Below are 57,671 nucleotides of genomic sequence, written 5' to 3' on the forward strand. Positions count from 1 at the left end.
CGCATCCGCCAGGAGCGCTGGCAGGTGGAGCACCGCCAGACGCAGGGCACCGCGACGGCGCTCGGCATCGCGCCCGGCCACACCTTTGTGCTGCGTAACGCCCCGTTCTTCGGGGATAACGGCGAGTACCTCACCACCATCGCCCACTACCGCTTCGAGGAGAACCGCTACGCGAGCGGCCCGGACAGCAACACCCTGCATGAAATCCGCTTTGAGGTGATACCGGCGGACGTGCCGTACCGCCCGGCGCAGAAGACGCCGTGGCCGCGCACCTACGGCCCGCAGACGGCGAAGGTGGTCGGCCCGCAGGGCGAGAGTATCTGGACCGATAAATATGGCCGGGTGAAGGTGAAGTTCCACTGGGACCGCCTCGGCAAGGGCGACGACACCAGTTCCAGCTGGGTGCGTGTCTCCAGCGCCTGGGCGGGCCAGGGCTTCGGCGGGGTGCAGATACCGCGCGTGGGCGATGAAGTGGTGGTGGACTTCATCAACGGCGACCCGGACCGCCCGCTGATAACGGGCCGCGTCTATAACGAGGCCAGCATGCCACCGTGGGCGCTGCCTGCTGCAGCGACACAGATGGGCTTCTTAAGCCGCTCGAAGGACGGCTCGCCGGACAACGCCAACGCCCTGCGCTTTGAGGACAAGGCCGGTGAGGAGCAGGTGTGGCTGCAGGCCGAGCGCAACCTTGATACCAAAGTGAAAAAAGATGAAACCCACAGCGTCGGCGGCTCGCGGATACTTTCTGTAAAGCAGGACTACACCGGCAAGGTTGAAGGCAAACAAGAACACGCCATTCAGATGAGCCGCAATGAGCTGGTCGGGGGGCAGTACGACATCAAGGGCCAGGGCACGGTGACCGTTTCTTCCGCGACTGGCATTCGCCTGGTCACGGGCGATTCGGTGCTGGAAATGAGCGCGAACGGCGAGGTCAATCTCTACTGTACAAAATTCGCGATCAACGCTAGCGGCACAGGGCAAATCAATACCGGCGGCACGCTCGATCTGAACCTCAAAAATGAACCGGACAAAGCGTCAAACGTCGCGCCGACGCCCGGGGATATCCAGAACGAAGTGGCAAAAACATTTAATTCCGACGGAGAGGGACAGGCATGAGCCAGGTGAAATATACGTTATCAGAAGGGACGCTGACGCTGCCGGAAGCCGTGCAGGATCGCAGCATGACGATATTGTCACTGCCGAAAGCGGGTGCCTCCCTGGTGCTGACCCGCGCCTGGGACGTCAAGCCTGGCGAAGAAGAGACTTACCTGAAAAGCCAGGTCGCCAAAATCAAACGTGACATGAAAAAGTTCACGGGTGATGAAGTCACTGATACGCAGGTGGGCGGCAGGCCCGCGCGGGAAGTCGCCATGCGTTTTGAAAACCACGGCGTGACGGTTTATGAACAGCTCGCCACCACCATGCTTGACGATCATCTGCTGGTGATGGCGATGAGCCGCACCGCACCGTTTGATGACGACGCGCTGGCGGTATGGGAATCCATTAAAGCGGGGCTGGAATTCACGCCTGGAGAGGGAGCGTAAGCGTGTCCGAACTGTTAGCTGCCCGTATAGATGATCCGCTCATCCACAGCTCTCTGCTCGCCGATGTCGTCAGTGGCGCGGTGGAGGGGGCTATCTGTCTTGCCGCCATAACGGCGGGTTCGGCGATGATGGGCACGGGGCTGGGTACGGTTGCGGGCGTTGTACTGATTGCGGCCGTATTCACCACGGGTATTGCAGAGGACGCCGGCGATCTGGTGGGGCAAGGCGTCGATGCTGTGCTGGATTTCTTCGGCTGGCTCGGCCCGCCGGATGCGATTATCAAGACAGGCTCTCACAACGTACGCATTATGGAAAAAGCCGCCGCGCGCGCGGCGGGCACGGTTGATCACAACTATCTCAATACGCCCATCCCGCAAGAGAGCTTTGGCGATCAGGCGAAGGCATTTGCGATAGGCACCGCGGTTGCCATTCTCGAAGTGGCGCAGTTTACCCTGCACCCGCTGGATAACCTGGCGGCAGGAGCAAGCGCCATCGCCAGCAGCGGCTGGGACGGAGTAAAAAAATTCGCGGGCAGCGTCTGGGATAACTTCACGCAACCCGTCGTGGCGGGTGCCAGCCCGTACGCTAAGGCGGCGCCGGGCGATATCGTGGTGTGCACCAAAGGCCATACGGTGACCGGCACCAACTACCTGGCGGAAGGCTCGAAAAAAGTGCTGATCAATGGCCAGCCCGCGAGCCGCAACGGCGATCGCAGCACCTGCGAAGCCAAAGTCAAAGTTAAAGAAAACACGCGCGTGCGCATCGGCGGCGAAAGCATCGTGGTGCGCGATATCCGCAGCGGTAAGAATTTCTGGGCGCGGCTTATTGGCAACACCATCGGCAGCCTTGGGCCGGCGATTATCCGCAACCTCAGCAAAGGGATGCTGAAGACACTCTTCAGCCGCCAGATCATGAAAACCTTTTGCTGCCAGTTTGCCGCCGATCTCGGCATGGGCCTGACGACATTCGGGCTGATTCAGGCAGGCAAAGTGGGCAGTGAGGCGCGCCAGACGCAGCACCCGGTGGATATCGCCAGCGGCGCGAAAATCCTCGCGGGCGCTGAAGACCGCGATTTCACGCTGGAAGATCGCATTCCGCTCATCTGGCAGCGTGTCTACAACAGCCGCAATCTGGCGACCGGTATGCTCGGCACCGGCTGGCTCCTGCCGTTTGAGACCCGCTTCTTCCGCCTTGAGAACAATCAGTTTATCTGGCGCGATATGTCGGGCCGCGAGCTGGGCTTCGGCGAGCTGACCCCCGGCGACGTGGTGGATTATCTCGAAGACGGCGTCACGCTCTATTACACCGTCAGCGGCACGCTGATGCTCCAGATGACGAGCGGCGAATACCACGTCTACGAACCGGACCCGACGCGTCCGGGTGAGTGGCGGCTGTTCCGCATCTACGATCGTCATGAGAACTGCCAGTACTACAGCTGGGATGAACACGGCAGGCTGGTGCGGATTTCCGGCGACAACGAAGCGCTGGATGTCGAACTGGCGTATGAGAAAACGCATGGCCGCCTCGCCAGCGTGCATCAGGTGTGCAACGGCGAGCGCCGCCTGCTGGTGACTTACGGTTATAACGAACACGGCCAGTTGATCGAGGTCACCGACGCGGACGGCATCGTCACGCGCCGCTTCGGCTGGGATCGCGCCAGCGACATGATGGGCTGGCACAGCTACGCCACCAATCTGAGCGTGCATTATCAGTGGCAGCCCGCCGCCGATGCGCCGAACTGGCGCGTGTGCGCTTATCAGGTGCTGGACGACCAGGACAACGTGCTGGAGCGCTGGCGCATCGACGCCGACGAGGCGAAACGTTGCGCCACGGTCAGCTGCGACGCGGGTTTCTCGACGCGCCACTGCTGGGATTACCTCTACCGCATCACGGAATACACCGACCGCCACGGCGGCGTGTGGCGCTACGAGTGGGCGGATTATGCCGAGCTGCTGAAAGCGGCCACCACGCCGGACGGCAGCCGCTGGGTATACGGCCACGACGAGCACGGCAACCTGACGGAAGTGCGCGACCCGCTCGGCAACAGCACCTTCACCACGTGGCACCCGGTGTTCGCGTTCCCGGTGAAGGAAGTGCTGCCGGACGGCGCCACCTGGCAGTATGAATACAACCCGCGCGGCGATGTGGTCTCGCTTACCGACCCGAAAGGCGGCGTGACGCGCTTTGAGTGGAACGAGCAGGGCGACCTGGTTCAGCAGACCGACGCGCTGAACAACACGCACCGGTTCTGGTGGAACGAGCGCGGGCAGCTGGTGCGCGACGAGGACTGCTCCGGCAACCAGAGCCAGCGGCTTTATGACGCGGCGGGGCGACCGCTCAGCGCCAGCGACGCCGAAGGCAACACCGACCGCTGGACGCTGACTGCGGCGGGGCGTCTGCGCACCTGGCGGCGGGCGGACGGCCGCGAGACGCACTACGAATATGACAGCGCCGGGCTGCTGTGCGGGCAGGACGACGACGGGCTGCGCGAGCGCAAGGTGACGCGCAACGCGCGCGGCCAGGTGGTGAGCGCCGCCGACCCGGCAGGCCACCTGACGCGCCTGCGCTACGACCGCTTCGGCCGCCTGACGACGCTGGTGAACCCGAACCGCGAAAGCTGGCGGTTTGAGTATGACGCCGCAGGCCGCCTGACGGGACAGCGGGATTACGCGGGTCGCCTGACGGAGTACCGCCACGACGCGCTGGGCCAGGTGACGGAGGTGATTCGCCATCCGCTGCCGGGCAGCGCGGACGCGCCGCTGGTGACTGCCTTTGAATATGACGTGCTGGGCCGCCTCACCGCCCGGGAAACCGCAGAGCACCGCACCGAGTACCGCCACAGCACGCTGTCGCTGGAAATCCGCCGCGCCACGCGCGCCGAATGGCGGCAGGCGCTGCTGGAAGAGCGCGAGCCTGAGTGGGACGCCGTGCTGGTCTTCACCCGCAACGCGGCCGGCGAGCTGGTGAGCGAGGAGAACCACGGCGGGAAGTTCGAGTATGAGTACGACGCGCTGGGTAATCTCAGCAGCACAACATTCCCGGATGGCCGGGAGCTCGCCACGCTGCGCTACGGCACCGGCCACCTGCTGGAGATGCAGCTGCGCCACGGCGGCGCGACGCACACGCTGGCGGCGTACGGCCGCGACCGCCTTCACCGGGAAATCTCCCGCAGCCAGGGCGTGCTCTCGCAGGAGACCCGTTACGACGCCGCCGGACGCGTCACGCAACGCACGGTGCTGGACGCCCGCCGGGAGCTGGTGTTCGAGCGCCGCTACCGCTGGGACCGCACCGACCAGATAGTCCAGCAGATACACACTGACTCAACCCCTGCCACACCGGGCGAGAAATACAGCCAGTACCTGTGGGGCTACGACGCCGCGGGCCAGGTGACAAAAGCCGTCGAACCGCAGAAAGAAGAGCGTTTCTTCTGGGACGCCGCAGGCAACCGCACCGAAGAGCACCGCAACCCGGTGTGGCATAACCTGCTGCTGCGCCTCGACGGCCTGAAGCTGGACTATGACGGGTTCGGGCGGCTCACACGCCGTCAGGATAAAAGCGGTGTGGTGCAGCACTTTGCCTATGACGACGAGCAGCGGGTGAAGGAAATCCGGTTTGAGGGGAACGCAGAGTTCCGCCGTGTGGAGTACCGCTATGACCCGCTTGGCCGCAGGACGCATAAGGTTCTGTGGCGTTACGGTGAGAAAGCCCCGGAGACCATCCGCTTTGACTGGCAGGGCTTACAGCTCGCCGGTGAACAGAGCGACCGCGAGCCGGACCACTACGTTCAGTACGTCTACACCGAGGGCAGCTACGAGCCGCTGGTGCGGGTCGACAGCGTCTTCGACGACTGTGAGATTTACTGGTACCACACCGAACTCAACGGCCTGCCGGGGCGGGTGACGGACATGGACGGCCAGACCGTCTGGCGCGGACAGTTCAGCACCTGGGGCGAAACCGAACGCGAACTCAGCGTGCCGCAGTGGCAGGTGCCACAGAACCTGCGCTTCCAGGGTCAGTACCTCGACCGCGAAAGCGGCCTGCATTACAACCTGTTCCGCTATTACGACCCGGTGGCGGGGCGTTACACCCAGATGGACCCGATTGGGTTAGCGGGCGGGCTGAACACGTATTCGTACGTGGGTGATCCGCTGACGTGGGTGGATCCGCTGGGGCTTGCTGTTGATCCATTAGTTAAGTTAGAAGAACGTGGCTATAGCGGCGTAGTTAAAACACCTGGTGGAGGGTTAGATTATTCAAATAGTAACGCGCTTTATAATAAAAAGCCGGGTGTAAATCCTATTGTGAAAATAGAGTACTCGGGTGATTATGCAATTGACTTTGAACGGGCTAACTATGAGGCTGGGTTAAACCAAAAAACTACCCCAAGTGGTTATGTCTGGCATCATCTTGATGACTATGATGCGGAAACTAATAAAGGCACGATGCAGCTTGTTGAAAAGCCGGCACACCGTGGTATTAATCATAATGGTGGGGTGAGTCAGTATAAAGCTGCAACGGGTAAACAATATGTACATCCAGGTCGTTTTAGGAGTAAAGGAACATGCAACATATTATAGTGGATTCAGAAGTAGGGTTAACGCAAGAAGACCTTGTTGAGGTTGAAAAAAAATTCAATTGGAAGTTTCCGAAGGCTTTTAAAGAATTTTACCTCAGTCACAACGGAGGAGAGCTGGCGGATGAATATGCTGATAATGATTTTTTGCTAAGTGGTTTTATTCCTTTCAAGTATGGTTCTGCTCCAATAGAAACAACCTATAAGGATTTGATTGATGATTTTCCTGAGCTGAAAGATTTTGTTCCGTTTGCTGATGATCAAGGCGGCAATTGTTTCCTTATTTCAATGCGTAAAAAGGATTATGGGAAAGTGTATATATGGTTAATGGATGAAAAAGAGCTGGCATTCGTTATTGATTCATTTGATGCCTTAATTAATGAAATAGAGTAATTAATCTAGCCTGGGTATAACAATGCCCGGGCTTATCTACATAATTCATCATAGTTAGATATGTTAGTTATATGTAGTCAATATATAATAAAGGAAATTCCCGTTCAGCTGTATTGCAGCCAAATAAACCAGCACACAGTCGGCCCATTAACCACCTGTTGTGTCTGATAAGACTATTTATCCCAGAATGTACTTCTAAATAGTTCATCATCATTCTGATTGCACCCGGTGTACGCCTTCCCGGTGCAGGAGGTGCTGCCGGACGGCGCCACCTGGCAGTACGAATACAACCCGCGCGGCGATGTGGTCTCGCTTACCGACCCGGCGGGCCACCAGACGCGCCTGCGTTACGACCGCTTTGGCCGCCTGACGACGCTGGTGAACCCGAACCGCGAGAGCTGGCGGTTTGAGTATGACGCCGCAGGCCGCCTGACGGGCCAGCGGGATTACGCGGGCCGCCTGACGGAATACCGCCACGACGCGCTGGGCCAGGTGACGGAGGTGATTCGCCATCCGCTGCCGGGCAGCGCGGACGCGCCGCTGGTCACGGCGTTTGAATATGACGTGCTGGGCCGCCTGACTGCACGCGAAACCGCAGAGCACCGCACCGAGTACCGCCACAACACGCTGTCGCTGGAAATCCGCCGCGCCACGCGCGCCGAATGGCGGCAGGCGCTGCTTGAAGAGCGCGAGCCTGCGTGGGACGCCGTGCTGGTCTTCACCCGCAACGCCGCGGGCGAGCTGGTGAGCGAGGAGAACCACGGCGGGAAGTTTGAGTATGAGTACGATGCGCTCGGCAACCTCAGCAGCACAACATTCCCGGATGGCCGCGAACTCGCCACGCTGCGCTACGGCACCGGTCATCTGCTGGAGATGCAGCTGCGCCACGGCGGGGCAATGCACACGCTGGCGGCGTACGGCCGCGACCGGCTGCACCGTGAAATCTCCCGCAGCCAGGGCGTGCTCTCGCAGGAGACCCGTTACGACGCCGCAGGGCGCGTCACGCAACGCACGGTGCTGGACGCCCGCCGGGAGCTGGTGTTCGAGCGCCGCTACCGCTGGGACCGCACCGACCAGATAGTCCAGCAGATACACACCGACACCACGCCGGCAACACCGGGCGAAAAATACAGCCAGTACCTGTGGGGCTACGACGCGGCGGGCCAGGTCACGAAAGCCGTTGAACCGCAGAAAGAAGAGCGTTTCTTCTGGGACGCCGCAGGCAACCGCACTGAGGAGCACCGCAACCCGGTGTGGCACAACCTGCTGCTGCGCCTCGACGGGCTGACGCTGGACTATGACGGGTTTGGGCGGCTGATTCAGCGGCGGGACAAGTCTGGTGTTATTCAGCATTTCACGTACGACGACGAGCAGCGGGTAAAAGAAATCACCTTCACCGGTCATGCGGAATACAGGAAGGTCGAATACCGGTACGACCCGCTGGGGCGACGCACCCATAAAATCCTGTGGCGTTACGGTGAGAAAGACCCGGAAACCATCCGCTTTGACTGGCAGGGTTTACAGCTCGCCGGTGAACAGAGCGACCGGGAGCCGGACCACTACGTTCAGTACGTCTACACCGAGGGCAGCTATGAGCCGCTGGCGCGCGTCGACAGTGTTTTCGACGACTGCGAAATTTACTGGTACCACACCGGACTCAACGGCCTGCCGGGGCGGGTGACGGACATGGACGGCCAGACGGTCTGGCGCGGGCAGTTCAGCACCTGGGGCGAAACCGAACGCGAACTCAGCGTGCCGCAGTGGCAGGTGCCGCAGAACCTGCGCTTCCAGGGCCAGTACCTCGACCGCGAAAGCGGCCTGCACTACAACCTGTTCCGTTATTACGATCCGGTGGCCGGACGTTACACCCAGATGGACCCGATTGGGTTAGCGGGCGGGATTAATACCTATGCTTACACACCCAATCCATTAGTCTATATCGATCCATTAGGTTGGTGTTCCACTAAGCTTGGTAAAAATATGGGAGCACGGCCAAGGGATGGAATGGCAAACCATCACTTAATTCCTGAGGAGTTAATTAAAGATCCTAGATATAAGGTGATCTTTGATCGACTGAAAAAAATAGGCTGGGATGGTGATGGCGCTTCCAATGGCATTTTCCTTCCGGGAAGTGAAGATCTTGCCAAAACGATAGATATGCCGGGTCATTGGTCTAATCATCGGGAATACACTGGTGAGGTTCGTAAGAAACTTGAGAATGTGCTGCGTAAGGAAAGCAAACTTAGTGATACGCAGCTTGCTTTACATGTCAAAGATATACAAGATTGGGCACGTGAAGGTTTAGAAAAGGGCATCTTTAATATTGATTTTAATAATGGGCGATTGCTATGACATTAGATAACTGCAAGTTTTTTGTAATCAATTTTAAGCCAGATGGTGAAGGGCTTCCTCATTACATTGACAAAGAGTATACGCCAGAATTGCCAACGTTTAATATTCATGATGGGTTGCCTAAGTTAACTGAATTTCGTAACCACTATACTTTGAAAACGACGGTAGATAATTTGGCGGGAGACTATTACCCTTTAGATGATCTGGCCTCAGATGAAATGCTATCTCTATGCTCGGAATTGAATGTTCAATATTTCAATGTGCCTCTAAAGATTGAACTCAGTCATCGAATAGGGTTGTCTAAGAACTATAATTTATTTTATTTAAAGAAATATATATCCATAATCGATAAGGATAAGTCCGAGTATGAGATAGATGATTTCATTACCGATGATGAAAAAATTTATTTTAGCAAAATAGATAGATTTGTTGTTAAGGAAGGTGTTAATGACCATTTATTCTTTTGTCCTGATATTGGAAAGCCTGTGTGCTCCTTAGATTTTAAAGAACGATTCACAAAGCAAGGGCTTGTTGGAATAGATTTTATAGCCATTGATAGTAATTACAAATATGATGAATGGGATAATTAATATTACTATAAATAGTCTGCACTAAGTTAGGTGATAAAATAACAAGCAGTCGAATTATAACTAATTTTCGCGAGAGCTGACGACCGATAAACCACCGAGTACCGTCACAACACGCTCTCGCTGGAAATCCGCCGCGCCACGCGCGCCGAATGGCGGCAGGCGCTGCTGGAAGAGCGCGAGCCTGCGTGGGACGCCGTACTCATCTTCACCCGCAACGCCGCGGGCGAGCTGGTGAGTGAGGAGAACCACGGCGGGAAGTTTGAGTATGAGTACGACGCACTGGGTAATCTCAGCAGCACGCTTTACCCGGATGGCCGGGAGCTGGCCACCCTGCGTTACGGCACCGGCCACCTGCTGGAGATGCAGCTGCGCCACGGCGGAGCCACGCACACGCTGGCGGCGTACGGCCGCGACCGTCTGCACCGGGAAATCTCCCGCAGCCAGGGCGTGCTCTCGCAGGAAACGCGCTACGACGCCGTTGGCCGCGTCACGCAGCGCACGGTGCTGGACGCCCGCCGTGAACTGGTGTTTGAGCGCCGCTACCGCTGGGACCGCACCGACCAGATAGTCCAGCAGATACACACCGACACCACGCCTGCAACACCGGGCGAGAAATACAGCCAGTACCTGTGGGGCTACGACGCGGCGGGCCAGGTGACAAAAGCCGTTGAGCCGCAGAAAGAAGAGCGTTTCTTCTGGGACGCCGCGGGCAACCGCACTGAGGAGCACCGTAACCCGGTGTGGCACAACCTGCTGCTGCGCCTCGACGGGCTGAAGCTCGATTACGACGGGTTCGGGCGGCTCACGCGCCGTCAGGATAAAAACGGTGTGGTGCAGCGTTTTGCCTATCACGATGAGCAGCGGGTAAAAGAGATTCGGTTTGAGAGGAACGCGGAGTTCCGCCGGGTCGAATACTGCTATGACCCGCTGGGCCGCAGGACGCATAAGGTTCTGTGGCGTTATAACGACCCGCAGCCGGAAACCATCCGCTTCGACTGGCAGGGTTTACAGCTCGCCGGTGAACAGAGTGACCGCGAGCCGGACCACTACGTTCAGTACGTCTACACCGAAGGCAGCTATGAGCCGCTGGCGCGCGTCGACAGCGTTTTCGACGACTGTGAGATTTACTGGTATCACACCGAACTCAACGGCCTGCCGGAACGGGTGACCGACGCGGACGGGCAGACCGTCTGGCGCGGGCAGTTCAGCACCTGGGGCGAAACGGAACGCGAACTCAGCGTGCCGCAGTGGCACATACCGCAGAACCTGCGTTTCCAGGGGCAGTACCTCGACCGGGAAAGCGGGCTGCACTACAACCTGTTCCGTTATTACGACCCGGTGGCCGGGCGTTACACCCAGATGGACCCGATTGGGTTGCTTGATGGGATTAATACTTATGGATATGTGCCGGACCCATTAACTTGGGTTGATCCGCTTGGTCTGTGCTTTAGTAAGCGCTTAGGGGATTTTGGCGAGTCCCATGCGCAATCCCAGCTTAAAGCGTCGGGTAATTATGCAGATGTTTTTTCGGTGCAAAATAAATCTAACAATGGTATTGATTTAGTCGGTTTGAGGCATGACGGGAAATATGACTTCTTTGAAGTAAAAACAAATACAACTGGGTCTGTCGGAAAATTAAGCGATCGGCAGCTAAGTTCAAAAGAGTTTATTGAAACTGTGTTAAGAAATGATGTTCCTAAGGGTGGCTATGACCTTAACGGGCATGTAGTCGATGAGATGCTGGATAATATAGGCGATACATATGTTATCGATGTATTTGTCGGCCGGTCTGCTAATGGGCGTTGGTTTGTGTCGAAGTATTTGATGAGTATATGGGAATAAGGGAGGTAATAGATGAAAAGGTTAATTAAAGAAATTGACGGTATTGTTAATTATGTTAAAAACGAAGAGGCTGAATCATATAAAGACCTCAATAGAAGGTTAGAGAACTATTTGGCAGGAGAAACTGATCTTTCATACAAGTATTTTGTCAATGAAAATGTTGGCTATCGCGTTGCGCAGCAAGATATAGCCTCAGCTCTATCGAAAAAATTTAATGAGTTTGCTATTTATGCAAAGAATTTCTATGAAAATAAAAATGAGGATAACTTTAATCAACTAATAAATTCTTATTATATTCAGTTACTTGCGATTACGGCGTCTTTATTTATGAAAAAAAGACTTCCGGGATATTTAGATTCTACTATAAGTTCGTTGGGGCTATTGGCACTTTCTTTTTTCACAAAAGAAGATCAGTTAAATGTCATGAAATATCTTGATTTTTTCCTTAAAAATAAAGCTAACGAGGCCAAGAGTAAAAGTAATCCTAATTTAGCCAGATGTGAAGCGGGGCATAGTATTCTACCATTGTTTATTATGCTTGCTTATGATTTTTTTGGGGTGGAAAATCATGTTACTTCTTTTGAGGGGCTAGTGGATGGTAGCAGTGTACCACTTAATATAGACCCCAAAAACAACCTCAATGAGGTTTACAGTTTCGCTTATAACAATTTTTTAAGTGATGACTCTGAAGTTGTGAGTAAGGTATTTACTTCTTTGGGTGATTTTCACGCTGAGAACTGTCGTAAGGATTCCAAAAAGTTTTATGTCTTTGATGCTACTGAATGGCAGTTTTTACCAAGTGAAATTTTATGTTTATTAAAAATAAGAGTAAATGCTGGTAAGGATATTGATTTTGTTTCTCATCCGACTATTGATATTTTTAAGCGTTTCATTAAAAAAGGTGATTTTACTTTAACTAGTGAAAATATAAAATTTAGAGATGTGATTTATAAGAATCTCCTAAATTAAAGTTTGCATTGTTTTATGTTTTAATTTTCCTTAACCATACGTTCATTTAAGCCTAGCCGCGCGGGAAAAACCGCGCTACCCGCGCTGCGCTATGGTACCGGCCACCTGCTGGAGATGCAGCTGCGCCACGGCGGGGCGACGCACGCGCTGGCGGCGTATGGTCGTGACCGCCTGCACCGGGAAATCTCCCGCAGCCAGGGCGTGCTCTCGCAGGAAACCCGTTACGACTCCGCAGGGCGCGTCACGCAGCGCACGGTGCTGGACGCCCGCCGGGAGCTGGTGTTCGAGCGCCGCTACCGGTGGGACCGCACCGACCAGATAGTCCAGCAGATACACACCGACACCACGCCCGCAACGCCGGGCGAAAAATACAGCCAGCACCTGTGGGGCTACGACGCCACGGGTCAGGTCACAAAAGCCGTTGAACCGCAAAAAGAAGAACGCTTTTTCTGGGACCCGGCAGGCAACCGCACCGAAGCGCACCGCAACCCGGTGTGGCATAACCTGCTGCTGCGCCTCGACGGGCTGAAGCTCGATTATGACGGGTTCGGGCGGCTGATTCAGCGGCGGGATAAGTCTGGTGTTATTCAACATTTCACGTACGACGATGAACAGCGGGTGAGGGAGATTCGGTTTGAGGGGAACACGGAGTTCCGCCGGGTGGAATACCGCTATGACCCGCTGGGGCGCAGGACGCACAAGATTCTGTGGCGCCATAACGACCCGCAGCCGGAAACCATTCGCTTCGACTGGCAGGGCCTGCAACTGGCGGGCGAACAGAGCGACCGCGAGCCGGGCAACAACGTTCAGTACGTCTACACCGAGGGCAGCTACGAGCCGCTGGCGCGCGTCGACAGCGTTTTCGACGACTGTGAGATTTACTGGTACCACACCGAACTTAACGGCCTGCCGGAGCGGGTGACCGACGCGGACGGGCAGACCGTCTGGCGCGGACAGTTCAACACCTGGGGCGAAACGGAGCGCGAACTCAGCGTGCCGCAGTGGCAGGTGCCGCAGAACCTGTGCTTCCAGGGCCAGTACCTCGATCGTGACAAATTTGTCGGGAACAAATTTGAATACGCGTAGCGTACCCCGAAGGGGCGAGCCACAGGGATGTGGCGAGTAGTGCAGCCTGCACTACAACCTGTTCCGCTATTACGACCCGGTGGCGGGGCGTTACACCCAGATGGACCCGATTGGGTTAGCGGGCGGGATGAATACGTATTCTTACGTGGGTGATCCGCTGGTGTGGGTGGACCCGTTGGGGTTAGTTGCATGTTATAAGCCTCCACATGACAATGTCTTTTACAGAACTATGTCAAAAGAAGTTTTTGATGTTTTACAAAAAACAGGACGTATGCCCGGGACCACCGAAACAACAATTTCACCGACTCGTGAGTTTTCAGAAAACTATGAAGGAATACTTGTACAATTTAATTTAAAACCGGGTACTCGAGCGCAGTTAGAAGGCATTGGAATTAGAGATAACTCTGATCTTGCTGCTGCAACTCATCCTGATATGCCGAGTCCATTAGAATCAAAAAATTGGGGTTTTACTAATGCGCGCTTTAAAGGAGAGGGAGATCAAATAAATATTGGTCTTGGCAGAGAAGGGGGGCATTAAAAATATTTAACGATGGTATCGATTCTTTTAATGTGTTGAGGAAATAATGAATTCAGAACAAAAAAAATTAGTTCTCTCTGTGGTTAATAATAAACCACTTCGAGATGGAAAAATAACAGATGAAGAGTTTCTAAAGCTTTTTCCATGTAATCAGGGGAATGTTGAGGATTTTGTAAATGACATTTTAAAAAACGCGCATTCTTCTAAGGATCCGAAAGAAGTTGAATATGCGTTATATATTGGCTTTCACTTTGGATTTACAAGTAAGCATGAAGATATCTTGATACATCTTTTGGATGATGGTTTTCATTATAAACATGATGATGTTGTGCTAGCTTTAGTTAAAATAAAGGCTAAAAGCGATAATGCAGCAAATGCACTATATAAATGTGCTTTATCTGAATACGATTATTTGGCTGATGACAGAGAGGATGATAATTATACATTGGCATGGAATTGTATATACGCTCTAGCGAAAACAGGTTCAAATTATGCTATTGAGAAATTAAAAGAATTGTCAAAAAATTCCATCCCGGAAATAAAGAGCAAAGCGGTGCAAGTTGGAAAATCTTACGGATATATAGATTAAAGGCTATATTTTAATTTAAGCCGGTTTACGGCTTAAATTTTATAAGGCCGTTCTTGTGGCAGATGCGAGATTGCTGACTGTATGTTCCCGGCATCTACAAGGTCTTTGATTTTTTCGACGTGTCTGGTTACGTCTGAAATGCTAATAATCCATTTTTTACAATAATCTTCAACCGCTTTATTACGTAATCCTATTTGTATGGTACGATAGTTTAGCTTATTTAAATGTATGTCCCTTTCTGGATCCCATTGTATTATTACATCTGATTCTTTAATATCAGTGCGCCAGCTGTCTAAGCTGTTATGAAGAGACTTGCCATGACTGCTAAGTACTCCATTTTTTATTATTTCCCGGAATCCTGTGTGGCTTATATCTATTGCCAGAATCCTTTTTTGTTTTGAGTCTTTCTTTGCCCATCCTGAACGATACATCATCCATAAAAAAGAAGGCTTAATCCATGTCATTCTACTCATACTGAACGGGGGAGATACGAAGGTTTTATTCTCAAGAGCGCTTTCTGCTATTTCATCAGAAAACGCCTGATAAACTCGAATGAAATCATCCGTATAATATGCTCTGATTTCATTTGTTGGGGTTAAAGATGTGATGCTTTTATCCATGGTTTTTCAATTATAAATTGCGCATTTCAATTTATTATAAGCAATACCCAACGATAATTCCATATCCTATAATGATACATCGCGCTGTATTCTGGCACAAAATCAATAATAACCAGAGCCTTAAATATTTTGCTGAGAGTAGTCGCTGGGTATACGGCTACGACGAACACGGCAACCTGACGGAAGTGCATGACCCGCTTGGCAACAGCACATTCACCACGTGGCACCCGGTGTTCGCGTTCCCGGTGAAGGAGGTGCTGCCGGACAGTGCCACCTGGTAGGGAGCGTGTGTATAATTTGTGGACTGATATATTGAGGTGAATATGCAAGTTGATGTAGCCATTTACATGGAGCCTATGCTGTTTTCCCGCAAGCCTGAGTTTCTTGCTGGAAGCAATGGAGATGTATTAAACCTAGAATATATTAATGATGAGAAGTTGGCTTTGCATCTTCTTTTTGGTCAACAATTGCCTGAACAATATTTGGTATGGAGTGATTTTTTTGCGGAGATTACTTCCGAATTATTTTTAGACCCTCTTTATAAAGAATCGCAGGAAGCTATTAAGAAGCAAATGATGATTTCAAAAGGGGATGCTTTAAAAGAAAATATCAGAAAGCGTAAAGCATATCTTTTAAAGAAGAAGATGGGGCTTGCGGAAAATAAAAAATATGAGGGTTTTATAAGCGAAGTTAGCGATGAGGCTATATATATGTTGAGTATGGTTTCAACTCAGCGATATATTAATGGAATTGTGCCGGGTTCACCTCTTGAAGAAATATATGAGATATTTAAAACGGGGAGTATGCCTTGTGGTGTGAAAAAAGATAAAGATATTGTAGTATTCAATCCTGTTGTTTTAAAGTGACTTTGATTTCTTTATGTTAAATGCATCGTCTTATCCAAGGCAATGCATTTTTTATAATGTTAGTTCTGTGATGTTATATTTTCAACAAAGGTTTTTTTAGTTGGAATTATTAATCCTACTTTTGTAAAGGGAATTTATCTTACCGCCCGCGAAAACGCGAAAACGCGAAAACGCAGAGCACCGCACCGAGTACCGCCACAACACGCTGTCGCTGGAAATCCGCCGCTGGCGTGCGTCGACAGCGTTTTCGACGACTGTGAGATTTACTGGTACCACACCGGACTCAACGGCCTGCCGGAGCGGGTGACGGACGCGGACGGCCAGACCGTCTGGCGCGGGCAGTTCAGTACCTGGGGCGAAACGGAGCGCGAACTCAGCGTGCCGCAGTGGCAGGTGCCGCAGAACCTGCGCTTCCAGGGCCAGTACCTCGACTGCGACAAATTTCTTGGGAACAAACAGTTTCTCAAGAAGATAAATTTAAATGCATGAATGTGACGTCTGATGAATAGATGAGATGGAGAACCCCAATAGGGAATGTTAAATTCCTGGGTGATGACGGCATAATGGGTATTCATACGCTTCCATACTCAAGATGCGTGACATCGCAGTTATCACTGGCTCATAAAGGAATGATTGCTTTTGCAGAAAAAGCGAAGGATATTGAATCTTATCTTAATGCTTTAAGAAAATGGTCTTCCAAAAGATTACCACTCGGCCTATTTGACCTGCCATTTTAAGGGTGAACGTATGGAACTTACTGAAAAATATGCTGTATGGTATACAACGTGTGCAAACTATGAGTTAGTTCAAAATTATTTTTACAAAGAAAATGGGACGTCCAAATTTGAAAAAGATTTTGGTTTAAAAAAACGATTTATTGATTATGACCATGCCATTTCAATATGGTATGGGAAAGAGCACGGAGATTTGGGAGATATTGGTCCTGATAATTCGGCTATTGATAATGGCTTTCTTTTTATTACAACTCCTGTTGCGGAGAGGCTTTACGCATTAGGTGTGGAGAAAATTAGTTATATATTTGCTATACCTGATTTTGAATATGATAACGTAAGTAAAAAGAAGAATGTTATGATATTTTTGGATAACATCATTTGTTCTCAGAAATCCTCCTCTTGGTTAGATGATATTTTAAATGATATGTAAAGAGTAAGCGATTTTGAATATAAGATAATTTAATTATATTTATAGGATCCGCATACATAATATAATTGCAGAGCATCAAAAACGATTCAGTGTGTTGGGTATTGATGTGTATTCAACTAGCCTGACAACTTTTAAAGGTAAGTCTGCTGCATGACCATTAGGAATTCGTTATATTAAAATATATGAGTGTATATTTGTTGACATGCCTCCTTATAACTCAGTTTATCATCAAAATTAGTAGGTAATTATGAAAGTATCACTAACAATTGCTGTTGACGATAGGAAGCTATCCAAAACTTACAATAAACTCTATCCAGAAATGAAAATTTTGACAACACAGTTGTCTTCATATGAACCTACACATCCTATAGGTGAAATGATAACAGTTATAGTAACGGACACGGAAAAGGATGGGTACTTTAGAGAGGATAGTCAAGATGGTGCTTTTACCTATTTTTTCGGTATGGAGGCCGTGCATGATGAAGCTTTGTTGAAGACTAAGCTTTTTGACTATCTTGAAAAAGATATCGAGAAAACAGCGCTTACAATACCTGATCATGAAAAATATAAAATGATATTTTCTCAGTGGAAGAAAGAACACATGTAATGGCGCATCGGTGACCGAAGGAGCTGCCCTGTCTTTTAACTCATCGCAACAAAAGCAGAAACTTTAAATTTTTTAACCATCATCAGATTATGCCTTCTGATGAAAACCTGAGCCAAAATCTGATTAATAATTATGATGTTGTTAGGGGGGTATTTTAATCATAACCAGCACTTTAATGCCAGAGGCTTTTAAAATGATGAACAATAAGGTTCATATATGGATAGAGAATAACTTTTCATCGGCAGATGACTATATGCGTTATTTTGAATTAGATTATTCTACCGATGGCGATATAGACGATCCCGATTATCAAGTATGCGGATTCTGTAAGGGCCTGGGTATAAAATGGTACGATGAAGATTTTATTGGCATTATACGCAGAGAAAGTAAAGCAGTTCCGTTAGATGATCTTCTTGAAGAAGCTGCTGTAGACGAAAGTGAGAAAGAAAATGTTAAATCGATATATTACGCATCAGGAATTCAAAAAGCGAATGCTTTAGTATGGTATGCTGATTCCGCATTGGATGTGAAGCCCGACCCATCAGTTAGCTATAATGGTTTAAAGTACATTGGCCTGTTTGAAGGCGATTGATGTAATGATATTAAAAAACGTTTTGAAGTTAATGATGCTTTTAACAAACCGCTAATGTGTAAGTATAGGGTATCTCTTAGCGATAATAAAAAAATCAAATATCTTGCGAATTATTTTTTTAAATATGCTTTTCCCAGAGGAGCGCTTACCCATGGTTGAACTGGTCGATCCCGAAAGAAAGATAAGTCACATCGAATGGACAGAATTTGCAAAATGCTTTCCAGTACCCCTGCCGGAATCCTTCAAAGCGCACTACTTAAGAATAAATGGCGGTTACTTAGCTGAGGAAGACGTTGAGGCAGACCGGTGGGGAATCCCTGTGGGCGGTTTTAACCCGATCAAGTATGGAACGCTTCCCATTGAAACACTCATTAATGACATATTCAGCATTTCGCCTGCTGAGAGCGAATATGGCCCCTGGCATAAAAATGAGTTTATTCCTTTCGCTTACGATAATGGCGGTAATCCTTTTTTTCTTTCATTAAAAGCAAGCGATTACGGCCATATCTATCTCTACGCCCAGGATGGCGATGCCCTCTTTGAGGTTGCAGAGTCATTTGATGATTTTATAAGAGCATTATACCGGCTTTAAATGTGCTTATTTTCAGGATAAAGGCGAGATAGCGTCCGGCGGTTTTTCCTTTTCCGTTGCCTCACAAGCTTTATCAGCCTGATTTCCCCTGACGCTTTTTATCAATTAATGCTTATCTGTTACCGCATCGGTTATATTGCCTGATCATATGCACAGTAAAATCATAAGAAAATAGAGAATTATCGCTGCTATTGCATAACCACAGGGCATATAACTTATTGTCTGTATTGAATAAATTTCACATAAGGCAGGAAATTGTCCTCAGGGCTTTTAATTGCCCGACGAAACGCGTTATCCTCTGCCGGAAATGCGGTTTATCTTAACGCAAATACACCCAGCATAAATGTGCGATTTTTAATATGGCGGTCGCCCGTGCGGCGTCGTGTTTTCTTTTTTTAACAGGTAGCAGAGCGTGTTACGCCCAAAATAGATAAAGACTGAGTTATGAATTTATTCCCCGTTAGTGACAGTAACGAAAGTGAATTAACCTTTGTCGTTTCCCGAGCCTCTGCCAATGCGGATGATAAGGTCCATGCCGTCGCCGCCCGCATCGTCAGAGAAATGGAAACCTCCCTGCCCGAATTCCGTCTGGAATCCACGGAGATGACCGTGATCGACGGCGAACCGGCGGTCGATATGTTTTATCAGTATATGGAAGACAATACGCCAGTGTTTCAGCGCCAGACGGTGATTCTGATAAACGATGCGCAGGAAGGTAAAAAGATGGTGAGTTACATCGGCACCTGCATCGGTGAATTTCTGGATTCACACCACTGGCAGTATCAGGAAATTATGCAGAGCATCAAGTTTCATCGTCAGCGGAAAAGCGCCTGAAGGCAATGGAGAGCGCAGGGAAGGGATGAAAGAGCGCCGCCCGAATGAGCGGCGCAGAGCATTACGCTTTTTTCGCTTCTTCAGCGGCTTTCACGATAACCGCGAACGCGTCCGCTTTCAGAGAGGCACCGCCTACCAGCGCGCCGTCGATGTCCGGCTGGGTGAACAGCTCTGCCGCGTTAGCCGCGTTCACAGAACCGCCGTACTGAATGATAACCTGCTCGGCGATTTTCGCGTCGGCTTTGGCGATGTGGTCACGGATGAATTTGTGAACCGCCTGTGCCTGCGCCGGAGTGGCGGATTTGCCGGTACCGATAGCCCATACCGGTTCGTAAGCAATCACAACGCCTTCAAACGCCGCGGCGCCCTGGGTTTTCAGCACAGCGTCGATCTGACGTGCGCAGACTTCTTCCGTTTTGCCCGCTTCGTTTTCAGCTTCGGTTTCACCGATGCACAGTACCGGCACCAGACCCTGCGCTTTCAGCACGGCGAATTTTTTCGCGATCAGCTCGTCAGATTCCGCGTGGTAAGTACGACGCTCGGAGTGGCCGATAATGATGTATTTCGCGCCGATATCTTTGAGCATTTCAGCGGAAGTTTCACCGGTGAACGCGCCGGAGAGGTTAACGTCGACGTTCTGGGCACCAAGAATGATGTGGCTGCCAGCAGCGGCCTGCTTTGCCAGATCCAGATACATCGCCGGCGGGGCGATCGCTACGTCGCAGCCAGATACGCCAGCCAGCTCTTTACGCAGGTTAGCTACCAGCTCGTTTACCATGTGGCGGCTGCCGTTCAGTTTCCAGTTACCCATCACTAAAGGATGTCGCATTTTCATTCTCCACGCGCTAAGCGAATTAAGGATTATTGCTGCCCGTCAGGCAGCGTGGTCTGTGAAACAGTATAGAGATTCGTACCCGGAAAGGCTTTGCTTTTTGTCATTTATTGCTCCCTTCCAGCGTTTGCGATAACGCAAGCTTAATCGGTTCAACCGCGAAGGTAAGACCCTTTTCGCCGCTGTCTGCGACAATATAGCGAATCGCGCCTTCGGCCTGGCTGAAGTAGCGTTTGCCCTTGCCCTCGGTAAGCAAACGCGTCAGCCGCTGCTGGCTTTGCGCTTTGCTGATTTTCGGCGTGAAACTCCGCAGCAGCGCGGCCATATACTCCAGCGCTTTGGCTTTCGCCGCTTTTTGCTCCGGCCCCTGAATAGGCAGCCAGGTCATCTGAATACTTTTGATTTTCAGCGTGCCGCGCTCCAGCGCCGTGGAGGCATAGAGATTTTCATTAATCTTGCTGGCTGCGCGCACCAGATTGATTTTGTCGCCTTTCACGTCGATGGCGCGAAATTCATTGAGCGGGAGCGTGGGGTTATCGGCGTTGAAGCGTTCGCGAAACTGGGAAATTGAGAGATCAAAAGTGGGCGAGCCGGGCAGCAGATAGGGCGCGGTCGGCGTCAGCGTATCCGGGTCGGTTTCGGCATCAGCGAAGCGCGCCGCCAGCGGCAGCGTCAGAAAAAGAAGATAAAACAGCGGCTTCATGATTCACCTTTCCCGGTTGCGTATCACAGCGATTAAAACCAGATCGGGCTGGCTTGTCAAAACCCGTCCGCACCAGGGTAAACTGTGCGCCACGCACACAGTAAGGTTTTAGCTATGACCCTTCAGCAGTGGTTGTTCTCTTTTAAAGGCCGTATTGGCCGTCGTGATTTCTGGGTATGGATGGCGCTCTGGGTGGCGTCGATGATTATCCTTTTTACCCTCACTGGCAATGATTTGCTCAATACCCAGACCGCCGCGTTTATGCTGGTTTGTCTGCTCTGGCCGACGGCGGCGGTGGTGGTGAAACGCCTGCACGACCGCGGCAAATCTGGCGCGTGGGCGCTGTTGATGATCCTCGCGTGGATGCTGCTCGCCGGTAACTGGGCGGTGCTGGGCGGCGTCTGGCAGTGGGCCGTGGGGCGCTTCATCCCGACGCTTATCATGGTGATGATGGTGCTGGACCTGGGCGCGTTTCTCGGCACCCAGGGCGAGAACAAATACGGCAAAGACACGCTGGATGTGAAGTACCGCTGATTACCAGTAGTGCTCCGCCGTCATATGCCCCGGACGGCGGCGCAAGTGTTTCGCCATCTGGCGCGTATCTTTGAGCAACTGCTGCGTATCGCGCACCATCTGCGGGTTCCCGCACAGCATCACATGGCTGGTCGCGGTGTCCATCGGCAGCCCGACCGCCTCTTCCAGCGCGCCGCTCTCAATCAGCGCCGGCACGCGCCCGGTCAGCGAGCCGGAGACCGTTTCACGGCTTACCACCGTCTGCACCCGTAACTTGCCCTCGTAGCGCTGTTGCAGCTCCAGCATCAGCGGTAAGTAGCTCAAATCCTGGGCGTAACGCACCGCATGCACCAGCACGATATTTTTAAAGCGCTCGAGATCTTTGCCTTCCTGTAAAATCGACAGATACGGGCCGATGGCCGTGCCGGTCGCCAGCATCCATAACGTCTCGCACTCGGGGATTTCTTCCAGCACGAAAAAGCCCGCCGCGTCGCTCACCACCATCACTTCATCACCCGGCTGCATCGCGTGCAGCCGCGGGCTGAGTTTGCCCTCCGGCACCGTCACCAGATAAAACTCCAGATCCGGGTTGCCCGGCGCGTTGACGTAAGAATAGGCGCGCTGCACGCGCTCGCCGTCAATCTCAAGGCCCAGCTTGGTGAATTGTCCGGCGGTGAAAGGCGCGACAGGGGCGTGAACCACGAGACTGAAGAGAGAATCGGTCCAGTGCTGAACCCGAACCACTTTACCTGTAACCCAATCCGCCATGTTTCGCTCCTGTGTTAACTGATGCTTTATCTTCGCCAGCGCCGCGCATCATTTCCAGCCCGTGCGGGCCGGAAAGCTCGTTCCGACAAACGATTAAAGAATGTGTGTCTGGATCTCCGGGTCTTTGCGGTCGAGATAGTGAATCGACTGAATGCGGCGAATGGTGCGCGATTTACCGCGGATCAGCAGCGTCTCGGTGGTGGCGATATTGCCCTTGCGGGTGATGCCATCCAGCAGATCGCCTTTGGTGATGCCGGTCGCTGAGAAAATCACGTTATCGTTGTGCGCCATTTCATCCAGTTTCAGCACGTTGCCCGCCGTGATGCCCATCGCCTGACAGCGCGCCAGCTCCTGCTCGCCGATGCGGCGGTTTTCCGGCGTGTCGCCTTTCACAACGTGGCGCGCCAGCAGGCGGCCCTGCATATCGCCATCCAGCGCGCGGATCACCGCCGCCGACACCACGCCTTCCGGCGCGCCGCCGATGCCGTAAAGCACGTCCACTTCGCTGTCCGGCATACAGGTGAGAATAGACGCCGCCACGTCGCCGTCGGGAATCGCGAAAACGCGCACGCCGAGCTGCTGCATCTGCGCGATAACCGCATCGTGGCGCGGCTTGGCGAGAATAGTGACGGTGAGTTCACTAAGCGGTTTATCGAGCGCTGCGGCGATGTTCTTCAGGTTCTGCTCAAGCGGCAGGTTGAGATCGATAACGCCTTTCGCGCCAGGGCCGACAATCAGCTTTTCCATATACATATCGGGCGCGTTCAGGAAGCTGCCTTTATCGCCTACCGCCAGCACCGCCAGCGCGTTGGCCTGGCCCATCGCCGTCATGCGCGTGCCTTCGATAGGATCAACGGCAATATCAACCGCGTCGCCGTTGCCGGTGCCGACCTTCTCGCCGATATAGAGCATCGGCGCTTCATCGATTTCGCCTTCGCCAATCACAATCTGCCCGTCGATATCGACTTTATTGAGCATAATGCGCATGGCGTTAACGGCCGCGCCGTCAGCGAGGTTTTTATCGCCGCGTCCCAGCCACTTGTACCCGGCCAGCGCCGCCGCTTCGGTGACGCGTGAAAATTCGATGGCAAGTTCTCGTTTCATGACTCTTTTCCGCAAGATTAACTGCGTCGGAGTGTAGCACAGAGCGGGTAACGGCTGTTACGGAGGGCTGACCGGTGGGAGAGGGAACAGAAGCGCTACGCGGCCACCGAAGCTACTTCTGGAAGGCTTTTTTTAAGCTGATCCTTGAGAGCAATTCGGTCAGTGAAAGGACCATGGTGGAGCGCACCACCTGCTGGTAGCGCTGCTGTTGCATCTGGATAAGCTGCGGATCGCTGCTTTCAAGCGCGGGCGGCACCGGAGGCAGCGCGACGACGCAGTGCAGTTCGCCGAAGGGGCCGAGAATTTCGTCGTCGGTAAAGGCGTAGTCATTGCCGTCGTGATTGAGTTCTTCACGCAGCGCCATCAGCAGTTCGCAGTCTTCATATTCGGCGCGGCTTATCACGCCGAGCCCGTAAATCAGCTTCAGGCGCACGGAGAGATCGCCCAGCGGGCCGCTGCCGTCGAGCAACGGCTCAACGGCATATTTGACCGCGTAGTCGTCTTTACGGAACACCTGCAACACCAGAATATTGACCGCCTCGGTGAGCAACTCTACGGCTGCGATCAAAAAACTTCTTACGGTTTTGCCAGCATTCAGACGCTCAAGCACACGGTTTTCAAAGGCCTGGGTTTCTTCCATCATTGCCTGCATATCTGACACATCATCAGCGGGCGCAGACTCAGCCGCGCCCGTTATTCATTACGCTGTTGCGTTATACGCGTTTACTGCCGAAGCCACGACATCGCTGTTGGCGTCCAGACCGGAAATCTGCGCCAGCGCGGCCTGCGGGCCTTTATCGGCGATAAGCTGCGCCAGCTCCTGCGCCTGCGGATCGTCTTCGCTGCGGAAATGCATCGCGGCGGCGATGCCCAGCACCAGATTCTGATGCGGCAGGCCATATTCCAGCGTGCCCAGCAGCGGCTTAATCAGACGGTCGCCCGCGCTCAGTTTGCGCAGTGGCTGACGGCCAACGCGCTCCACATCGTCTTTCAGGTACGGGTTTTCAAAACGGCTAAGGATTTTCTCGATATACGCGGCATGTTTCGCGTCATCAAAGCCGTAGCGTTTAATCAGCACCGCGCCGCTCTCTTCCATCGCGCCGCGCACCACCAGACGAATTTTCTCATCCAGAATCGCGTCGCGAATGGTCTGATGACCGGCCTGTTTTCCGAGGTAGGCGGTTATAGCATGCCCGGTGTTCAGGGTGAAGAGCTTGCGTTCAACAAATGCCATCAGATTGTCGGTCAGCTCCATGCCTGCGATGGTCGGCAGCTCGCCTTTGAACTGGGTTTTATCGACAATCCACTCGCTGAAGGTTTCCACGGTGACTTCCAGCGGATCGTGCGCGGCGGATGCCGACGGCGGCACGATACGGTCAACGGCCGAGTCAACAAAACCGATGTGGCTTTCCACCCAGGCTTTGTCACCCTCTTCGAGCGCGTTAAAGACGTGCGTTTTCAGCTGGCTGGTGCCGCGCACCATGTTTTCACAGGCGATGATATTAAGCGGGCGCTCGTTGCCCTGCGCTTTACGCAGCACCAGACCTTTGGCAATCGCCGGAGCGATGCGCTCCAGTACCACCGGGCCAACGGCGGTCGTCACGAGATCGACCGTGGCGATAAGCGTCACGACATCCTCGCTGGTGCTGTTAACCGCATCCACGCCGGAAACGGTATCAATCTGCTCCTGCTCGCCCACCACGCGCACCTGATAGCTGTGGCGCGCGTTTAACGCGTCCAGCACCGTCTGGTTCACGTCGGCGAACGTCAGTCCGACGCCTGCGTCAGCGAGCAGTTTGCCAATAAAGCCACGACCAATATTACCTGCGCCAAAATGTAATGCTTTCATGGGAATACCTTCTTACTTAAAGCGGAACTGTATCGCCCGAGAGGACGGGGGAAAGGGTGCTGCGTGCGACCTCCCTTTCCCTTGCCCTCTCCCTGAGCGGGAGAGTCAGGGTTGCCCTGGTGGAGCACAATTATCTCAATAGCTTCTCAATGAGAAAGAGAGGGACAGTGTCCCTCTCTGCACGGTCTTACGCCACGGTTTTACCGGAAAGCAGCGCTAGGACTTCATCGACGCTGTCGGTGTGCGCCAGGCGCTCAATCACGCTTTCATCATCCAGCGCGTTGGTCAGGCTGGTGATAACCTGAATATGTTCGTTATTGCGCGCCGCGATACCAATCACCAGACGGGCGATATCGTCTTCTTCTTCACCGAAACGCACGCCCTGCGGATACTGGCAGAACACGACGCCAGTTTTCAGCACGCGATCTTTGGCTTCGACGGTGCCGTGCGGAACCGCAATAGACTCGCCGAGATAAGTCGGGGTGAGTTTTTCGCGCTCCAGCATCGCGTCCACATATTCCGGCTGCACGTAACCGCCTTTCACCAGTTGCTCGCCCGCAAAGCGAATCGCCTCTTCTTTATTCGCCGCATGACGGCCAAGAAAGACGTTTTCCGCGCCGAGCTTAAACAGGTGGCTGTCGTTCGCGTCGAAGCTGTCCTGCAGGCTGGTGCGCACTTTCTCTTCGTTCTGCGAATGACGCTGCGCGGCCACCAGACGTTCGGTCAGGCCAGCGTACAGGCCGCTGTCCAGGAAGTTGGTCAGCGAAATGTGCTGCGCGTGCGGCGCCTGGCGCATGGCGCGCTCGGTTAAATCGCGGTGGGTGATAACCAGATCCACATCGCCCGGCAGGCTGTTAATCGCGCTGTTGGTAACGGAAATATGGCTCAGGCCCGCGTCCTGCACTTTCTTACGCAGTACACCTGCGCCCATCGCGCTGGAACCCATACCGGCATCGCAGGCGACGATGATTTTACGCACGTGGCTCAGGTCGTTGCTGAGATCCGCGCTCGCTGCGGTCGCGGCACCTTTAGACTGCGCTTTCATATCCTGCATGCGACGGGTCGCAGCATCGATATCGTCTTCTTCTTTCACTTTGTTGGTTTTCAGCAGGATAGCGGCGACCACGAAGGAGACGGCCATCGCGGCGAAAATCGCCACCAGGTTTGCGAAGTACGCGCCTTTCGGCGTCATCGCCAGTACCGCCAGGATAGAGCCCGGAGACGCCGGAGAAACCAGGCCGCCGTTCAGTACGGTCAGGCAGAAGACGCCAGTCATACCGCCCAGGATAACGGCGATAATCAGACGCGGGTTCATCAGCACATACGGGAAGTAGATTTCGTGGATACCGCCCAGGAAGTGGATGATAGCCGCGCCGCCCGCAGACTGTTTGGCGCTGCCGCGTCCAAAGAACATGTACGCCAGCAGGATGCCCATACCCGGACCCGGGTTGGCTTCAATCAGGAAGAAAATAGATTTGCCGAGTTCATGCGACTGCTGAATGCCCAGCGGCGAGAAGATGCCGTGGTTGATGGCGTTGTTGAGGAACAGGATTTTCGCCGGTTCAACAAAAATCGACGCCAGCGGCAGCATGTCGTGAACCACCATAAAGTTCACGCCCGCGGCCAGTACTTTGGAGAGCACTTCGACCGCCGGGCCAATGCCGAGGAACGCCAGAATCGCGAGGATCATACCGATGATGCCCGCGGAGAAGTTGTTCACCAGCATTTCAAAGCCGGATTTGATTTTGCCGTCGACCGAGGCGTCGAATTTCTTGATGCAGAAGCCGCCGAGCGGGCCTGCGATCATCGCGCCCAGGAACATCGGGATGTCCGCGCCGACGATAACGCCCATGGTGGTAATCGCGCCCACCACGCCGCCACGCTCGCCGCCAACCAGCTTACCGCCGGTATAACCGATAAGCAGCGGCAGCAGGTAAGTGATCATCGGGCCGACCAGCTTCGCCAGCGTCTCGTTTGGCCACCATCCTGTGGGAATAAATAACGCGGTGATAATACCCCAGGCGATAAACGCGCCGATGTTAGGCATTACCATATTGCTGAGAAAGCGACCAAAGCTTTGCACTTTGATCTTGATATCGGATGACATAGAACACCCCTTCTTATGTTTACGCGCAGGCTTGCGGCCCGAGGTTTATTGTTAACGTGGCGGCAGAGGTAGCCGGACCCATGCTCTGATGACGCGAAATCTGGCACTGAATCGCGATGGTGTCCAGACAGGCACTTTAAGTGTGATCGCGATCACGCGATGTCGGGGTGATCGGGGTAAAGTTGCGTGATTTGAATCACAAAAAAGACGTGTAAAAAAAAGACAATGCGCAAAATGTCGCCATAAACGCCCCTTAAATGTGAATAAAGTCACATTTTCTTTCGGCGTGTTTGTTATTAGTTTGTGATGTTAATCACAAAATATTTCCCAGGAAAAATCCGAACAGGCGGCGTACATTTTTCACTCATGCTAACAGGGGGAGTCTGTAAGAAAGTTACAGCCAGGAATTCGCGCAAAAATGGCGTCGGCGAAACGCGTTTTAGCGCGCCGTCGCGCCTCCTTTTGGCGTATCCTGACCCATACTTACCCTTACCCTGGCGATAACGTAAAAGGACCCGGCATGAAACTTATCGGTAGTTACACCAGCCCGTTTGTACGCAAAATCTCCGTCATGTTGCTCGAAAAAGGCATCGTGTTTGAGTTCGTGAATGAATCGCCGTATGCCGAACAGAACGGCATGGCGCAGTACAACCCGCTCGGGAAAGTGCCGGCGCTGGTGACCGACGAGGGCGAAACCTGGTTTGATTCGCCCATCATCGCGCAGTATATCGAGCTGCTGGACGCGCAACCGGCGCTGGTGCCGCAAGAACCGCGCGCTGCGCTAAAAGTGCGCCAGCTGGAGGCGCTCGCCGACGGCATTATGGACGCGGCGCTGGTCTCGGTGCGCGAGCAGGCGCGCCCGCCTGAGCAGCAGTCGGAAAATGAGCTGCTGCGCCAGCGGGAGAAAATCAACCGCGGCCTCGATGCGCTGGAAGGGTATGTGGCTGACGGCACGCTGAAGGCTGAGGAACTGACGCTCGCCACCATCGCCACCGCCTGCGCCATCGGCTATCTCAATTTCCGTCGCGTGGCGCCGGGCTGGTGCGCGCAGCGTCCGCATCTGGTGAAACTGGTGGAAGCGCTCTTTGCCCGCGACAGCTTCGCGCGTACCGAGCCGCCCAGCGCCTGAGCGGGCGTGAACCGCCCTTTATTGCGCTGACCGGGCGCGGGGACTGAACTGCCCCGCGTTTCCTGCTAAATTATCGCCACGTTTTATCCAGGTTTATGCACGCCATGACGACCGATTCCCGTCTGCTTTACAGTCAGCTTCCCGCCACCGACCGCCTGCTGCGCGACAGCGCGTTCCAGCCGTTGCTGGACACCTACGGCCATACCCGCGTGGTCAACACCCTTCGCGCGATGCAGGAGGCGGCGCGGCTCGCCATTCGCGAACGCCAGGCGCTGCCCTCATGGTGCGATGACTGGGCCGCGGCGGCGGCCGGGCGGCTGGCGCGCGGTTCGCAAAGCGCGCTGCGCCCGGTCTTTAACCTTACCGGCACGGTGCTGCACACCAATCTTGGCCGCGCGTTGCAGGCGGAAGAAGCGGTTGAGGCGGTAGCCCGCGCCATGCGCTCGCCCGTGACGCTGGAGTATGACGCCGAAGGCGGCGAGCGCGGCCACCGCGACCGCGCGCTGGCGGAGCTACTCTGTGAGCTTACCGGCGCGGAAGACGCCTGTATCGTTAATAACAACGCGGCGGCGGTGTTGCTGATGCTGGCGGCGCTGGGCGCAGGCAAAGAGGTGATTGTGTCGCGCGGCGAGCTGGTGGAGATTGGCGGCGCGTTTCGTATCCCGGATGTGATGCGCCAGGCGGGCTGTCAGCTGGTGGAAGTGGGCACGACCAACCGCACCCACCTGCGCGATTATCTTGACGCTGTCGGCGAGCAGACCGCGCTGCTGATGAAAGTGCACACCAGCAATTACCAGATTGAAGGCTTTACCAAAGCCGTGGACGCCGCCGAGCTGGCGCAGGCGTCGACGCTGCCGGTGATTGTCGATCTCGGCAGCGGTTCGCTTATCGATCTCAGTCAGTATGGGCTGCCAAAAGAGCCGATGCCGCAGGAGGCGCTCGCCGCCGGGGCGAGTCTCGTGAGCTTTTCCGGCGATAAACTGCCGGGCGGGCCGCAGGCGGGGATTATCGTCGGGAAAAAAGCGCTTATCGCGGCGCTTCAGAAACACCCGCTCAAGCGCGCCCTGCGCGCCGATAAAATGACGCTGGCGGCGCTCGACGCCACATTGCGCCTTTATCTGCACCCGGAAAAACTCGCACAACGGCTGCCGACGCTGCGGCTGCTGACGCGCCAGGCGTCTGACATTAACGAACAGGCGCAGCGCCTGCGCCCGGCGCTGGAAACCCGCTACGGCGATGAATTTCAGATAGACGTAATGCCCTGCCTGTCACAGATTGGCAGCGGCTCGCTGCCGGTCGACCGGCTTCCGGGTGCTGCGCTCACCTTCACCCCGCGCGACGGGCGCGGCAGCCGCCTGGAGGCGCTCGCCGCCCGCTGGCGTCGCCTGCCGGTGCCGGTTATCGGGCGCGTGAGCGACGGGCGGTTATGGCTCGATTTACGCTGCCTTGAAGATGAGGCAGGACTGATGGAGATGTTGTTGCAATGATTATCGCCACCGCCGGGCACGTGGACCACGGCAAAACTACGCTGCTTGAGGCGCTTACCGGCATTAACGCCGACCGTCTGCCGGAAGAGAAAAAGCGCGGCATGACTATCGATCTCGGTTACGCCTACTGGCCGCAGCCGGACGGGCGCGTCATCGGCTTTATCGACGTGCCGGGCCATGAGAAATTCCTCGCTAATATGCTGGCGGGCGTGGGCGGCATCGATCATGCGCTGCTGATGGTGGCGTGCGATGACGGCGTGATGGCCCAGACGCGCGAGCATCTGGCGATTTTGCAACTGACCGGCCAGCCGACGCTCACCGTGGCGCTCACCAAAGCCGACCGGGTGGATGACGCGCGCCTCGCGCAGGTGAAAGCGCAGGTGATGGCCACGCTGAGCGATTATGGCTGGCATGACGCCACGCTGTTCGTCACGGCGGCCACCGAAGGCGTGGGCGTTGATGCGCTGCGCGACCATCTGCGCCAGTTGCCTGAGCGCACGCACCCTGCCGGGCAGCGCTTTCGCCTGGCGGTCGATCGCGCGTTTACCGTCAAGGGCGCGGGCCTGGTCGTTACCGGCACGGCGCTTTCCGGCGAGGTGAATGTCGGCGATACGCTCTACCTGACCGGCGCGAATACGCCGCTGCGCGTGCGCGGCCTGCATGCGCAGAATCAGCCGACGGAACGCGCATTCGCCGGTCAGCGCATCGCGCTGAATATTAGCGGCGACGCGCAGAAAGCGGATATCCGGCGCGGCGACTGGCTGCTCAGCGACGCACCGCCGCAGGCCGCAGAGCGGGTTATCGTCACGCTCGACCGCCATGCGCCGCTGCAACAGTGGCAGCCGCTGCATATTCACCATGCGGCAAGCCACGTCACCGGGCGCGTTTCGTTACTGGAAGATGATCTGGCGGAGCTGGTATTCGACACGCCGCTGTTCCTGGCCGATAACGACCAGCTGGTGCTGCGCGACATTAGCGCGCGCCAGACGCTCGCAGGCGCGCGCGTCGTCACGCTGGAAACCCCGCGGCGCGGCAAACGCCAGCCGGAGTTCCTCGCGTTTCTCAACGAACTGGCGAGTGCCAGAACCGAAGCCGACGCGCTGCGGCTCCATGCCTCGCGCGGCGCGGTCGCGCTGGCGACATTCGGCTGGGCGCGCCAGCTCTCTGCGGCATCGCTCGACGCGCTGGCGGGCAGTGGGGACTATCTCCAGGCGAACGGTTATCTGTTAAGCAGCGCGCTCGCGGCGCGCTGGCAGGAGAAACTGCTCGCCACGCTCGCCCGCTACCATGAAACGCACAGCGAAGAGCCCGGCCCCGGCCGCGAACGGCTGCGTCGCATGGCGCTCCCTTCCGAGCCGGAACCGCTGGTGCTGGCGCTGATCGAGAGGATGTGCCGTGACGGACAACTCGCGAGCCGCGAAGGCTGGCTGCATCTGCCGGGCCATAAGGCCGGTTTCAGTGAGGCTCAGCAGGCGCTGTGGGAGAAAATCCAGGGACTGTTTGGCGACGAGCCGTGGTGGGTGCGCGATCTGGCGCGCGAAGCGGGCGAAGAAGAACAGGCGATGCGCCAGCTATTGCGGCTCGCCGCGCAGCAGGGTTTTATCACGGCGATCGTTAAAGATCGCTACTACCGTCACGATCGCATTGTGGCGTTCGCCGATCTGATCCGCACGCTCGATCGCGAAAAAGGCGCGACCGTCGCCGCCGATTTCCGCGACAGCCTGAACGTGGGCCGTAAACTGGCGATTCAGATTCTGGAATATTTCGACCGCATCGGCTTTACCCGCCGTCGCGGTAATGAACATCTGTTGCGTGACAGCGCGCTGTTTAATTCCGCGCTATAAAAATAACGAAATGGGGGAATGTATATTTATGAAATATATATTCCCCGCCTTTTAATCACTCCATGAATAATTACGAGAAATTCCACTAACTGTTTTATTTTATGGTGCTTTCTGGCAACCAATTCGTCGTAATTCGCGGCAACTCGCTTTTTTCACTCTGCCATGCGGTGTATTTTCGAAAGCTCATTTCATTCATTAAGGATAATGAGTATGACCGCGTCTGTTTTTTATATTCCCTCCATTAATATGATTGGCATGAATAGTCTCGATGAAGCGCTGAAAATGGCCAGCGAATATGGCTACCGCAACGCGCTGATTGTGACGGACGGTATGTTGTCAGCGCTGGGCATGGCCGGCCAGCTCAAGGAAATGCTGTCGCAGAAAGGCATTAACAGCGTGATTTTCGACGGCACCCACCCGAACCCGACGACGGAAAACGTGGAAGCGGGCTTAAGTATGCTGCGCGCGCACCGCTGCGACTGCGTGGTTTCGCTCGGCGGCGGCTCGCCGCACGACTGCGCCAAAGGCATCGCGCTGGTAGCGGCTAACGGCGGCGATATTCGCGATTACGAAGGCGTTGACCGCTCCCGCAAACCGCAACTGCCGATGATCGCCATCAACACCACGGCGGGCACGGCATCTGAGATGACGCGTTTTTGCATCATCACCGATCAGGAGCGCCATGTGAAAATGGCCATTGTCGATAAACACGTGACGCCGGTGATGTCGGTAAACGATCCAGCGCTGATGATAGGGATGCCGAGATCGCTGACCGCCGCGACAGGCATGGACGCGCTGACCCACGCCATCGAAGCGTATGTTTCCACCGCCGCCACGCCAGTCACTGACGCCTGCGCCCTGAAAGCCATTAGCATGATTGCGCAAACGCTGCCGCAGGCGGTGGAAGAGGGGGATGATGTCGCGGCGCGCGAGGCGATGGCCTGGGCGCAGTTCATGGCGGGAATGGCGTTTAATAACGCCTCGCTCGGGTATGTCCACGCGATGGCGCATCAGCTCGGCGGTTTTTACGATCTGCCGCACGGCGTTTGCAACGCCATCCTGCTGCCGCATGTACAGCGCTTCAACAGCAGCGTGGCGGCGCACCGGCTGCGCGACTGCGCGCAGGCGATGGGCGTTAACGTTGGCGCCATGAGCGACGCTGAAGGCGCGAATGCCTGTATCGAGGCGATTTGCGCGCTGGCTCGCCGGGTGCATATTCCGGCTGGTTTACGCGAGCTGAGAGTGCGTGAAAATGACATTGCTCAGCTGGCGGAAAACGCGCTTAAGGACGCCTGCGGATTAACCAATCCGGTGCAGGCAAGCCACGCGGAGATCATGGCGATTTATCGTGCGGCGATGTAACGCGTAAGCCCCGCTGCGGCGGGGCTACTGTTGTTTCGCGAGCCACACCGCGCCCAGTCGTCCGGCCTGGTTACCGAGCTGGCAGGGCTGAATGGGCACCCGCAACGCATCCCAGAAGTTATATTTTTCAAGCGTGCGTTCAAGCATCGGGTAGAGTTCTTTCTGCTGGCTGATGCCGCCGCCAATCAGCACCACCTGCGGATCGTAGAGCGACACCACGCTGTAAACGCCGCGCGCCAGATAACCGACCCAGCGCTCCACCACTTCACGCAGATGCACATCGCCGCCCATACGCTCGAAAATTTCTTTGCCATGCAGCGGCGCGTCGGACGGCAGCGACAGCGCCTGGCGGCTCGCCTCCACCAGCCCGCGCGCGGAGGCGATCTGATGCATATTCTCGCCGTTATCGCCAACCGGGATCACGCCAAATTCGCCCGCGCGGAAATGTGCGCCGCGCAAAAGTTCGCGGTTCAGTATCAGCCCACCGCCAATGCCGGTGCCGATGGTCATGCAGATAAACGACTCGTAGCGCTGACCGGCACCGCGCCACATCTCGCCAAGCGCCGCGCAGTTCGCATCGTTTTCCACCGTGACCGGCAGCGACGTTAACTCGCCAAACAGGTCCAGCAGATTGCAGCCGTCGAGAAACGTCAGCGCGCCCGCCTTCGGCACATGGCCGGTATGCGGATTGATATAGCCTGGAAAACTGACGCCGATACCGGCTATCTCGTCGCGCTTTTGATAATGCTCAACGGTCTCGCGCCAGGCGTTTTTAAACGCGTCAGGATCGTAGTGCGTGTCATATTCGTCGCTGGAAAGCTCCTCGCCCTCTTCGGTGATCAGGCCGTGTTTGATATGCGTGCCGCCGACGTCAAAACCGATAAACTTACGCATGGTCATTCCTTCTGTGACAAACCGGGTTCCGCTTTTGAGTATGGCGTACCTGCGAAAACGCAACGTAAAGGAAGGTAATCTGCCGCTATTTATGGTGAATACCGCGCATGTCGTGATTGTGGTTAAGTAACGGCGGATGTGAACAGAGGCGGTGGCGTGGATATTTCAGGTTTTGTGCTGGCGATTGCGCCGGTGGCACTCTCCCCCGGTGCCAGCTTTACGCTGGCGATGAACAATGTTATCCACCGGGGGATTACGGGCGTGTTCAGCGTTATCACAGGCACGCTTATCGGGATTTATATTCACGCCTCGCTGGTGGGGCTTGGCGTCACACAACTGCTGGTACGCTACCCGGCCGTGATGAAAACTTTACAGCTTACGGGCACGCTCTATTTGCTCTGGCTGGCGCTGCGGCTTGTTGTAAGCGGCATTCAGGCCTGGCGGCGTCCGCAGCACACAACAGGCCGCGGCGCGGGCGTGAAAGAGGCGCTGCTGGCGAATCTTTTTAATATCAAAGCGATTCTGCTCTGGCTGACGGTGGTGCCCGCGTTTGCCGGAACGGCCTTCACGCACTATCTGCTGCTCGCCAGCATTCATGTCGCCATTATGGCGTCCTGGCTGCTGCTGTGCGGCGGCGCGATAGTGCTGACCACGCGCCGCTTTTCGGTGCGCTGGCTGAAGGTCGTCGTCGATACCGGCGGCGGGCTGTTTCTGTTTTTCCTCACGCTCTCCTCTGCGCTGGCGATGCTGAAATAGGCGAGCGCCTTGCCACCCAGCCATATATTTATCCCGTTGATGTAATCGAATAAATTATTACGGAAGGAGGATCGCAGAAGGGAAATCTTTTCGTCCGGGACATTGTCTGACGTGTAGCACCACGATAGCGTATAGCCTTTAGGGTACGCCATTGACGTACCTGCATGCGATGTTAATATCATCCAGTGGCGTACGGATATGCTCTTCATTGAAACGGAAATCTTTACCCGGGCCGTGACTGCCCTGCTTAGCGATGACGATTACCAGCGGTTGCAGTGGTTCCTGGCCCTGCGGCCTGATTACGGCGACGTGATACCGGATACCGGCGGGCTTCGTAAGGCGCGCTGGCTGTCAGGCGGCCGGGGAAAACGGGGCGGCGTCAGGATCATCTATTTTTATCGCCCTGCTGCCGATGAAATCCGCCTGCTGCTGATTTATCGCAAGGGGATAAAAGACGATCTCTCGCCTCACGAAAAATCCGTGCTCAGAATGCTGAATGAGAGGTGGTGATGGACAAGGCGCTGTTTGAACAGTTAACCGAAAGCCTGCGGCAGATGAATGATATCAGCGAAGGCCGCCGAGAGCCCTCACGGGTTTTTGTTATCGACGCGCTGAAAATAAAAGCGATCAGAGAGGCATCAGGCCTTTCTCAGACGAAATTCGCCAGCCTGATTTCAGTAAGTGTGGATACGCTGCGTAACTGGGAGCAGGGAAGGCGCTCGCCGACCGGGCCTGCGCGCGCGCTGTTGCGTGCGATTGCGAACGATCCGCAGCATGTTCTCTCTGCGCTGGCGTTGTAATCTGCAAAGAAAATGAGGGGTCGATAACGAGCATGAACTAGCCCGCCCTGAACGAGCGGGCTACAGACAAGGTTTACTCACCCTCTCCCGGGAACAGGAACGGGTTGATGGAGCTTCTGGCGAAGCCTTCCTGCTCCATGCGGGCGTCAAGCACCAGCGAGGCGAGGTCATCTGCCACCGGCTCCACGTTCGGGTCTTTTTCCTGATACAGGATCTTCAGGTAAGTCCCGCAGTCGCCGCAGCTTTCGGCTTTAATGGCCGCCTGCTCGCTCTCCAGCGACCAGTAGTGCAAATCGCGGGTCTGCTCGCAGTTGCTGCATTTAACGCGCACCACGTGCCACTCGGTTTCGCACAGGTTGCAGTGCAGGTAACGCAGCCCCTGGCTTGAGCCGATATGCACCATGCTGGAGACCGGAATGCTGCCGCAGACCGGACAGAACTGGCGCGCTTCGCCATATTCCGCCCGCGCTTTGCCGGGGATCAGGCTCGCCATCTGCGCCCAGTAGAGCGACAGCGCTGCCCAGATAAACGGGGCTTTGTCGCTGCTCACCGCGCTGAAATCGGCGCTGAACAGGGCGCTCGCCATGGTTTCCAGCTCCTGCGCCGAGGCTTTTTCGAGATTTTCGATAACCGCCAGCGCCGGGCCGCTCATCTCCGGCTTCAGCTCGGCAATCAGCGACTGCAACAGCTTCTGCCAGTGGCCATCGCGCGGCAGCACGTGAATATCAAGCGGAGGCTTGCCCTGTTCCGCGGCTGCTTTGATGCGGGCCGTCAAATCCATCTCCAGCGGGTGGTCATAGAGCACCACCTCCTGGGCATGCGCGATAAGCGCGGCAAAACGCAGGTAATCGCCCAGCGGATTATTTTCAGCCAGCTCGCGCAGGCGTGCGGCGCGGCGGTTATAGAGATTTTTCAGTCTGGGGAACAATAACGGCGGAATCACTTCCGCCGTACGTTTATCGCTCTTCTCCAGCTGGTCTTGCGGGATGATGCGAATACTCATTCAGATGATTTTTCCTGTTTCTCGCGCACTTCGCGATACCAGCGCGGGTGGTGTTTCTTCGCCCAGGTTTTGGTAACCCAGCCTTCCACCATGGCGGTAATGGTGCCTTTGACCCACAGGGCCGCGTAAATATGCACCATGATAACCACAATTAAGGCCACCGCGGCAAATGAATGCGCCAGCAGCGCCAGGCGAATCACCGGGATGGGGAACATCGGCGCGAACCACGGACGCCAGATAACCACGCCGCTTGCCAGTAACAGCAGAAGCAGCAGGATGGCCGCCCAGAAGACGCACTTCTGACCGAAATTATAGCGCCCGGTATCGCCCACTTCCTCGTTCATGGCGATTTTGTGGATGTTTTTTGCCCACAGAATATCGTCACGGTTAATGAGGTTGTGGTGCCAGTAACGGAAAAACATCAGCATAAACGAAACGAACATCACCACCCCAACGAAGGGGTGGAGGATGCGCGCCAGCTGCGGCGTGCCAAGAATGTTCATCAGCCAGTTGAAGGAGGGGAAAAAGAACCCCAGCCCGCTCACCGCCGCCAGCACGAAGGCGAAGGCGGTGATCCAATGGTTGATTCGCTCTGGCGCGCTGTAGCGCACGATGGTGTCACGTCTTTTCATTTACGCACCTCATCATCGTCATGGTGCAGATTGTCTTCATCTTCCTCGGCGCGGTTTGGACCGATACCGACGTAGTGGAAGACGCTGGCGGCGAAGGTCGCCGCAAAGCCGATGGCGGCGAGCGGTTTCCAGATGCCTTTCCAGAACTTAACGGCTTCGCTGATTTCCGGGTTCTCCGGCAGGCCGTGGTACAGATTCGGCTTGTCGTTGTGGTGCAGCACGTACATAACGTGCGTACCGCCAACGCCTGCCGGATCGTACAGGCCCGCGTTTTCGTAACCACGGGTTTTCAGCTCCGCCACGCGCTCGCCTGCCAGCTGTTTCATATCCTCTTTGGTGCCAAAGTGGATAGCGCCGGTCGGACAGGTCTTCACGCATGCCGGCTCCTGGCCCACGGTTACGCGGTCCACGCACAGGGTGCATTTGTAGACGCGGTTATCTTCCGGGTTCAGGCGCGGGACGTCGAACGGACAGCCCGCGATGCAGTAGCCGCAGCCGATGCACTGTTCAGACTGAAAATCGACGATGCCGTTGGCATACTGAATGATAGCGCCTTCCGACGGGCACGCCTTCAGGCAGCCCGGATCGGCGCAGTGCATACAGCCATCCTTGCGGATAAGCCATTCCAGTTTGTCGTTCTGCTCCACTTCCGAGAAGCGCATCACGGTCCAGGACTTGGCGGTCAGATCCGCCGGGTTGTCATACACCCCGACGTTATGACCGACTTCGTCACGCAGATCGTTCCACTCGGAACAGGCCACCTGACAGGCTTTACAGCCGATACAGGTGGTTACGTCGATAAGCTTCGCCACTTCCTGCTGGTGGTCCCGCGCCTGAGGCGCGGGCGTGAAACCGTTAGTCGCGGAACGACGGATAATGTCTTGCGATTGATAAGCCATGAGTCGTCTCCGTTACACCTTTTCCACGTTCACCAGGAACGCCTTAAATTCCGGCGTCTGGGTGTTGGCGTCGCCCACGAACGGCGTCAGCGTGTTGGCGATAAAGCCTTTCTTCGCGACCCCTTCGTAACCCCAGTGGATTGGAATACCGATGGTATCCACCTGTTTGCCGTTCACGTTGAGCGTGCGAATACGCTTGGTCACCACCGCCTTGGCTTTGATATAGCCGCGGTTGGAGGAGACTTTCACGGTATCGCCCTGCGCGATGCCAAGCTTACCGGCGAGTTTCTCGCCGATTTCCACAAACTGTTCCGGCTGCGCGATGGCGTTTAACAGCGCGTGCTTGGTCCAGTAGTGGAAATGCTCGGTCAGACGGTACGTGGTGCCGACATACGGGAACTTATCCGCTTTGCCCATCGCTTCCAGATCGCCTTTGAACACGCGCGCCGCCGGGTTAGACACCACATTCGGGTGCAGCGGGTTGGTGCCAAGCGGCGTCTCGAACGGCTCGTAGTGTTCCGGGAACGGGCCTTCCGCCATTTTGTCGATGGCGAACAGGCGGCCCATGCCTTCCGGCTGCATGATAAACGGACCGACATCGCTGCCCGGAGGCGCGGTGCTGTAGTCCGGGATATCGGCGCCGACCCACTTGCCGTTGGCGTAGGAGAGAAGCTGGCGTTTCGGGTCCCACGGTTTGCCCTGCGGATCCGCGGAGGCGCGGTTATACAGGATGCGACGGTTCAGCGGCCACGCCCATGCCCAGCCCAGCGTATTGCCAAGGCCTGACGGGTCGGCGTTGTCGCGACGCGCCATCTGGTTGCCGTCCGGCGTCCAGCTACCCGCGAAGATCCAGCAGCCGCTTGAGGTGGTGCCGTCGTCACGCAGATGCGCGAAGGTGCCCAGCTGATCGCCTTTCTTCGCCAGCACGTTGCCGGTCACCGGATCGATGATATCCGCCAGCGCTTTACCGTTGCTCTCCATGGCCACTTCTTCCGGCGACGGGTTTTCCGGCGTCGAATAGTTCCAGCTCATGTTAAGGACTTGTTCCGGGCATGCGCCGCCCTGCTCGGCGTACATCTTACGCAGGCGCAGGAAGATACCGGCCAGGATTTCGCCGTCATTCAGCGCTTCGCCCGGCGCGTCCTGACCTTTCCAGTGCCACTGCAGCCAGCGGCCGGAGTTCACGATAGATCCGTTCTCTTCGGCAAAGCAGGTGGACGGCAGGCGGAACACCTCGGTCTGAATGCTCGCCGGATCGACATCGTTCTGCTCGCCGTGGTTCTGCCAGAAGGTAGAGGTTTCGGTATTGAGCGGATCGATAGTCACCAGGAACTTCAGTTTTGAGAGTGAAGCGACCACTTTGTTTTTGTTCGGGAACGAGGCGACCGGGTTAAAGCCCTGGCAGATGTAGCCGTTGACTTTGCCCTGATGCATCATCTCGAAATATTGCAGGACGTCGTAGCCTTTATCCCACTTCGGCAGCCAGTCGAAGCCCCAGTTGTTCTCCGCCGTCGCTTTGTCGCCATAGAAGGCTTTCATCAGCGAAACGAAGAATTTCGGGTAGTTGCCCCAGTAGTTCACCTGGCCTTCCAGCAGCGGTTTCGGCGTGTTGGCGGTCAGGTAAGTTTGCAGATCGGCTTGTTTTTCGCTTGGCAGCGACATGTAGCCGGTCAGGCTCTGGCTCAGCAGACCGAGGTCGGTCAGGCCCTGGATGTTGGAGTGTCCGCGAAGCGCATTCACGCCGCCGCCCGCCATACCCATGTTGCCCAGCAGCAGCTGGATCATGGCCATCGTACGGATGTTCTGGGCACCCACGGAGTGCTGCGTCCAGCCGAGCGCATACAGGAACGACGCGGTTTTGTCGTGTACGCTGGTTTCGGCGATGTATTCGCACACCTTCAGGAAATCGGCTTTCGGCGTACCACAGATATTCTCAACGACATCCGGCGTGTAGCGGGAGACGTGCGTTTTCAGCAGGTTCCAGACGCAGCGCGGGTGCGAGAGCGTGGTATCGCGTTTTGCGAAGCCTTTTTCGTCCAGCTCATAGTGCCAGCTGGTTTTGTCATATTTGCGTTTTTCCGCGTCGTAGCCGGTGAACAGGCCGTCATCGAAACCGTAATCTTCACGCACGATCAGGCTGGCGTTAGTGTAGGCCTCGACATATTCGCGGTTGAACTTATTGTTGTTCAGCAGGTACAGCAGTACGCCTGACAGGAAAGCGATGTCAGTACCGGAACGGATAGGCGTATAGAAATCGGCCACCGACGCCGTGCGCGTAAAGCGCGGGTCAATAACGATAAGCTTCGCGCCATTGTGGATCTTGGCTTCCATCGCCCAGCGGAATCCCACCGGATGCGCTTCTGCCGCGTTCCCACCCATCACGACGATGAGGTTGGCGTTCTTCATATCAACCCAGTGGTTGGTCATCGCACCGCGACCAAATGTTGGAGCAAGACTTGCTACCGTTGGTCCGTGTCAGACACGCGCCTGGTTATCCACGGCTAACATGCCGAGGGCGCGGGTAAATTTCTGGGTTAAATAGCCGGTTTCGTTACTTGAAGCGGAGGCGCACAGCATACCGGTGGAGAGCCAGCGGTTAACGGTGGTGCCTTCGGCGTTTTGCGCGATAAAGTTCGCGTCGCGGTCTTCTTTCATCAGCTTCGCGATGCGATTAAACGCCTCGTCCCAGCTGATGCGCTGCCATTTATCGGAGCCAGGCGCGCGGTATTCAGGATATTTCAGACGCGATTCGGAGTGGATGAAATCCACCAGACCTGCGCCTTTCGGGCAAAGCGCCCCGCGGTTGACCGGATGATCCGGGTCCCCTTCGATGTGGAAAATCGAGGATTTCGCGTTTTTCGCGCCGTCGCCGAGGCTATACATCAACAGCCCACAGCCGACGGAGCAGTACGTACAGGTATTACGGGTTTCGCGGGTGCGCAGCAGTTTATATTGCCGTGTTTCCGCCAGCGCGACGCTGGGAGCAAATCCCAGTGCGGCTGCCGTGGTGCCTGCCATACCGCCAGCGCAGATCTTAAAGAACTGCCTTCTGCTGACCTGCATGGATTGCTCCTTGTTCAGACATTGTCACAAAGTAAGTCGTATGGTTTTTCTTTTGCGGATGCCGCCGCAACGGTTCACAATCGTAATTCCCTTCTTAACGAGGAGGGATTAGGGGCAACAGAATACCACAATGTTGCTGAGGCTGTTTCAGACGGTTAATAAAAAGTGAATAAGAACCATCCAGAACTGTTGCAAAACGTGACCGATGTCACGGCCGCTCGTTCCCTTCCGCTCTGGAAAAGAGAGAACCTCACCACCACCGAGCCGGACTGGCTGGCGGAAGAAGTGCCGGTAGCGCTGGTCTACAACGGTATCTCGCACGTCGTGATGATGGCGTCTCCCAAAGATTTGGAAATCTTCGCCCTTGGATTTTCGTTATCGGAAGGAATTGTCGAATCTTCACACGAAATTTACGGCATGGATATTATCCATGGGTGTAATGGTATCGAAATTCAGGTGGAACTTTCCAGTCGTCGCTTTATGGAGTTGAAAGCGCGCCGCCGCAATCTGGCGGGGCGAACTGGCTGCGGCGTCTGCGGTGTGGAACAGCTTAACGATATTGTGCGTCCTCTGGCTCCGCTGCCCTTCACGCAAACTTTCTCGCTCGATAACCTCGACGGCGCGCTGCGTCAGCTCGCCAGCGTCCAGCCTGTCGGCGAGCTCACCGGCTGTACGCACGCCGCCGCCTGGCTGACCCCGCAGGGCGACATTGCGGGCGGGCATGAAGATGTCGGGCGTCACGTGGCGCTCGATAAACTGCTCGGCCGACGCGCGCGTGAAGCGTGGCAGCAGGGCGCGGTGCTGGTGTCGAGTCGCGCCAGCTATGAAATGGTGCAGAAAGCCGCGACCTGCGGCGTTGAAATTCTCTTTGCGGTCTCCGCCGCCACCACACTCGCCGTGGAGGTCGCCGAGCGCTGCAACCTGACGCTGGTGGGCTTTTCACGCCCCGGCCGCGCGACGATTTACACGCATCCCCAGCGCCTGATCGCAGGCGATAAAAACGCGTGATTTTTGTTCAGTTTTTCTGAAAAAGAACGGCAAATCCTTCCGCTTTTGGTTTCCGGTGTGCAGGTCTACTATTACACACATCGAAGGCAATGCGCCTTCTCCCTCACATCAAAACGGAAGGAATTTCACAATGAACACTATCAAATCTTTTGTTGCAGTTATGACGCTTGCTACCGCTTTCGGCGCTTTCGCTGGGCAGTCCATCACCGCGACCGATACCACGCTCTCTGGCGCAGAAGCTAAAATCGCCGCGCAGGCCGAGCAGATGGGCGCGACGTATAAAATCACCGAAGCGTTCACCGGCAATCAGGTCCACATGACTGCTGAACTGAACAAATAAGCCAGAAGTTGTCGAAAGAGCGCCTGCGGGCGCTTTTTTTATGGCATGCCCGCCAGACGCAGCAGCGCGGTAACCACCGCCGCCGCAAAAATCACCATGATTAACGGCGCTTTGCGCCAGGCCAGAAAGAGCGCGAACCCCACACCCAGCACCCTCGCCATACCCGCAAAGCTTTCACCTTCGTAAAACGTCGCCGCCAGCGCCACGGCAAACAGTAACGTCGTTGCCGCATCGGAGAGCAGCGCCTGCGCGCGTTCGCTCAGCGCCAGCTTGTTACCGAGCTTCGCCCCGCCAAAGCGCATCAGATACGTGCCGACAGAGAGCACGGCGATCCCGGCCAGAATCATCATGGTACTCGCCATTATTTCTTCCTCGTGAGTAAGCCTGCCAGCGAGAGCAGCACCGGCAGCCCGACCGGTGCAAACGGCACGGCAGCAAGCGAAAGCGCCGCGCCGCTGCCTGCGCGGATAAGCGTGGTTCTGTTTTTCAGGGCAGGGAGTACCAGCGCAAGTAAAATCGCCGGAAAAACGGCGTCAAGACCGATGGTTTCCGGCGCGGGCAGCAGCGTACCCATCGCCACGCCGATCACAACGCCAAGCGGCCAGCACAGCGCCACGCCAAGCCCGCACAGCCAGTACGCCGCTTTACGCGTTTCAGGCGTCTGTTGCGATAACCCGAACACCACGCTTTCATCATTCATGATGTGCGAGCCCAGCAATCTTTTTGCGCCACGGCCCACCAGATCCCGCACCGTGATGCCAAACGGCAGATGGCGCGCGTTAACCAGCAGCCCCGCCGCCGCCGCGGCCAGCGGATTACCGCCGCTCGCGACGATGCCGATAAAAATAAACTCCGACGCGCCTGCCAGTACCGCGATGGACAACAGCAGCGGCACCCACATCGCGAAGCCATAAGCCATCGCGAGCGTGCCATAAGAAATCCCGACCACGCCAACGGCCAGACAGACCAGCACAATAGCCTTTATAATGTCGCCTTTAAGGCAGGCGAACCGGTGCAGAATCATACGTTTTTCACCTATAACGAACGAATGAACATTATAATGAACATGCCGCTGTCTATTTTCAACACGAACGTTCGTTCATTTTAACGAACGAGGGAACCCGACATGACACAGCCCATTACCGTGATTGCTCAAAGCCTGGTGCGCGAACGCACGCGTGCCGGGTTGTCGCTGGCCGAAGTGGCTCGCCGCGCGGGGATCGCCAAATCCACGCTGTCGCAGCTGGAAGCCGGTAACGGTAATCCGAGCCTGGAGACGCTCTGGGCGCTATGCGTGGCGCTCGATATACCTTTTGCCCGCCTGATGGAACCGCAGGCCAACCAAACGCAGGTGATCCGCCGCGGTGAAGGGCCGAAAGTCGTTGCGGAACTCGCCAATTACCAGGCGATTTTGCTGGCGACCTGCCCGCCGGGCGCGCGTCGCGATATCTACCTGCTGCTGACGCAGCCGGAAGGCGAGCGTCTGTCACAGCCGCACCCGGCGGGCTCGGTGGAACATATCATCGTGACGCAGGGGCGCGCGCTGGTCGGGCTCGCGGAAGCGCCGGAAGAGCTGCACGCCGGGGATTACATCTGTTACCCCGCCGATCGGGCGCACGTTTTTCGCGCGCTGGAGCCGGATACTCAGGCAATTCTGGTGGCGGAACAGAATTAAGCCCTACAGAATCTGTGGACGCCTGCGCCACCCCAGGCGACACTCTTACACATCATGCAATCAGGCACTTAACTTATGTCGCTTAAAGCAATCGCCGCACAACTTGGCCTCTCCGTCACTACCGTCAGCCGCGCGCTGAACGGCTACGACGACGTTTCTCAGGAAACCCGCGCGCGGGTGGAGGCTGAAGCGGCGCGACGCGGCTACCGGCCAAACACGTTCGCGCGTCGCCTGAAAATGGGCAAAATCGACGCCGTCGGGCTGGTCTTTCCCGTGCATCCCGTGCCGCTCAATAACAGCGTCTTTATGGAGATGGTGGGTGAGATAAGCCGCGAACTGGCGCAACATGAGGTCGATTTGCTGCTGATTGCCGATGACGATCTCGCAGACAGCCACAGCTATATGCGTCTGGTGCAAAGCCGCCGCGTGGACGCGCTGATTGTGGCGCATACGCTCGATAACGACCCACGTTTGCAGCAGCTTCAGACGGTAAATTTTCCTTTCCTGGCGCTCGGGCGCAGCCGGTTGCCGCAACCCTACGCCTGGTTTGATTTCGACAACTACGCCGGTACGCATCAGGCCACCGAGCGGTTAATCCGCCTCGGCCACCGGCGCATCGCGATGCTTGGCGAGCACAACAGCCAGGCGTTTATCACCCAGCGCCGCGAGGGCTGGCGAGACGCGCTGAAAGCGCATCAGCTTGATGACAGCGGCCTGCGGATGCTGCCGCCCACCCGCCGCGCGGGCTATAAAGCGGTGCTGGAACTGATGGCGCTGCCCGCCCCGCCGACGGCCATTGTGACCGACTGCAACTCGCTCGGCGACGGGGCCGCGATGGCGCTGCAAACGCTTAATCGCTTACAGGGCGAAGGGGCGGTTTCGCTGGTGGTCTATGACGGTCTGCCGCCTGACAGCATCGTGGAGATGGATGTGGCGGCGGTCATTCAGTCCACGCGCGAAGGCGTGGGGCGACAAATCGCCGACATGGTGCAGCGTCTTATCGCGGGCGAGCCCGCAGAACAGCTTCAGGTGCTCTGGCAACCCGATTTTCTGGAAGGCAGCACGCTTCATCCCGCTGACTAAACCCTCGGCATTTTCTTAAGCAAAATTCCGTGCAGATCACACATCCGAAACGTTTTGGTTGGCATCCGAAACGTTTCGGATCAACAGTAAAAGCATTCTTTTACCGGAGATGCTTTTATGGAAACCCGCATTCATCGACTCACCAGCCCCACAACCGATGTTGTTATCAAAACGCGCCCGTTCGCTGAAATTCTCTACTGGGGGCCGCACCTTGCGCACTTTTCGGAGCACGATTGCGCGAGCCTCGTACGCCCGGTCGCTAATGGCCGTCTGGATACCGATTCACCCGTCACGTTAATGGCGGAGAACGGCCACGGGCTGTTTGGCGCGCCGGGGCTGGAAGGGCACCGCAACGGGCTGGACGCCTCGCCGGTGTTTACCACGCAGGACGTCAACCAGAACGGGCAGACGCTGGTGATTACCAGTGAAGACGCCACCGCCGGGCTGCGGCTCGTGAGCGAGCTTTCGCTCAGCGACAGCGGCGTGCTGAAAGTGCGCCACGGCCTGACCAATCTGCGCGACGGCGCCTGGCAGGTGGATCGTTTCGCGGTCACGCTGCCGGTGGCGGAGCGGGCGTTTGAAGTGATGGCGTTTCATGGCCGCTGGATACGTGAGTTCCAGCCGCACCGCGTGACGTTAAGCCATGACGGCTTTGTGCTGGAAAACCGCCGCGGGCGCACCTCGCACGAGCATTTTCCGGCGCTTATCGCCGGTACGCCGGGCTTTGGCGAGCAGCACGGCGATGTCTGGGGCGTGCATCTTGGGTGGAGCGGCAACCACCGGCTGAAGTGCGAAGCGAAAACCGACGGGCGGCGTTATCTCCAGGCCGAGGCGCTCTATCTGCCGGGCGAAATGGCGCTGGCGACCGGCGAGACGCTGCACACGCCCTGGCTCTACGCGAGCCACTCCACGCGCGGTCTGAACGGCATGAGCCAGCAGTTTCACCGCTTTCTGCGTAAGGAAATCATCCGTTTTCCTGGCAACAAACCGCGCCCGGTGCATCTCAACACCTGGGAGGGGATCTACTTCGACCATCAGCCGGAATACATCATGCAGATGGCGACCAGGGCTGCGGCGCTCGGTGTGGAGCGCTTTATCATTGACGACGGCTGGTTTAAGGGCCGCAACGACGACCATGCGGCGCTCGGCGACTGGTATCTCGATGAGCAGAAATACCCGGACGGCCTGATGCCGGTGATTAATCACGTGAAAAGTCTCGGGATGGAGTTCGGCATCTGGGTGGAGCCGGAGATGATCAACCCCGATTCCGATCTTTACCGCGCGCACCCGGACTGGGTGCTGGCGCTGCCGGGCTATCCGAAAACCACCGGACGCCATCAGTGGGTGCTTAATCTCAACATTCCTGCCGCCTTCGATTATCTGCTGGAACGCATGAGCTGGCTTCTGGGCGAGCATCCGGTTGATTACGTGAAGTGGGACATGAACCGCGAGCTGGTGCAGCCGGGCCACGCGGGCAAAGCGGCGGCAGACGCCCAGACGCGTCAGTTCTATCGCCTGCTGGATGTGCTGCGCGCGCGTTTCCCGCACGTTGAATTTGAGTCCTGCGCGTCCGGCGGTGGGCGTATCGATTTCGAAGTGCTGACGCGCACGCACCGCTTCTGGGCCTCCGACAACAACGACGCGCTGGAGCGCAACACCATCCAGCGCGGCATGAGCTACTTTTTCCCGCCGGAAGTGATGGGCGCGCATATCGGCAACCCGCGCTGCCACGCGACGTTCCGCCAGCACAGCATTGAGTTTCGCGGCCTGACGGCGCTGTTCGGTCATATGGGGCTGGAGCTGGACCCGGTCAGCGCGGGCGAGCAGGAGGCGGCGGGCTATCAGCGCTATGCCGCGCTTTATAAGGAATGGCGTGAGCTGATCCACACCGGAGACCTGTGGCGCGTAGAGATGCCGGACGCCGCCACGCAGGTGCAGGGCGTCGTCAGTCAGGATAAGACGCAGGGGCTGTTTCTGGTAAGCCAGCTGGCGATGCCGGATTACACGCTGCCAGGCGCGCTGCGCGTGCCGGGGCTCGATCCGCAGGCCCGTTACCAGGTGCGGCTGGTGGATCATCCGAATATTCAGCTGACCGGCGAAGGCGGCCACACCATGCGCAAACTGCCGGGCTGGATGAGCGAGCCTGTCAGCGCCAGCGGCGAATGGCTGGCGCAGGCGGGGCTGCAACTGCCGGTGCTCGACCCCGAAACCGCGATGCTTATCGCGTTTGAGCGCGTGTAACAGGCGGGTGCCGTGAAAGCGGCACCTCAATGGTCTGGTCTTCTAAGGGCGACAATAATGAAAAATACCGTCTGTACCCGGAAACATAACCCGAACTTCTGGATCTTTGGTCTCTTCTTCTTTTTCTACTTCTTCATCATGGCCACCTGCTTTCCGTTTCTGCCTATCTGGCTGTCGGATGTGATTGGCCTGAACAAAACCGATACCGGCATTGTGTTCTCCTGTATGTCGCTGTTCGCCATTGCGTTTCAGCCGGTGCTGGGCGTGATTTCCGACAAGCTGGGCTTAAAAAAACATCTGCTGTGGATTATCACCACCTTGCTGGTGCTGTTCGCGCCGTTCTTCCTGTGGGTGTTCGGGCCGCTGCTGAAGGTGAATATCTGGCTCGGCGCGCTGATGGGCGGGCTGTATATCGGCTTTTGCTTCTCCTCCGGTGCCGGGGCGATTGAGGCATACATTGAGCGCGTGAGCCGCAGCAGCGGTTTTGAATATGGCAAGGCGCGCATGTTTGGCTGCCTCGGCTGGGGGCTGTGCGCCTCGACGGCGGGGATGCTGTTTAACGTCAACCCGGCCATCGTGTTCTGGATGGGCTCCAGCGCGGCGCTGGTGCTGATGGGGCTGCTGCTGTTCGCGCGTCCTCGCGCCAATCAGACGGCGCAGGTGATGAACGCGCTCGGTGCCAACCAGCCGCAGGTGACGGCGAAAATGGCGCTGGGCCTGTTCCGTCTGCCGAAGCTGTGGATGTTTATTCTCTATGTGGTCGGCGTGGCGTGCGTGTATGACGTGTTCGACCAGCAGTTCGCCACGTTTTTTAAATCGTTCTTCCCGACGCCGCAGGCGGGCACGCAGGCGTTTGGTTTCGCCACCACAGCCGGTGAGTTGTGTAACGCCATCATTATGTTCTGCTCACCGTGGATCATTAACCGCATCGGCGCGAAGAACACGCTGTTGATTGCGGGCACGATTATGGCCACGCGCATTATCGGCTCGGCGTTTGCCACGAATGTTTATGAAATCGTGGCGCTGAAAATGCTGCACGCGCTGGAAGTGCCGTTCCTGCTGGTGGGCGCGTTTAAATACATTACCGGCGTGTTCGACACGCGCCTGTCGGCGACCATTTATCTGATTGGCTTTCAGTTTGCCAAGCAGATGGCGGCGATTTTTCTCTCCGCCTTCGCCGGAACGATGTATGACCGGATAGGGTTTCAGGATACGTATCTGATTCTCGGCAGCTTTGTGCTGGCGATAACGGTGGTGTCGGCGTTTACGCTCACAAACAGGCGGCAGGCGGTGGTGTCAGAAGAGACGGTGAAGGCGTAAGGTTGGCGTTTATCATTTATAACCGTAATGACGGCGGGTGCGCGTTGCTTACCCGCCCTACATCACACACGGCATTGCATTAACCGTAGGGCGGGTAAGCGGAGCGCACCCGCCAGTTCCCAAATTAAATCTCTCGTAGGGCGGGTAAGCGAAGCGCACCCGCCATTCATACACACCCACGCTCACTCCAGATAAAACACGTTTTTCAACTCCTGACTCACCGGGCTGTTATCCGGGTTGGACGGCATAATCTCGCGCATATGCTTCCACCAGCGCTGGCACACCTCGGTTTGCGCCACGGCGTTCCAGCGCGCCTCGCTCTCTATCTCGACCGTCGCGAAGAGCAAATGACGCTGCGCATCAAGCCAGATGGCGTAATGGTGCGCGCCGTGCGCTTTCAACACCGCTTCAAGCTCCGGCCATATGGGGGAATGGCGGCGCTGATACTCGTCGTGCGCGTCGGGGTTTACCTGCATTACAAACGCTTTGCGGATCATAACGCCTCCAGATAGAGCTCGCGGACCTCGTCGCGTGAAGCGACGCGCGGGTTGCACGGCGCGCAAGGGTCAGCCAGCGCATTATCAAGCCAGCCTTCGATATCCGCTTTCGTCACACCAAGCTGGCTGAAGCCGGAAGGAATGCCGACACGCGCCGATAGCGCGCGGATCGCGTTGATGGCTTCATGGCTCGCCTGTTCATCGCTCATGTCACGGGTATCGACGCCCATCGCCTGCGCCACGCGCGCAAACCGCTTCACGGCGCGCGGGCGGTTAAAATTTTCAATAACGGGTAGCAAAATCGCGTTGCAGACGCCGTGCGGCAGGTTGTGCGTCGCGCCCGGCTGGTGCGCCAGCGCATGTACCAGGCCTAAGCCCGCGCTGTTAAACGCCATGCCCGCCAGATACTGACCGCACGCCATCTGCTCGCGCGCCTCCAGATTGTGCCCGTCCTCCACCGCCTTTGGCAGCCACTCGTTAATCAGGCGAATCGCCTCCAGCGCGTTGGCGTCGGTCAGCGGGTGCGCACCCACCGAGACAAACGCCTCGACCGCGTGGGTCAGCGCGTCCATGCCGGTCGCGGCGGTGATGGCGGGCGGAATATCCAGCATCACGCTTGCGTCATCCACGGCGATATCGGGGATCAGATTCGGGTCGATAATCACCTCTTTGACCCGTCGCGCCTCGTTGGTGATCACCGCATTGCTGGTCATCTCCGCCGCCGTTCCGGCTGTGGTGTTAATCGCCACCAGCGGTGCGCCAGGGTTTTTGACATGACCTACGCCCGCGTAATCGATGGATGCGCCTGGATTGGCGGTGAGAATTTTGATGGCTTTAGCAGTGTCGATGGGGCTGCCGCCGCCGAAGGCAATCAGGTAGTCGCATTGCGCATTGCGCCAGATTGCGAAGCCGCGCTGCACCAGCGCTTCGGTGGGGTTCGGAAAAACGTCATCAAACAGCTCGTATGAAAGCTGATGCGTATCCAGTGCGGCAAAGAGGCTATCGAGCAGGCCGAGTTTAACCAGTTGTCCGTCGGTGACGATAAGCGCCTTGCCCCAGGCTTTATTCGCCACCAGTTTCACCATGTCTTCGATAGCGCCTGCGCCATGCAGGCTAATTTTGGGCAGTGCCAACATAAAGCTCATGCAGCTTCTCCTTGCTTTTACGGTAATGGCGGGTGCGCGTTGCTTACCCGCCTTACGGTTGTATTCACGCTGGCGGGTGCGCGTTGCTTACCCGCCCTACGGGTGTATTCACGGCGGCGGGTACGCGTTGCTTACCCGCCTTACATTGATGATGGGTAGGGTGGGTAAGCGCAGCGCACCCACCGTCTGCCTCCACACACCCGCCCGGTTACAGCGCGATGGCACCCGCGTGCGGCGTCACGCCAAAACGCTCGCCGAGCGCAATCAACTCCTCGCGCGTGATGGTCTGTTTCATGCCGCCCATCGACAACACCTTGACCAGGATCTCGGCGGATTTCTCGGCGGTATCGATAAGCCCGAACGCCTCATCAAGCGTCGGCCCGGTGCCGAAAATACCGTGATGCGGCCACAGCACCAGCGTGTGGGTTTTCATCTGCGCCGACGTGGCGCTGCCGATGCCATCGGTGCCCGGCACCATCCACGGCACAATGCCGATGCCGTCCGGGAACACCACCAGGCATTCGGTGCTGCCTTCCCACAACAGGCGCGTAAAGCGCGCTTCATCCAGCTCCAGCACAAAGCTCAGCGCAATCAGATTCGTGGCGTGACAGTGCATAATCACGCGGTCCTTGCCGCCGGAGACCGCTTTGCGCACCGCGTGCGACTGAAAATGCGACGCCAGCTCCGATGTCGGCAGGCCGCCGTTACTGAGCCCCCAGTGAATGTGATACGCCATACCGTCATCGGTGATTTGCAGCAGCACCAGCGTGTCGGCCGGGTCGAGCTGCACGTTGCGGAAAAACTTCCCGGAGCCGGTCACGAGAAACCAGCAGCCCGCCAGCTCCTTGCGCGGCTGGCTCAGCTCCACGCAGCGGGGCGCGGGGTAAAACTCGTCGCGGTAAGGCTCTACGTCGGCTGCGTCAAGGCGCAGGCTCACATTGCCGCCGTTGCGTTCGTCCCAGCCTTTCAGCCACATATCGCTGGTGGCTTTAACCATTCCCTGAACAAACCAGGAAGAGAGAATGCGTTGCATGAGTGCTCCTTAGCGCGTGCTTAATACTTGTTGTTCATAGTGGCGGACGGCGGAGAGCCACGCGGCATCGGCTGGCGTGTCGTGGCGCTCGCAATACATCTCCCAGACGGCCTGCCACGGCAGCGATTTTTGCTCTTCGAGCAGCGCCAGACGCGCGGTGTAATCGCCGTCAAGCTCCAGCTGACGCAGTTGCGCGGTCGGCTCCAGCAGCGCGCGCAGCAGCGCTTTCTTCATGTTGCGGGTGCCAATCACCCACGCCGCGATGCGATTGATGGAGGCGTCGAAGAAATCGAGGCCGATATGCACGCGATCAAACAGGTCATGGCGAATAATTTCGCCGGCGATGGCCTGCGTTTCGTCATCCAGCAGCACGACATGATCGCTGTCCCAGCGCACCGGGCGGCTCACGTGCAGCAGCAGGCGCGGCACGTAGAGTATTGCGGCGGAGATTTTGTCGGAGATCACTTCAGTCGGGTGGAAATGGCCAGCGTCGAGGCACAGTGCGGTCTGGCGGCTTGCGGCATAGCCCAGGTAAAACTCGTTCGAGCCAACGGTGTAGCTCTCCGCACCGATGCCGAACAGCTTGCTCTCTACCGCGTCGATGTGGTGCGCCGGGTTGAGTTTTTCGCGGATAACCTCATCCAGCGCGGCGAGCAGACGGCGTCGCGGCGCCAGGCGGTCCACCGGCGTATCTTTCATGCCGTCCGGGATCCAGATGTTCATTACCGACGGCGTGCCGAGCTGTTCGCCGAACGACGCCGACACGCGGCGGCTCGCCTGGCAGTGTTCAATCCAGAACTGGCGAATTTCCGGGTTGGGGTGCGAGAGCGTAAAGCCGTCGGCGCTCAGCGGGTGAGAGAAGCACGACGGGTTGAAGTCCAGCCCCAGCTGGCGCTCGCGCGCCCACGCCACCCAGTTCGCGAAGTGTGCCGGTTTGATCTCATTGCGGGCGACCGGCGTGTCGGATTCCAGATAGATGGCGTGCAGGTTCAGGCGTTTGGGGCCGGGGATCAGGCGCAGCGCCTGGTCGAGATCGGCGCGCAGCTCTTCGGCGTTGCGCGCCTTGCCCGGATAGTTGCCGGTCGCCTGAATACCGCCGGTGAGCTGCCCCTGCGGGTTTTCAAACCCGGCCACGTCGTCGCCCTGCCAGCAGTGCATGGAGACCGGCAGGCGGTCGAGCTGGTTTAGCGCGGCCTCGGCATCGACGCCGACGGCGGCGAAGCGCTGCTTCGCCAGTTCCCAGGCCTGGTGAATGTGAGTGGTCATGCGTAAAGCTCCTTCCTGATTTGACGGGACGGCGATACCCGCGCCGCGTGGCGCGCTATTTCGCTGTCCGTCTGAGGGTGAAAAGGGGTCAGCGTCTGGCTGGCGGTCACGACGCGGCGAAACGCATCGACATCGGCGATATCATCCAGCGCCATCAACTGGCAGCCGATATTGCCGAGCGTGGAGGCTTCCACCGGGCCTGCCAGCACCGGAATGCCGCAGGCATCGGCGCAGAGCTGATTCAGCAGCGGGTTCTGGCTGCCGCCGCCGACAATGTGCAGCACCGTGAACGGCCGCCCGCGCAGGGCGGTGAGCTCTTCCAGCACGCGGGCGTAGAGCAGCGCCAGGCTGTCAAAAACACAGCGCGCCAGCTCTGCCGCGCTTTGCGGCTCAGGCTCGTCGCGCTCCAGGCAGGCGGCCTGAATTTCGCGGCTCATGCTTTGCGGGTTGATAAAGCGGTCGTCATTCGGGTTCACCACAAAGCGGCAGGGCGCAAGCGCGCGCGCCTCGTCGATAAGCGCGGGCAGATCGGTAATCTGCTGCTCCTGACAGACGCGCTGCAACAGCCACAGCCCCATGATGTTTTTCAGCACCCGGTAACGCCCTTCGGCACCGCCTTCGTTGGTGATATTGGCCGCGAGCGCGCGGTCATCGGTGTACGGCGTTTTGCTCTCAAAGCCCATCAGCGACCAGGTGCCGGAGGAAAGGTACGCCGCGTCCGGCGTCGCCAGCGGCGCGGCGATCACGGCGCTGGCGGTGTCGTGCGTCGCCACAGAAACCACCGGCACTTCGACGCCCTGCGCGCTGCGCCAGTGGCCGATCACGTTGCCCGGATGCGTCGGCGCGCCGAGCCAGTGGTGCGGCACACCCGCCCAGTCGAGCAGCGTCTCGTCCCAGTTATCGGTGTTGATGTTAATAAGCTGCGTGGTAGTGGCGTTGGTGTAATCCCAGTTCAGCGCGCCGGTGAGCCGGTAGCAGAGGTAATCCGGGATGAGCAGCGCATGCGCCACGCGGTCAACCAGCTCCGGCTGCTGCTCCACCAGCGCGCGAAACTGATACAGCGTGTTAAAAGGCAGGAACTGAATGCCGGTGCGGCGGTAAATCGCCTCGCGGCCCATTTGCTGCTCCGCGCGGGCCATAATGCCGTCGGTGCGGCTGTCGCGATAGGACACCGGCAGGCCGACGCGCTCGCCGCGCGCATCCAGCAGCACATAATCGACGCCCCAGGTGTCGATGCCGATGCTGTCGATAGCGACGCCGCGCGCGCAGGCTTTCTCCAGTCCCGCGCGCACTTCACGCTCCAGCGCCTCCACATCCCAGGTGTCGAAGCCGTCCACGCGGCGCAGGCCGTTGGCGAAGCGGTGGATTTCCTCAAGCGTCAGGCGCTGTCCGTGGCTGTCGTAGCGGGCCAGCATCACGCGGCCGCTGGACGCTCCCAGATCGACCGCGACGCTATGGCGAATAGTCATGGTTGGGTCCTTGTTGGAATCTCTGACGCCAGTCTAGGGAGCGGCGCGGCGGCGCACCTTCACTCCACGGACAGTGCGTTAAACGCGCTGGCAAGGAGGCAAAGATGAACGTGAGGGAGTTCACAAAATGGCGTCTGGCCGCCTGGCTGACCGGGGTGTGAGCCGCGCCGCATTTCCAGAAATTTCACGGTGTTTCTTAAAAAACCGACAGGCTTTGCGCGTTTTGGCGTCGAAAATTTAAGGTGTCAGTGAGAACCGTTATCTACTATCAGGCAGGTTTCACAGAATGCGGGGGCAATGATGACGGTACTACAGAGCGTTGATTTTTTCCCATCCGGCGCGGCGTCGGTGACCATTGAACCGCGTCTGCCGCAGGCGGCATTTCCTGAACATCATCATGATTTTTATGAAATTGTCGTTGTTGAGCACGGCACCGGCACGCATGTGTTTAATGGTCAGCCGTATACGCTTAGCGGCGGCTCCGTCTGCTTTGTGCGCGACCACGATCGCCACCTCTATGAGCACACCGAAAATCTCTGCCTGACCAACGTGCTGTATCGCTCGCCGCAGGCGTTCAGTTTCCTGTCGGGGCTTGAAAAGCTCCTGCCGCAGGAGCAGGACGGCCACTATCCGTCGCACTGGCGCGTCAGCCAGCAGACGCTGCATCAGGCCCGCCCGCTGGTCGGGCAATTGGAAGCGCTGCGAGAAAGCAGCGACGTCCACGCCATCGCCAGCATGGAGATGCTCTTTATGCAGCTGCTGATTTTGCTGCGTAGCGGCGCGCATGCGCAGGGCGACGGCCGCCCTGATGAACGGCTGAACCAGCTTATCGCCTGGCTTGAGGAACATTACGCGGAAGAGATTTGCTGGGAGCAGCTCGCCGACCATCACCGGCTGTCGCTTCGCACGCTGCACCGCCAGCTTAAGCAGCGCACCGGGCTGACGCCGCAGCGCTACCTTAACCGTCTGCGCCTGATGAAAGCGCGCTATCTGTTGCGCCACAGCGAAGAGAGCGTCACGGATATCGCCTATCAGTGCGGCTTTGGCGACAGCAACCACTTCTCCACGCTCTTCCGGCGCGAGTTTTCGTGGTCGCCGCGTGAGATTCGTCAGGGGCGCGACGGGCAAATCCAGTAACGCGAAGGAAATCACCGTTTTCCGCGGCGAAAAAACGCATACTTTGCAGCCATTTGCCCCGGAGATACGCTGTGGCCTCTCAGTTAGTGCTCAGGAAAGCGGATTTCTTCGCGACACCCACCCAGCCGGTCGTCGTGGCGGATCGCTACCCGCAAAACGTTTTTGCCGAGCATACCCACGATTTCTGTGAACTGGTGCTGGTGTGGCGCGGCAACGGGCTGCATGTGCTGAACGACAGGCCTTACCGCATTACCTGCGGCGATCTCTTTTATATCCGCGCCGAAGACCGCCACAGCTACCAGTCGGTTAACGATCTGGTGCTGCATAACATCATCTACTGCCCGGAAAGGCTGCAACTGAACGTCAACTGGCGCGATCTGCTGGAAAACCCGCGCGGCGTGAACGGCGACCCGCGCTGGCGGCTCAGCAGCCAGGGCATGGTGCAGGCGCGCCAGGTGATTGATCAGCTTGAGCATGAAAGCCCGAAGCAAGACGCGCTTTCGCACTGCCTGGCCGAAAGCCTCTTTTTACAGCTGGCGATTACGCTGCGCCGTCATCGTTACCAGCCATCGGGCGGTACGGGGCCGGGCGAGGGCGAAACGCTCGACCTGCTGATGGCCGCGCTCGGCAACAGCCTCGACGTACCGTTCGATTTACAGCACTTTTGCAGCCATTATCAGATTGCCGAACGCCCGCTGCGCCAGCTGTTCCGCCAGCAGACGGGCATGACCATCAGCCAGTACCTGCGCCAGTTACGCATTTGCCAGGCGCAGTATCTGCTGCGCCACTCCTCGTTGCTGATAAGCGAGATCGCCGCGCGCTGCGGCTTTGAAGACAGTAACTATTTCTCGGTGGTGTTTACCCGTGAAACGGGCGTGACGCCACGGGTGTGGCGTCAGCAGTGGGGTGCTCTGGCCGGTTAGTTGGTCGCCATGCCCAGCCCGACGATATTCGCCGCCACAATAATTACCACGCAGCCCAGGCTCAGCACGCTGACCGGGCGACGCCCGGCGGCTTTCCACTCGCGCAGCAGCAGCCCGACGATGCCGCCGCACAGCACGTAAAAACTCATGTGCAGCATCCAGCTGATGTAGTCATACTGCGCCGGGATGCGCGCATGGCCCCAGGCGTAGAAAAAGAACTGCAAATACCACATCAGCCCGCCGAGCGCCGAGAGCAGCACGTTGCTGATAAGCAGCGGTTTCGCCAGCGAGAAATCGGCTTTAATCGACAGATTTTTCACCTTCGCGAGGCGGATAAAGCAGAAGCCGAGGTTAATCAGCGCGCCGCCGCCCATGATAACGACATAGCTTGGCAGCGCGACGTAGAGCGGATCGACGCCCAGCGCGGCAGCGGCTTCATGCATCGGCTTCGCGGCGTCCATCGCAAACGACATGCCGGCGGAGAACACGCCGCACAGCACCGCCAGCACCAGGCCTTTCTTCAGGTTAAACTCTTCGGCTTTGATGCCCATCTGGCGCTCTTTCAACTGGCCTGCGCGGGTGACAATGGCGACGCCAACGAGCGCGACGAACACGCCAAGCAGCGTCATCCGCCCGCCGGCGGTGCCGACGAGCACACCGAATTTACCGTTCAGCAGCGGCGTCATCAGTGTGCCGACAATCAGCGTGATACCAATCGCGATGCCGATGCCCATCGACATACCGAGATAGCGCATGGTCAGGCCGTAGTTAATGTTGCCGATGCCCCACATCGCGCCGAACAGAAACACCGGCAGCAGCGTGGCGGCGCTGAACGAGCGGTAGTAGGCCCAGAAATCGGGCAGCAGCAGCGCGCTGACCACCCAGGGTAAAATCAGCCAGGACACCACGCCGCCCACCGACCACATGGTCTCCCAGGACCAGTGCCGAACTTTTTTAAACGGCGCATAAAAGCAGGCGGCGCTCGCCGCGCCAATCAAGTGCCACAGTATGCCCATGGTTATTGCGTTACTCATGCTG

52 protein-coding genes and 4 pseudogenes are annotated in these 57,671 nt (G+C 56.7%); 35 read left to right on the top strand and 21 right to left on the bottom strand.

Going from position 1 to position 57,671, the window contains the following annotated elements; genetic code table 11:
- The 11 genes and pseudogenes from ACUW6V_RS18150 to ACUW6V_RS18200 all read left to right on the top strand — a co-directional run.
- The coding region (locus tag ACUW6V_RS18150) for a type VI secretion system Vgr family protein (RefSeq protein ID WP_454038741.1) at positions 1-1,116 on the top strand (1,116 nt) is incomplete at its 5' end.
- Positions 1,113-1,544 (top strand): DcrB-related protein, encoded by a 432-nt coding sequence (locus tag ACUW6V_RS18155; RefSeq protein ID WP_012126135.1) that lies wholly within the window; start codon positions 1,113-1,115, stop codon positions 1,542-1,544. The genes ACUW6V_RS18150 and ACUW6V_RS18155, both read left to right, overlap by 4 nt.
- Before the next feature lie 2 nt (positions 1,545-1,546).
- Positions 1,547-6,121, top strand: coding sequence for an RHS repeat-associated core domain-containing protein (locus tag ACUW6V_RS18160; RefSeq protein WP_454038742.1), 4,575 nt, complete (start codon positions 1,547-1,549; stop codon positions 6,119-6,121).
- Positions 6,106-6,510, top strand: a complete 405-nt coding sequence (locus ACUW6V_RS18165; protein WP_054625567.1) for an SMI1/KNR4 family protein — start codon at positions 6,106-6,108, stop codon at positions 6,508-6,510. The genes ACUW6V_RS18160 and ACUW6V_RS18165 overlap by 16 nt, the downstream gene beginning before the upstream one ends.
- A 288-nt stretch (positions 6,511-6,798) precedes the next feature.
- Positions 6,799-8,862, top strand: a pseudogene (locus ACUW6V_RS18170) (RHS repeat-associated core domain-containing protein); the annotation flags it as partial.
- On the top strand, positions 8,859-9,452 hold the full coding sequence (locus ACUW6V_RS18175) for an imm11 family protein (protein WP_115080040.1): 594 nt from the start codon (positions 8,859-8,861) through the stop codon (positions 9,450-9,452). The pseudogene ACUW6V_RS18170 and the gene ACUW6V_RS18175, both read left to right, overlap by 4 nt.
- Before the next feature lie 360 nt (positions 9,453-9,812).
- The gene (locus ACUW6V_RS18180) at positions 9,813-11,294 is read left to right on the top strand and encodes an RHS repeat-associated core domain-containing protein (protein ID WP_454038760.1); all 1,482 of its coding nucleotides are present in this window, start codon (positions 9,813-9,815) and stop codon (positions 11,292-11,294) included.
- Between the two features lie 12 nt (positions 11,295-11,306).
- On the top strand, positions 11,307-12,263 hold the full coding sequence (locus tag ACUW6V_RS18185) for a hypothetical protein (protein ID WP_105583142.1): 957 nt from the start codon (positions 11,307-11,309) through the stop codon (positions 12,261-12,263).
- Between the two features lie 171 nt (positions 12,264-12,434).
- Positions 12,435-13,542, top strand: a pseudogene (locus ACUW6V_RS18190) (RHS repeat-associated core domain-containing protein); the annotation flags it as partial.
- Positions 13,543-13,578: 36 nt separating this feature from the next.
- On the top strand, positions 13,579-13,887 hold the full coding sequence (locus ACUW6V_RS18195) for a hypothetical protein (RefSeq protein WP_319738841.1): 309 nt from the start codon (positions 13,579-13,581) through the stop codon (positions 13,885-13,887).
- A 46-nt stretch (positions 13,888-13,933) separates the two neighbouring features.
- Positions 13,934-14,476, top strand: coding sequence for a HEAT repeat domain-containing protein (locus ACUW6V_RS18200; RefSeq protein ID WP_319738812.1), 543 nt, complete (start codon positions 13,934-13,936; stop codon positions 14,474-14,476).
- Positions 14,477-14,508: 32 nt separating this feature from the next.
- Here ACUW6V_RS18200 and ACUW6V_RS18205 read toward each other — a convergent pair whose 3' ends face one another.
- The gene (locus tag ACUW6V_RS18205) at positions 14,509-15,096 is read right to left on the bottom strand and encodes a DUF4291 domain-containing protein (RefSeq protein ID WP_454038743.1); all 588 of its coding nucleotides are present in this window, start codon (positions 15,094-15,096) and stop codon (positions 14,509-14,511) included.
- Positions 15,097-15,230: 134 nt separating this feature from the next.
- On the opposite strand from ACUW6V_RS18205, the pseudogene ACUW6V_RS18210 reads away from it, so the two are divergent.
- The 8 genes and pseudogenes from ACUW6V_RS18210 to ACUW6V_RS18245 all read left to right on the top strand — a co-directional run.
- A pseudogene (locus ACUW6V_RS18210) lies at positions 15,231-15,374 on the top strand (RHS repeat domain-containing protein); the annotation flags it as partial.
- Between the two features lie 45 nt (positions 15,375-15,419).
- A complete protein-coding gene (locus tag ACUW6V_RS18215) occupies positions 15,420-15,962 on the top strand; it encodes a hypothetical protein (protein WP_319738813.1) in 543 nt (180 codons plus the stop codon).
- 219 nt (positions 15,963-16,181) lie between these two features.
- Positions 16,182-16,394: pseudogene (locus tag ACUW6V_RS18220) on the top strand (RHS domain-containing protein); the annotation flags it as partial.
- 315 nt (positions 16,395-16,709) lie between these two features.
- Positions 16,710-17,126 (top strand): hypothetical protein, encoded by a 417-nt coding sequence (locus ACUW6V_RS18225; protein ID WP_319738816.1) that lies wholly within the window; start codon positions 16,710-16,712, stop codon positions 17,124-17,126.
- Positions 17,127-17,373: 247 nt separating this feature from the next.
- Positions 17,374-17,733 (top strand): hypothetical protein, encoded by a 360-nt coding sequence (locus ACUW6V_RS18230; RefSeq protein ID WP_319738817.1) that lies wholly within the window; start codon positions 17,374-17,376, stop codon positions 17,731-17,733.
- Positions 17,734-17,926: 193 nt separating this feature from the next.
- A complete protein-coding gene (locus ACUW6V_RS18235) occupies positions 17,927-18,325 on the top strand; it encodes an immunity 22 family protein (protein WP_319738818.1) in 399 nt (132 codons plus the stop codon).
- Positions 18,326-18,476: 151 nt separating this feature from the next.
- The gene (locus ACUW6V_RS18240; RefSeq protein ID WP_115080036.1) at positions 18,477-18,917 is read left to right on the top strand and encodes an SMI1/KNR4 family protein; all 441 of its coding nucleotides are present in this window, start codon (positions 18,477-18,479) and stop codon (positions 18,915-18,917) included.
- 444 nt (positions 18,918-19,361) lie between these two features.
- Entirely contained in the window at positions 19,362-19,751 is a 390-nt protein-coding gene (locus tag ACUW6V_RS18245) for a DcrB-related protein (protein ID WP_007779863.1), read from the top strand.
- A 61-nt stretch (positions 19,752-19,812) separates the two neighbouring features.
- Here ACUW6V_RS18245 and tpiA read toward each other — a convergent pair whose 3' ends face one another.
- Together tpiA and ACUW6V_RS18255 are read right to left on the bottom strand one after the other, a co-directional pair.
- Positions 19,813-20,580, bottom strand: coding sequence for a triose-phosphate isomerase (gene tpiA / locus ACUW6V_RS18250; protein WP_007872501.1), 768 nt, complete (start codon positions 20,578-20,580; stop codon positions 19,813-19,815).
- Positions 20,581-20,686: 106 nt separating this feature from the next.
- Complete coding sequence (locus tag ACUW6V_RS18255) at positions 20,687-21,286, bottom strand: YiiQ family protein (protein WP_032988581.1); 600 nt, start codon at positions 21,284-21,286, stop codon at positions 20,687-20,689.
- Positions 21,287-21,400: 114 nt separating this feature from the next.
- On the opposite strand from ACUW6V_RS18255, the gene ACUW6V_RS18260 reads away from it, so the two are divergent.
- Entirely contained in the window at positions 21,401-21,820 is a 420-nt protein-coding gene (locus ACUW6V_RS18260) for a DUF805 domain-containing protein (protein WP_004386333.1), read from the top strand.
- On the opposite strand, the gene fpr is transcribed toward ACUW6V_RS18260, so the two are convergent.
- The 5 genes from fpr to ACUW6V_RS18285 form a co-directional block, all read right to left on the bottom strand.
- Entirely contained in the window at positions 21,821-22,567 is a 747-nt protein-coding gene (gene fpr / locus ACUW6V_RS18265; protein ID WP_014729871.1) for a ferredoxin--NADP(+) reductase, read from the bottom strand.
- Between the two features lie 93 nt (positions 22,568-22,660).
- Positions 22,661-23,671: a class II fructose-bisphosphatase gene (glpX, locus tag ACUW6V_RS18270; RefSeq protein ID WP_014729870.1), complete on the bottom strand. Its 1,011-nt coding sequence runs from the start codon at positions 23,669-23,671 to the stop codon at positions 22,661-22,663.
- 112 nt (positions 23,672-23,783) lie between these two features.
- Complete coding sequence (gene mtlR, locus ACUW6V_RS18275; protein ID WP_319738820.1) at positions 23,784-24,323, bottom strand: mannitol operon repressor MtlR; 540 nt, start codon at positions 24,321-24,323, stop codon at positions 23,784-23,786.
- 48 nt (positions 24,324-24,371) lie between these two features.
- A complete protein-coding gene (gene mtlD / locus ACUW6V_RS18280) occupies positions 24,372-25,520 on the bottom strand; it encodes a mannitol-1-phosphate 5-dehydrogenase (RefSeq protein ID WP_012126114.1) in 1,149 nt (382 codons plus the stop codon).
- Between the two features lie 187 nt (positions 25,521-25,707).
- Complete coding sequence (locus tag ACUW6V_RS18285; RefSeq protein ID WP_454038744.1) at positions 25,708-27,627, bottom strand: PTS mannitol transporter subunit IICBA; 1,920 nt, start codon at positions 27,625-27,627, stop codon at positions 25,708-25,710.
- A 520-nt stretch (positions 27,628-28,147) separates the two neighbouring features.
- Here ACUW6V_RS18285 and ACUW6V_RS18290 point away from each other — a divergent pair.
- The 4 genes from ACUW6V_RS18290 (at position 28,148) to yiaY (ending at position 33,449) form a co-directional block, all read left to right on the top strand.
- Positions 28,148-28,756: a glutathione S-transferase gene (locus tag ACUW6V_RS18290; protein ID WP_004386327.1), complete on the top strand. Its 609-nt coding sequence runs from the start codon at positions 28,148-28,150 to the stop codon at positions 28,754-28,756.
- A gap of 104 nt (positions 28,757-28,860) precedes the next feature.
- Positions 28,861-30,243 carry an L-seryl-tRNA(Sec) selenium transferase gene (selA, locus tag ACUW6V_RS18295; RefSeq protein ID WP_104678465.1) on the top strand — a complete coding sequence of 461 codons (1,383 nt, stop codon included), beginning with the start codon at positions 28,861-28,863 and terminating at the stop codon, positions 30,241-30,243.
- Complete coding sequence (selB, locus tag ACUW6V_RS18300) at positions 30,240-32,087, top strand: selenocysteine-specific translation elongation factor (protein ID WP_454038745.1); 1,848 nt, start codon at positions 30,240-30,242, stop codon at positions 32,085-32,087. The genes selA and selB overlap by 4 nt, the downstream gene beginning before the upstream one ends.
- Before the next feature lie 210 nt (positions 32,088-32,297).
- Positions 32,298-33,449 carry an L-threonine dehydrogenase gene (gene yiaY / locus ACUW6V_RS18305; RefSeq protein ID WP_454038746.1) on the top strand — a complete coding sequence of 384 codons (1,152 nt, stop codon included), beginning with the start codon at positions 32,298-32,300 and terminating at the stop codon, positions 33,447-33,449.
- 24 nt (positions 33,450-33,473) lie between these two features.
- Here yiaY and ACUW6V_RS18310 read toward each other — a convergent pair whose 3' ends face one another.
- A complete protein-coding gene (locus tag ACUW6V_RS18310; RefSeq protein ID WP_004387349.1) occupies positions 33,474-34,343 on the bottom strand; it encodes an ROK family protein in 870 nt (289 codons plus the stop codon).
- A 156-nt stretch (positions 34,344-34,499) separates the two neighbouring features.
- Between ACUW6V_RS18310 and ACUW6V_RS18315 the strand changes: the two genes are divergently transcribed.
- From ACUW6V_RS18315 to nadS, 3 genes are all read left to right on the top strand, one after another.
- On the top strand, positions 34,500-35,099 hold the full coding sequence (locus tag ACUW6V_RS18315) for a LysE family translocator (protein WP_007872523.1): 600 nt from the start codon (positions 34,500-34,502) through the stop codon (positions 35,097-35,099).
- 198 nt (positions 35,100-35,297) lie between these two features.
- The gene (locus ACUW6V_RS18320; protein ID WP_012126103.1) at positions 35,298-35,609 is read left to right on the top strand and encodes a hypothetical protein; all 312 of its coding nucleotides are present in this window, start codon (positions 35,298-35,300) and stop codon (positions 35,607-35,609) included.
- Positions 35,609-35,899 (top strand): NadS family protein, encoded by a 291-nt coding sequence (nadS, locus tag ACUW6V_RS18325; RefSeq protein ID WP_007871962.1) that lies wholly within the window; start codon positions 35,609-35,611, stop codon positions 35,897-35,899. The genes ACUW6V_RS18320 and nadS overlap by 1 nt, the downstream gene beginning before the upstream one ends.
- Before the next feature lie 73 nt (positions 35,900-35,972).
- Here nadS and fdhE read toward each other — a convergent pair whose 3' ends face one another.
- The 4 genes from fdhE to fdnG are packed head-to-tail and all read right to left on the bottom strand — an operon-like array spanning position 35,973 to position 41,496.
- On the bottom strand, positions 35,973-36,902 hold the full coding sequence (gene fdhE, locus ACUW6V_RS18330; RefSeq protein WP_007871963.1) for a formate dehydrogenase accessory protein FdhE: 930 nt from the start codon (positions 36,900-36,902) through the stop codon (positions 35,973-35,975).
- On the bottom strand, positions 36,899-37,534 hold the full coding sequence (gene fdoI / locus ACUW6V_RS18335; protein ID WP_004385165.1) for a formate dehydrogenase cytochrome b556 subunit: 636 nt from the start codon (positions 37,532-37,534) through the stop codon (positions 36,899-36,901). The genes fdhE and fdoI overlap by 4 nt, the downstream gene beginning before the upstream one ends.
- Entirely contained in the window at positions 37,531-38,433 is a 903-nt protein-coding gene (gene fdxH, locus ACUW6V_RS18340) for a formate dehydrogenase subunit beta (protein ID WP_004385164.1), read from the bottom strand. Before fdxH ends, fdoI begins: the two co-directional genes overlap by 4 nt.
- Positions 38,434-38,445: 12 nt before the next feature.
- Positions 38,446-41,496, bottom strand: coding sequence for a formate dehydrogenase-N subunit alpha (gene fdnG / locus ACUW6V_RS18345; RefSeq protein WP_085959401.1), 3,051 nt, complete (start codon positions 41,494-41,496; stop codon positions 38,446-38,448).
- A 165-nt stretch (positions 41,497-41,661) separates the two neighbouring features.
- On the opposite strand from fdnG, the gene fdhD reads away from it, so the two are divergent.
- Both fdhD and ACUW6V_RS18355 read left to right on the top strand, forming a co-directional pair.
- On the top strand, positions 41,662-42,504 hold the full coding sequence (fdhD, locus tag ACUW6V_RS18350; RefSeq protein WP_004385161.1) for a formate dehydrogenase accessory sulfurtransferase FdhD: 843 nt from the start codon (positions 41,662-41,664) through the stop codon (positions 42,502-42,504).
- Positions 42,505-42,634: 130 nt separating this feature from the next.
- Positions 42,635-42,844 carry a YdgH/BhsA/McbA-like domain containing protein gene (locus ACUW6V_RS18355; protein WP_004385160.1) on the top strand — a complete coding sequence of 70 codons (210 nt, stop codon included), beginning with the start codon at positions 42,635-42,637 and terminating at the stop codon, positions 42,842-42,844.
- A 38-nt stretch (positions 42,845-42,882) separates the two neighbouring features.
- Here ACUW6V_RS18355 and ACUW6V_RS18360 read toward each other — a convergent pair whose 3' ends face one another.
- On the bottom strand, positions 42,883-43,206 hold the full coding sequence (locus ACUW6V_RS18360) for an AzlD domain-containing protein (protein WP_014729856.1): 324 nt from the start codon (positions 43,204-43,206) through the stop codon (positions 42,883-42,885).
- Positions 43,206-43,865 carry an AzlC family ABC transporter permease gene (locus tag ACUW6V_RS18365; protein WP_085959427.1) on the bottom strand — a complete coding sequence of 220 codons (660 nt, stop codon included), beginning with the start codon at positions 43,863-43,865 and terminating at the stop codon, positions 43,206-43,208. The genes ACUW6V_RS18360 and ACUW6V_RS18365 overlap by 1 nt, the downstream gene beginning before the upstream one ends.
- A gap of 105 nt (positions 43,866-43,970) precedes the next feature.
- Here ACUW6V_RS18365 and ACUW6V_RS18370 point away from each other — a divergent pair, with 105 nt between their 5' ends.
- The 4 genes from ACUW6V_RS18370 to ACUW6V_RS18385 all read left to right on the top strand — a co-directional run bounded on the left by ACUW6V_RS18370 (position 43,971) and on the right by ACUW6V_RS18385 (position 49,163).
- Positions 43,971-44,519: a helix-turn-helix domain-containing protein gene (locus tag ACUW6V_RS18370; RefSeq protein ID WP_004385157.1), complete on the top strand. Its 549-nt coding sequence runs from the start codon at positions 43,971-43,973 to the stop codon at positions 44,517-44,519.
- Positions 44,520-44,594: 75 nt separating this feature from the next.
- Entirely contained in the window at positions 44,595-45,602 is a 1,008-nt protein-coding gene (locus tag ACUW6V_RS18375; protein WP_007899204.1) for a LacI family DNA-binding transcriptional regulator, read from the top strand.
- A gap of 117 nt (positions 45,603-45,719) precedes the next feature.
- On the top strand, positions 45,720-47,843 hold the full coding sequence (locus tag ACUW6V_RS18380; protein ID WP_454038747.1) for an alpha-galactosidase: 2,124 nt from the start codon (positions 45,720-45,722) through the stop codon (positions 47,841-47,843).
- 57 nt (positions 47,844-47,900) lie between these two features.
- Positions 47,901-49,163 (top strand): oligosaccharide MFS transporter, encoded by a 1,263-nt coding sequence (locus ACUW6V_RS18385; RefSeq protein WP_454038748.1) that lies wholly within the window; start codon positions 47,901-47,903, stop codon positions 49,161-49,163.
- A gap of 182 nt (positions 49,164-49,345) precedes the next feature.
- On the opposite strand, the gene rhaM is transcribed toward ACUW6V_RS18385, so the two are convergent.
- From rhaM to rhaB, 5 genes are all read right to left on the bottom strand, one after another.
- The gene (gene rhaM, locus ACUW6V_RS18390) at positions 49,346-49,660 is read right to left on the bottom strand and encodes an L-rhamnose mutarotase (RefSeq protein ID WP_014729852.1); all 315 of its coding nucleotides are present in this window, start codon (positions 49,658-49,660) and stop codon (positions 49,346-49,348) included.
- Positions 49,657-50,805 carry a lactaldehyde reductase gene (gene fucO, locus ACUW6V_RS18395; RefSeq protein ID WP_004385152.1) on the bottom strand — a complete coding sequence of 383 codons (1,149 nt, stop codon included), beginning with the start codon at positions 50,803-50,805 and terminating at the stop codon, positions 49,657-49,659. Before fucO ends, rhaM begins: the two co-directional genes overlap by 4 nt.
- A gap of 208 nt (positions 50,806-51,013) precedes the next feature.
- Positions 51,014-51,838, bottom strand: coding sequence for a rhamnulose-1-phosphate aldolase (gene rhaD, locus ACUW6V_RS18400; RefSeq protein WP_454038749.1), 825 nt, complete (start codon positions 51,836-51,838; stop codon positions 51,014-51,016).
- A 9-nt stretch (positions 51,839-51,847) separates the two neighbouring features.
- Entirely contained in the window at positions 51,848-53,104 is a 1,257-nt protein-coding gene (locus ACUW6V_RS18405; RefSeq protein ID WP_454038750.1) for an L-rhamnose isomerase, read from the bottom strand.
- The gene (rhaB, locus tag ACUW6V_RS18410) at positions 53,101-54,573 is read right to left on the bottom strand and encodes a rhamnulokinase (RefSeq protein ID WP_454038751.1); all 1,473 of its coding nucleotides are present in this window, start codon (positions 54,571-54,573) and stop codon (positions 53,101-53,103) included. The genes ACUW6V_RS18405 and rhaB overlap by 4 nt, the downstream gene beginning before the upstream one ends.
- Positions 54,574-54,873: 300 nt before the next feature.
- Between rhaB and rhaS the strand changes: the two genes are divergently transcribed.
- On the top strand, positions 54,874-55,710 hold the full coding sequence (gene rhaS / locus ACUW6V_RS18415; RefSeq protein ID WP_454038761.1) for an HTH-type transcriptional activator RhaS: 837 nt from the start codon (positions 54,874-54,876) through the stop codon (positions 55,708-55,710).
- 71 nt (positions 55,711-55,781) lie between these two features.
- Entirely contained in the window at positions 55,782-56,633 is an 852-nt protein-coding gene (rhaR, locus tag ACUW6V_RS18420; protein WP_454038752.1) for an HTH-type transcriptional activator RhaR, read from the top strand.
- Here the strand turns inward: rhaR and rhaT are convergent.
- Complete coding sequence (rhaT, locus tag ACUW6V_RS18425; protein ID WP_004385145.1) at positions 56,630-57,667, bottom strand: L-rhamnose/proton symporter RhaT; 1,038 nt, start codon at positions 57,665-57,667, stop codon at positions 56,630-56,632. The two genes, rhaR and rhaT, sit on opposite strands and share 4 nt — an antisense overlap.
- Positions 57,668-57,671 lie beyond the last annotated feature (4 nt).

The organism is Cronobacter sp. 153480017-3 (genome assembly GCF_053627815.1).

Excerpts from the sequence above, each read along its gene's own strand:
- ACUW6V_RS18155 (WP_012126135.1), top strand. The coding sequence starts at position 1,113 with ATGAGCCAGGTGAAATATACGTTATCAGAAGGGACGCTGACGCTGCCG.
- ACUW6V_RS18165 (WP_054625567.1), top strand. The coding sequence starts at position 6,106 with ATGCAACATATTATAGTGGATTCAGAAGTAGGGTTAACGCAAGAAGAC.
- ACUW6V_RS18175 (WP_115080040.1), top strand. The coding sequence starts at position 8,859 with ATGACATTAGATAACTGCAAGTTTTTTGTAATCAATTTTAAGCCAGAT.
- ACUW6V_RS18180 (WP_454038760.1), top strand. The coding sequence starts at position 9,813 with ATGCAGCTGCGCCACGGCGGAGCCACGCACACGCTGGCGGCGTACGGC.
- ACUW6V_RS18185 (WP_105583142.1), top strand. The coding sequence starts at position 11,307 with ATGAAAAGGTTAATTAAAGAAATTGACGGTATTGTTAATTATGTTAAA.
- ACUW6V_RS18195 (WP_319738841.1), top strand. The coding sequence starts at position 13,579 with ATGTCAAAAGAAGTTTTTGATGTTTTACAAAAAACAGGACGTATGCCC.
- ACUW6V_RS18200 (WP_319738812.1), top strand. The coding sequence starts at position 13,934 with ATGAATTCAGAACAAAAAAAATTAGTTCTCTCTGTGGTTAATAATAAA.
- ACUW6V_RS18205 (WP_454038743.1), bottom strand. The coding sequence starts at position 15,096 with ATGGATAAAAGCATCACATCTTTAACCCCAACAAATGAAATCAGAGCA.
- ACUW6V_RS18215 (WP_319738813.1), top strand. The coding sequence starts at position 15,420 with ATGCAAGTTGATGTAGCCATTTACATGGAGCCTATGCTGTTTTCCCGC.
- ACUW6V_RS18225 (WP_319738816.1), top strand. The coding sequence starts at position 16,710 with ATGGAACTTACTGAAAAATATGCTGTATGGTATACAACGTGTGCAAAC.
- ACUW6V_RS18230 (WP_319738817.1), top strand. The coding sequence starts at position 17,374 with ATGAAAGTATCACTAACAATTGCTGTTGACGATAGGAAGCTATCCAAA.
- ACUW6V_RS18235 (WP_319738818.1), top strand. The coding sequence starts at position 17,927 with ATGATGAACAATAAGGTTCATATATGGATAGAGAATAACTTTTCATCG.
- ACUW6V_RS18240 (WP_115080036.1), top strand. The coding sequence starts at position 18,477 with ATGGTTGAACTGGTCGATCCCGAAAGAAAGATAAGTCACATCGAATGG.
- ACUW6V_RS18245 (WP_007779863.1), top strand. The coding sequence starts at position 19,362 with ATGAATTTATTCCCCGTTAGTGACAGTAACGAAAGTGAATTAACCTTT.
- tpiA (WP_007872501.1), bottom strand. The coding sequence starts at position 20,580 with ATGCGACATCCTTTAGTGATGGGTAACTGGAAACTGAACGGCAGCCGC.
- ACUW6V_RS18255 (WP_032988581.1), bottom strand. The coding sequence starts at position 21,286 with ATGAAGCCGCTGTTTTATCTTCTTTTTCTGACGCTGCCGCTGGCGGCG.
- ACUW6V_RS18260 (WP_004386333.1), top strand. The coding sequence starts at position 21,401 with ATGACCCTTCAGCAGTGGTTGTTCTCTTTTAAAGGCCGTATTGGCCGT.
- fpr (WP_014729871.1), bottom strand. The coding sequence starts at position 22,567 with ATGGCGGATTGGGTTACAGGTAAAGTGGTTCGGGTTCAGCACTGGACC.
- glpX (WP_014729870.1), bottom strand. The coding sequence starts at position 23,671 with ATGAAACGAGAACTTGCCATCGAATTTTCACGCGTCACCGAAGCGGCG.
- mtlR (WP_319738820.1), bottom strand. The coding sequence starts at position 24,323 with ATGCAGGCAATGATGGAAGAAACCCAGGCCTTTGAAAACCGTGTGCTT.
- mtlD (WP_012126114.1), bottom strand. The coding sequence starts at position 25,520 with ATGAAAGCATTACATTTTGGCGCAGGTAATATTGGTCGTGGCTTTATT.
- ACUW6V_RS18285 (WP_454038744.1), bottom strand. The coding sequence starts at position 27,627 with ATGTCATCCGATATCAAGATCAAAGTGCAAAGCTTTGGTCGCTTTCTC.
- ACUW6V_RS18290 (WP_004386327.1), top strand. The coding sequence starts at position 28,148 with ATGAAACTTATCGGTAGTTACACCAGCCCGTTTGTACGCAAAATCTCC.
- selA (WP_104678465.1), top strand. The coding sequence starts at position 28,861 with ATGACGACCGATTCCCGTCTGCTTTACAGTCAGCTTCCCGCCACCGAC.
- selB (WP_454038745.1), top strand. The coding sequence starts at position 30,240 with ATGATTATCGCCACCGCCGGGCACGTGGACCACGGCAAAACTACGCTG.
- yiaY (WP_454038746.1), top strand. The coding sequence starts at position 32,298 with ATGACCGCGTCTGTTTTTTATATTCCCTCCATTAATATGATTGGCATG.
- ACUW6V_RS18310 (WP_004387349.1), bottom strand. The coding sequence starts at position 34,343 with ATGCGTAAGTTTATCGGTTTTGACGTCGGCGGCACGCATATCAAACAC.
- ACUW6V_RS18320 (WP_012126103.1), top strand. The coding sequence starts at position 35,298 with ATGCTCTTCATTGAAACGGAAATCTTTACCCGGGCCGTGACTGCCCTG.
- nadS (WP_007871962.1), top strand. The coding sequence starts at position 35,609 with ATGGACAAGGCGCTGTTTGAACAGTTAACCGAAAGCCTGCGGCAGATG.
- fdhE (WP_007871963.1), bottom strand. The coding sequence starts at position 36,902 with ATGAGTATTCGCATCATCCCGCAAGACCAGCTGGAGAAGAGCGATAAA.
- fdoI (WP_004385165.1), bottom strand. The coding sequence starts at position 37,534 with ATGAAAAGACGTGACACCATCGTGCGCTACAGCGCGCCAGAGCGAATC.
- fdxH (WP_004385164.1), bottom strand. The coding sequence starts at position 38,433 with ATGGCTTATCAATCGCAAGACATTATCCGTCGTTCCGCGACTAACGGT.
- ACUW6V_RS18355 (WP_004385160.1), top strand. The coding sequence starts at position 42,635 with ATGAACACTATCAAATCTTTTGTTGCAGTTATGACGCTTGCTACCGCT.
- ACUW6V_RS18360 (WP_014729856.1), bottom strand. The coding sequence starts at position 43,206 with ATGGCGAGTACCATGATGATTCTGGCCGGGATCGCCGTGCTCTCTGTC.
- ACUW6V_RS18370 (WP_004385157.1), top strand. The coding sequence starts at position 43,971 with ATGACACAGCCCATTACCGTGATTGCTCAAAGCCTGGTGCGCGAACGC.
- ACUW6V_RS18375 (WP_007899204.1), top strand. The coding sequence starts at position 44,595 with ATGTCGCTTAAAGCAATCGCCGCACAACTTGGCCTCTCCGTCACTACC.
- ACUW6V_RS18380 (WP_454038747.1), top strand. The coding sequence starts at position 45,720 with ATGGAAACCCGCATTCATCGACTCACCAGCCCCACAACCGATGTTGTT.
- ACUW6V_RS18385 (WP_454038748.1), top strand. The coding sequence starts at position 47,901 with ATGAAAAATACCGTCTGTACCCGGAAACATAACCCGAACTTCTGGATC.
- rhaM (WP_014729852.1), bottom strand. The coding sequence starts at position 49,660 with ATGATCCGCAAAGCGTTTGTAATGCAGGTAAACCCCGACGCGCACGAC.
- fucO (WP_004385152.1), bottom strand. The coding sequence starts at position 50,805 with ATGAGCTTTATGTTGGCACTGCCCAAAATTAGCCTGCATGGCGCAGGC.
- rhaD (WP_454038749.1), bottom strand. The coding sequence starts at position 51,838 with ATGCAACGCATTCTCTCTTCCTGGTTTGTTCAGGGAATGGTTAAAGCC.
- ACUW6V_RS18405 (WP_454038750.1), bottom strand. The coding sequence starts at position 53,104 with ATGACCACTCACATTCACCAGGCCTGGGAACTGGCGAAGCAGCGCTTC.
- rhaB (WP_454038751.1), bottom strand. The coding sequence starts at position 54,573 with ATGACTATTCGCCATAGCGTCGCGGTCGATCTGGGAGCGTCCAGCGGC.
- rhaS (WP_454038761.1), top strand. The coding sequence starts at position 54,874 with ATGACGGTACTACAGAGCGTTGATTTTTTCCCATCCGGCGCGGCGTCG.
- rhaT (WP_004385145.1), bottom strand. The coding sequence starts at position 57,667 with ATGAGTAACGCAATAACCATGGGCATACTGTGGCACTTGATTGGCGCG.